A 43843-nucleotide genomic window follows, 5' to 3' on the forward strand; every position below is an offset into this window, starting at 1 on the left:
CCGCGGTGATCTGTTCACCGGCGGTCTGCAGAAGGCGTTCCACGACAAACTCGGCAAATGGATCGGCAACCTGAACGACCAGGGATTCGTCGGCGCCACGATACCCGGCGACACCTGGCCCCGGGATTTCGACAATGTCACCATCAACATCTGCCAATCCGGCGCGGATATCGTCCTGTACGCGGGCCGCGTCACGGACCTGTCCGCGCTGATCGACTCACTCGCCCACCGTGGTTGCCCACGACCGCTGCGCATCATCAGCGCCGCGGCGGCTTTCACCTCCGTCGACCGCACCGCGCGCGAGAAGCTGCAGAAGGCCGGATTGACTCTGACCTACGCCGGGGTCACCGACCCGCACACCTGGCCGGACGGCCGTGGTGATCCGCCTCCCGGCTACCTGACCTACGCCGAAGCGCTCGCGGGCCTTGGCGGTGACAGTCTCGACAGCGCCGATGCCTACACCTGCTTGGCGCACGACGCCGTGCTCACCGCGACCCAAGCCATCCGACTGGCGACCCGAAACCCTCGACTTCCCAAGCCGCCCGATGTTCTCACGCAGCTGCGCAACCTGAACACCGCCTACGCCATTCCCGGTTGCAGCGGCACCCTCTCCTACAACACCACAAGCAACGGCGCACCAATGGGCACGCCGATCCAAATCGTCACCATTCCTTGACGATCCGCCGAGCGATCACCCGGCCGCGTACCCACGGCGCGCTGTGGACAAGACGAGCCCAGTGGCTATCTACTCAAGGACCACGTACTCGACGCCGCCCAGTTCGACACCTACCTCGACCGGATACCACCGCAGTGAGCGCCAGAGCGCGGAAATGCCGGCTCGGGCCTCGAGGGTTTCCTTCCCCGATGCCGGAGATATCGGCGCCGACGGTCGAATCGGCGCCGGGGGTGTCGGTCGGTGTCAGAGTTCGCGGTCGAACCAGATCTGGTCCCGCAGTGGTATGCCGTCGATGAGGATCGGTTCGGGATATCCGGTGTCCGGCCCGAAAGCGTCTCGAACCACCCGGCTCACCCGAAAACCGCGGCGTTGATAGAAGCGGAGGTTGCCGATATCGGCGGTGGCGGTGGCCAATTCGATGCGGCGCGCACCGGCCTGCCGCGCTTCTCGGCAGACTCGCTCGAGCAGTCGTGTGCCGATGCCGGTTCCCTGCCGGTGCTCGGCGACGGCGGTGTTCAGGACTTCCCAGCTGGTCCCGTCGCGATCGGAGACGGCTTGGAGATGGCCGAGAACCTCGCCGTCGGTGCCGAGGGCGACCCACACACGCCCTTGATCGATGTACTCCCTCAGCTTCTCCTCGGAATCCTCGGCCAGCCGGAACGACCATGCGATGTCTCGACGATCCCCGGTGAACAGCTCGACGCGCACCGTTTCCTCGCTCACGTTTCCTCCCTTGCGTTGCCCGTCACGGTATCGACGGCGGTGGCTGCTCACCGAGCGTGTGCCGGGTCCGGTAACGGCCGGGTGAGTGCCCGTGGGCGCGGGTGAAGGCGCGGTTGAAGGCGTGTTCGCTGGTGTAGCCGACCGAGTGGGCGATGGGCGCGATCGGATCGGTGGTGGTTCGCAGTCGGTGGGCGGCGAGTTCCATGCGCCAGCGGGTGAGGTAGTTGTTCGGAGTGTCGCCGACCAGCGTGGTGAAGCGGCGGGCCAGGGTGGCGCGGGATACCGCGATGTGGGTGGCCAATTCCTCGACCGTCCACGCGTGGGCGGGGTCGGTGTGCAGTGCCGACAGCGCCGCGGCCATGGTGGGATCGCGCAGTGCGCTCAACCAGGACGGTGGTGTACGGGGGTCGGCGGTCGAGAGCCAGGTGCGCAGGATGTGGATGAGGATCAGGTCGAGCAGTCGGTTCAACGCGGTGCCCGCGGCGGGGCGGGGGTGCTGGATCTCGTGGCCGAGTAGCCGCACCAGATCGCCGAGTGCGTTCGTCGGGTCGGACTCGGGTTGGATCGACTCAGGAAGCAGCGTCAGCAGCGGCGTGGTGGTGGCCGGGTCGAGATGGTAAGAGGCGCAGAGTATCCGGGTTCGGCGCGGTGGTTCGCCCGCGGGCAGGACGCCGCCGTTGCTCAGTGCGGCGCGAGCGGCCGCGTGGTCGAAGGGGCGGCACGGGTGGTGCGGGTCGCTTGCCAGGCGGTGGCGGGTTCCGATCGGCAGGAGCACGACGTCACCGGGAACGAGTTGTCGTGGCGGTTGCCCTTCGAGCATCAGCCAGGCCGTTCCGCTGTTGACGGCATGGAACGCCGCTCCGGGCACATCATCGATGGCCAGTCCCCAGTGCGGGCCCGCGTGGACCGTGGCGGCGACGGTGCCCCGCGCGCCGCTCACCGCCAGCACATCCGTCAAGGGATCCATGAATTCCACTCTAGCCATTGAGAGCTTCGGTCAAAAAATTGAGCATTTCAGGCATCGTTCAGCGCAGTAGTGAGCGGATAGGTTTGTTTCGTTCTCAAGAACCCCACTCTCGAAGGAGCGATACGTGCGCATTTCAGGATCCACCGCCCTGGTTACCGGCGCGAACCGAGGCCTCGGCGCCCGGTTGGTCGCCGAACTATTGCGCCGCGATGCCTCGACCGTCTACGTCGCGGCCCGCGATCCGGAGTCCGTCGCCGAGGACGTCCGTCGCGATCCCCGCGTGCGGGTGCTGGCCCTCGACGTCACCGACCCCGACAGTGTCACCGCCGCCGCCCGGGCCTGCACCGGTGTCGACCTGCTGATCAACAACGCGGGCGTACTCGGCTTCGGCGATGTGCTCACCGGTGACCTCGCGGTGTTCGAACGCGACCTCGCCACCAACTACCTCGGCGCGTTGCGGGTCACCCGCGCCTGGTTGCCGTCGCTGCGCGCGGCGGGCCCCCGCGGCGCCGCGGTCGTCAATGTCCTCACCCTCATCGCGTTGGCGCCGGTCGCGCCCATGGCGGGTTACTGTGCGTCCAAAGCCGCCGCGCACTCGATGACCCAGGCCCTGCGCGCCGCGGTCCGCGGCGACGGCATCGAGGTGATCGGCGCCTACCCCGGTGGCATCGACACCGAGATGCTCGCGGGCGTCGACGCCGACAAAGCCGATCCCGCCGAGGTCGCCGCCCGCATCCTCACCGGCGTGGAAACCGGCCGGGAGATCATCTGGCCCGACGACGCCTCCGCAGGCGCGGGAGCGCTCTACCTGGGCGACCCCGTCCAGCTCGAAACCATGCTGGCAGCCTGAATCATGAACGCCGACAACGGTGACAGCCCGGCACCGGGTCCGCTCGTCGCCCGCCGGGTGCATCCCGCCGACCCGCTCCGGCTGCTGTCCGCTCCGGACGAGGCTGATCCGCCATCGGCCGACACATGGCGGGTGCTGATCGCGGCGGAAAATCAGTTGCCCGATCGCCGCCGATCGAATGTACTGCCCCGATGACGTCTTCGGCTACCACGGTGCGTGTCGCCACCGCGGTCGACTCGGCCGCCGTAACGGCCATGGCCGTCGAGTTCTACTCAGCGGAAGGTTTCGCCACCGACGCACGGGAATTGGGGAACAATCTCGTGACGTTGCTGGCATCGCCGGCGGCGCGGGTCGCGGTCGTGGATGGGGGAGCGGAGCTGCTCGGCTTCGCTGTCACCACCACCGGCTTCGGGCTGGAGAACGGCCCGATCGCCGTGCTCGACGATCTGTTCGTGGTGCCGAGCGCGCGGCGGCTCGGGCTGGGCGGCCTGCTCATCGAGGACTGCACCGCGTGGGCGCGTGAACGGGGATGCCCGTATCTCGAACTGGTCGTGGCACCCAACGGTCGCGACGTCGGGCATCTGTTCACCTACTACCGCGCCCGCGGTTTCCTCGACGAAGGCCGCCGTCTGCTCAGCAAACGGCTCTGACTCGACCGGAGCACATGCGGCGGAGGCGACCGGCGCTCTTCGATCGTCGGCTCGGCCGACGGGCTCAGTAGACATAACGACACCGCCCACCTCGAACCTCAACCGGCGGCCGCAACGGTTGGCCCAGCGGCATGGTAGGTGGCCGTATCGGTTGGGAAGTCGTCCGATACGAGTCCTGGCGTTCGCCGACGCGATCACGGACAGGTCGTGGCGTCATCCTCGGGCGGGTGCCCATGCAGGTCGCGGATGACGTATCGGCCTTTGTCGGTGGCCTTCGCCCGGTAGAGACTGCTGTCGGCCGCCTCGAGCACGGATTCGGCGTCGGCGATCGGTGCGAGGACCGCGCCGATGCTGGCGGAGATCCGCTGCTGTCGGGTGTCGAGATCGATCGGCGCGGTGATCTGCGACAACAATAGGTCGGCTATTTTGCGCACCAGGTCGAGATCGGCGGGCGGCGGGATCAGCGCGACGAATTCGTCACCGCCGATGCGCGCGATGAGGCAGTCGTGTTCCCGGGCGATATCGCGCAGTCGCGCGGCGATGGCGGTCAGGATCTTGTCGCCGACACCGTGCCCGAACCGGTCGTTGATCCGCTTGAAGTGATCGAGATCGGCGAAACACAGGCCGATACGGTCGTCGCCGTCGCCCGCGTCGCGGATCAGTCGCCCCATCCGCTCGAGCAGGTAGCGCCGATTGGGCAGTCCGGTCAGTGGATCGTGGCGCGCTTGATGACGCAGCTGCTCCTGGGTCCGGCGGCGGGCGGTGTCGTCGCTGCCGACCGCCAGGGTGTAGTCGGGGTACGGACCGCTGCCCTGCACGAAGGTGACCGTGAAGCTGACCCAGATGACCTCACCATCCGGACGCGTCAATTGGCGATCGATCAGCACGGTGCCCTCCTTCGCGGAGACCATTTCCTCGAACACCCGTGCACGGATCAGTTCGTGATCATCCGGAGGCGCGAATTGGTATACCGATGCTCCGCGCAGGTCATCGGCGGGAATACCCAGCATGTCGGCGAGATTCCGATTGACCTCCACGAGCCTGCCGTCGGTGTCCGCTATCGCGATGGCAAGCGGCGCGTTGTCGAACAGATGCCGGTACAGACCGTCCGCACCGCCCGATTCGGTCACCTCGGACGGTGGTTCGCCGCGGTCGTGCGCACCGCACAACCGGGCTTGGTGCCCCTGTGCCAGGGCGGCCAACAACACCGCGAGCCGCTCCTCCGCGTCTTCCCGGCTGTCGCGATCGACCAGACTCCGCAGGACCCGCGCGGACGACAACGGCACGGCCGGATCGGAGAGCCGCGCATCGACGAGCGCGGCGCCCACCCGCCAAGCCCGCGACGGGTCGCAACGCTCCGCACCCAACGCGGCGACGAGGTCATCGATGAACCTCAGCAGCAACCTTTGACCCAGCCGCGCCGAGAGCGGCGCCGCGTGCCCACTGGCGAGGGCTTGCCACCAACGCCGAGCCAGTTGCCTGCGCGCGATCTCGTCCACTACCGCCTTTCGGTGCCCGCCTGCTCGAGAAGACGCTCCAGGATCGAACCCGAATCGCGATCACGATCCCACGTCACAGTCACCGACAGCACGACTTCAACCACCGGCGTCAGAGTACTCGGCTCCACACGACACAAAGCTGGATTCACGCGCACCGCGCGAGGCCGACATCCCGCCGACCGACACACCACGCCGACGGGCCCGTCTCTCCTGTCGGACCGCGACGGGCCGATATCGCCGATATCGTCGACCGCGACCTGCCGGGATACCGAGGGAGCGCGGTATCGGTGTCAACGTCGCCGGTGTGACGGCGCATCCTGTGACCGATGGGTGCGGTCGTCGACGTCACCGGAACGTTGTGCGGGCGCGTGCGGCCTCGATGTGTAACGGTCCGGCGCCGGGCGAGATACTAGTTGCCGTAACGAGTTCCAAGCTCGTCGGGTGGTGATGGAGAGGAGTGACGATGGAACGCACGGGCATTTCGTCCGCCGTGGTCGACTCGGGTTCGATTCTGGGAGGTACGAATGCGTGAGACGCCGAAGATCGTGAGTCTGACGGCGGCCCTCGCCGCCCTCGCGATCCCCACCGCCGCACAGGCGGTCGCGGAGGCGCCCGTCTCGACGGGAACGGACGAATCTCGCGTCACGGCGGCACGGGAGGATGACCGGCCTGAGCCTCGGGTTGCCTTGCCGGACAACGTCGAGTTGATGAGCTTCACGACGCATCGCGCCGCCGACGGCCGATTGTTCGCGCGGCATGGTTCCCATTCGTCTCACTCATCCCATTCGTCTCATGCATCTCATGCGTCTTCCAGTCCGGGGTTCGGCGGACCGAATGTGCCGAAGCCGGGCTACATTCCACCGCCTGCCGTGACCCCACCGGCCCCTCCGCCGCCCGCAGCCGCTCCGCCTACCACCACCACCCCACCGACCAGCTCGCAGCCTGCTTCCGATCCGTTCTCTCTGGCGTGCACGCGGGCAAAGGAGGGCTTCGGCCTGAACGAGATCGCGCGCGAGCTGCAAGAGGTCTTCGGCCTCGCCGCGACCGAGGCCGAGGATCTTGCCCAGCGAGCATTGGACCTGTGTACGAAGGTCGACCCGACTGCCGTGCCCCCTCGGTGACCGAGCAGTGCAGTTGCCTTCGAACTATGTCAGATGCTCTCGGCGAGTGCGGGTTCCGCGTTCTGTGATGGGATCGAGTGATGTCAGGGTCTGATTCGGTGGTCGACTTCAGCAGGTCGGTGCAGTCGCTCGACGCGCTGCGGGAGGCCGCTTACCGTTTGATCGGGCAGGCGGCATGCCAGATCGACGAAGCGGACGGGCGATACGTCTGTCGGCTCTCACCAACGCAGTCACAGCTTCGGGGCGATGAGTTGCGCACTCATTTCCTGAATCTCGTGACGGACGAGAACCTGCGCGAGAAGGTCGGTCGCGAGACCGGCCGGTATCGCGATGTCATCGTCGCGTTGGCATTCGGATCGCTGGCCGAGGGGGAGTGATCGTTGGCCGGCTTCGCCTCAGCGGACTCGTTCCGTCCGGACACGTCCCGGCTGCGACTCCTGCCCATTCGGTTCGAACGGCTCGGTGCAGACCGCTTCCTCGTCGGCAACATGGTCGGCGACATGGCGGAAATGACGACAACCGAGCTGGAGCGGCTGTGCGCGCTCGATCTCACCCCTGGTGACGGGCTCTATGAGAGGGCTTTCGAGAAGCTCTTCGTCGCATCGGCCGATCAGCGCGCACCGCAGCAGCTTCTCGCCCTTCGCCTGCGTAGCCGCCTGAGCTTCCTGCGCGCCGCAACGCCATTGCACCTGTTCGTCGTCACGCTGCGATGCGAGCACTCCTGCCCGTACTGCCAGGTGTCGCGTCAGAGCAAGGACCGCGTCCGCTACGACATGGACAGCGCCACGGCGTCCAGAGCACTGGATATCGCTCTGTCCGCGCCCGCGCCGATGATCAAGATCGAGTTTCAAGGCGGCGAGCCGCTGCTGAACTTCGAGCTCATCCGGTGGATCGTCGTGACCGCGCAGGAGCGGGCGGTGCCCCTGGGCAAGCAGTTGCAATTCGTGATCACGACGAACCTGGCGCTCCTGGATGACGAAGTGCTCGAATTCTGCGCTGAGCACGATGTTCTGCTCAGTACGTCACTGGACGGGCCGCGCGATCTGCACAACAGGAATCGGCCACGTCGTGGCGGGAACAGCTACGAGCTCGCGGTGGCCGGAATCGGGCGCATTCGAGAGCGGCTCGGCCCGGACCGGGTAGGTGCGTTGATGACCACCACCGAAGCGAGTCTGGATCGTGTGGAGGAGATCGTCGATGAGTACCTCGCACAGGGTCTCGACGGCATCTTCCTGAGGCCGTTGTCTCCGTACGGTCATGCGATCAAGACCAAACAGTTCCACAAGTACGATGCCCGGGAATGGCTCGAATTCTGGAAGCGCGGTCTTCGCTACATCCTGGAGATCAACAAGTCCGGCCGCCGGTTTCCCGAGTTCTATTCGGCCTTCATCCTTCGCCGGATGCTGAGTGATGAGCCCATCGGGTATGTCGATCTGAGAAGTCCGGCGGGGATCGGTCTCGGTGCGCTGGTCTACAACTACGACGGCACCGTATTCGCCTCGGACGAGGCGCGGATGCTCGCCGAAATGGGGGACCGCAGCTTCGAACTCGGCAACGTACACGAGCATGGTTACCGAGATCTGGTGTTGTCCGACACGCTGGTGTCAGCGGTGGCGGATTCGCTGACCCAGACCGCTCCACAGTGCTCGGCCTGCGTATTCGAGCCCAACTGCGGCGCGGACCCGGTGTATCACCACGCGACGCAGGGGGACCTGCTCGGGATCAAACCGCTATCGGAGTTCTGCGAGCGACAGAAGGGCGTGATCACGCACTTGTTCGAACTGTTGGAACACTCACCCGAAGACGCCGCCGTTCTGCGGGAGTGGGCGTCGTGAAACCTCTTCTGCTCGTGGGACGATCACCGGCGGCGGACAACGTCGGACTCGGTGACGAGAACCGGATCGTGCGGCTGCGCCCCCCGAACAGTGCCCCGTCGGATGATCGCGATGCCGCGCTGATCGTCGACGATTGTGACTGGACGGCGGCGCAGGCGAACGGATTCCGGATCGCGGTCGGGCGCGACGCGTGCCCGGACGGTGCGTCGTCGAGCTACATCCGACTTCCGGCGGGGTTCGCCGAGGTCGGCGATGGCGATGTGATGAGCATCTACCCGCGGTCGGGTCGAGTGAGGCTGCTCTACCGACGGTCGTCGCGACACAACTTCTTCCTCGTCACCGAACGCTGCGACAACTATTGCCTGATGTGTTCGCAGCCGCCGAAGAAGGTCGATGACAGCCGGCTGATCGACGAGATCGCAGAGGCATTGCCGCTGCTCGACCCGGCGACTCCCGCACTGACATTCACCGGCGGGGAACCGCTCACCGAATGGCGCCGATTCATCGGGCTGCTGGAGCTGTCGCGGGATCTGCTCCCGGACACCGCGATCCACGTATTGACCAACGGGCGCGCCTTCTCCGTTCCCGAGGTCGCGCACGCCTGGGCCGAGATCGGGCATCCGCACCTCTCGGCAGGTATACCGATCTACGCGGCGGTGGATCACATTCACGACTACGTGGTTCAGGCCGCGGGCGCGTTCGACGAAACTGTTCTCGGCGTGCTCCGACTCAAGAACCTCGGACAACGGGTCGAGATTCGTATTGTCCTGCACGCCATCACCACACCGCGCCTCCGCGAGACCTGCTCGTGGATCGCGCGTAACCTTCCATTCGTCGATCACGTCGCTCTGATGGGCATGGAAAACACCGGCTTCGCGATCGCCAACGACGCCACACTGTGGATCGATCCCGTCGATTACCAAGAGCAGTTGAAGGCCGGTGTCGACGCCCTGTCCGTCGCCGGGGTGAACGTTTCGATCTACAACCTGCCCCTGTGTGTCCTCGATGCGGGCATCCGGCCGTTCGCGGTGCAGTCGATCTCGGATTGGAAGAACGCGTACGTCGCGGAGTGTGACGACTGCTCGGTGCGCCACGAATGTGCCGGCTTCTTCTCGACGGGGCGACCGAAGTTCAGTCGCGGGATAGCCGCTATCTAACCATTTTCTTTCACGAGGCGGGTGTGCCGGCATGAGGGGTTTCGGATTGGTGTTTCCGATCACCCGAGGTCGGTGTATCCGCGGGAGGACCGCCTGACCGAACCCCTGGACACGTGGCTGACCGGAGTCTTCCATACACCCGTCCGTCCTGAAGACGGTACGTCCAGCAGGCCGCAGAGGACCGACGTCGCCTTCGCCATACCTGAACTGCGGCAATGGCGGCCGGCGGTTGGCGTGCTCGCGATTGTGACCTGATTGGAACCGTGTGTGGTCTGCTGGATCCCCCTGCGTGAGCTACTCGCTTCTCGAGTAGTGGTGATCAGGAGGAGATCGTCTTGGCGAGTCCGTCGAGGATCATGTCCATTCCGCGTACGGCGTCGTCGTGGGCTCGGACCGAGTCGTCGGCGGTAGCGATGTACATCGCCGCTTCGTCGAGCGCGGCGAGCAGCACGTGTGCCAAGGCGTCGACCGGAGAGTCGGCCTCCAAGTCGCCTTCGGCGCGGGCTCGGGTGAGCAGTGCCCGCAGGACCGCGATCCCGTGACGGCTCTCGATCTCCCGCCAGCGTCGGAACCCGAGGACTGCCCGACCGTCGATCAGCAGTATTCGTTGGACGTCGGGGTTCATACAAGCTCGTAGGAATCCGTGCACTTCGGCCTGGATCAGGTCCAACGCTCTCGCGTCGGCGACTGTGAACTCGTCGACCGCGGCGTTGATCAGTTCCTGCTCGATCTCCAGAACGACTGCTTCGAACAAGGCTTTCTTGTCGGCGAAGTGGTGATAGAGGGCCCCTCGGGTGCCTACCCCCGCCTCGGTGACGATCTCGGTGGTGGCCGTGTCGTCGAATCCTTTCGTGACGAACAGCTTTCGGGCGGCGGTGAGCAGGGCTCTCCGTGTGGCCTCTGCCTGAGCCGCGCGACGTGCGGCGGTGGAGGAGGTGTCGGAAGGGGCGTTGTTCACGGTGAGCACTCTATTGCACTCGCGCAGCCGCCCAGATACAGTCGCATGTCACATGCAGCTGTATGTGAGGCTTCCCGGCTCTACCGCGAACCCCGAAGGGAATCGAGCGCCGTCGTGGGGCTTCCGGGCGCGGTCACGCGACAGGCATCGCTTCCACCGTCGGAGTGCTGCCCGCGTGGACGATGCGCTCGACGATGGTCGAGATCAAAGGGGATCGTTGTGAGATCGAGAGTCGCGGCCGCCGTTGTGGTGGTGCTGTCCTGGTGCGGTCTGTTCGGGCCGCCGTCGGCGGTCTCGGCCGCTCGCCCGCCCGCCGAGCGAGGCCAGGGCTGTGGTCCGCAGGAGCTCAGGACTCGGGGCTATTTCTCCAACCAGGGCGACGGGACGATCTCGGTTGTGGACTTGACCACCGATCGCGTCGTGGACACGATCGACGGATTCTCCCATCCCTGGAACGTCAACGTCACCGCTGACGGGTCGGCGCTGTATGTGGACGACGTTCCGGTATTCGATCCCGCTCACGCGAGCATCGCTGTGGTGGACGCGTGTTCGCACGCCGTGACGGCCCGGATACCCACGTCGGGGTTGGCCATCGGAGCCGCACCCGCACACGGGCGCGAGGTGTTCACCGCCGCCTACTTCCGGCGCGAGATCCTGGTGCTGGACACCGATCGCGACGAGGTGAGCCGGACCTTCCACACCACTTCGGTTCCCACCGGCGTCATCGGTGACGAGGACGGAAAGAGCCTGTGGATCACCGCGTTGCCGAATCTGGTCTACCGCGTCGACCGGGAGACCGGGGCGTCGACAGAGAGTAGCCCCCTCCACACCGACGGTCCTGCGCCGCAGCAGATGTCGCTGAGCCCCGACGGTGCCACCCTGGCAGTTGCCGACAGCACGGGAATCTCGCTCGTGGATACCGCCTCGCATATGGTGCGAACCAGGGTGGTGCTCCCGGGAGAGCTGAGTTCGCCCGCCTACGGCGGCATCAGCCAGGACGGAAAACACCTGTGGATGGCGTATTTCAGCGGACAGGTCGCCGTTGTCGACATCGCCGACGGGACGATCCTGCGCATCCATCAGACCGCCGGGTGGGGAATCGGGGTCACCTTCTCCCAGGACGGCAGCAAGGTCTACGTCCCGACTACTCCGCCGGGAACGGTAGTGGCGCCGTTGGGCCTCGGGTACGCGATTCCGGCGTTCCTGAAATCGTGGAAACCGGGCGGGATCGTTCGTGTCTACGACGCGAGGACCTTCGATGAGATCGCGACCATTCCCGCCGGAAACCTGCCGATGGCGGTCGCGATTCCCGGAGTGGCCAAGTGACCGCCCCGGGCTCGGAGCTGCGCCGCGAACGCCTGAACGATCTCACGCGCCGTGCTGTCCTGATCGGCGCGGCGCTCGGCATCGCGGGCGTCTCGTCCGGCGGGTTCGCGCATGCGCAATCGGCGCTCACCGATGCCCCGATCCGCGAGGTCCGTTGTCGCGCGGTCGTGATCGGTGCGGGCTTGGCGGGCGCTGTCACCGCATACCGGTTGGCCGAGGCCGGAGTGCGGACCCTGGTACTCGAACGCGGCAGGCGCTGGGACGTCGACCACGCAGGTGATACATTCGCCACCACTCGCACTCTCGATAAACGCGCCTTCTACTCGGCTGACCCGAATTCGAGTCTGTATCAGACGTTTCCGGGTGGTGATACCTTTCCGGGAATCGTCGAGATCCTGCCCGGTGACGGTTTGGCGGTGGTGTGCGGTGCGGGTGTGGGCGGGGGCACGCTGATCTACGCGGGTGCCACGATCCGGCCCGGCGAAGCGGTGTTCAGGCAGATGCTGCCCACGATCGACTGGGCCACGATGGACGGCGAATACTACCCACGCGCCGCGCGCCGACTACAGGCCACGCCGATACCCGACGATGTTCTGGCACACCCGAATTGGTCCGGCGCGCGGGAATTCATGAGAATCGCCGAAGCCGCCGGAATGACACCCGAGCGAGTCCTACAGACCGTCGACTGGGACATCGTACGGCAAGAACTCAGCGGGGAGCGGGTGCCCGCGCTGAGCGTCGGCGAGTACCTGCTGGGAGTCAACAGCGGAGCACGTAACTCCGTCGACAAGACCTATCTGGCGCAAGCCGAACGGACCGGCAACGTCGTCGTCGCCCCACTGCACCGGGTCCTGAGCATCGAAACCGACCCGGGCACCGGCCGATTCGGACTCGATGTGGAACGCGTCACCGACTCGGGCTCGCCTGTCGAGTACCTGCACGTCGTCGCCGACGCGGTGTTCTGCGCGGCAGGATCGGCCGGGACCTCCAAACTCCTCGTCGCCGCCCGCGAAACCGGCGCGCTGGCGAATCTCAACGACGAGGTCGGCCGGTACTGGGGCGGCAACGGCGACGAAGGCTGGGCGCAGCTCATGACCGTGAAGGCCACGGCGGGGACTCAGGGGGGCGGGATCAGTGTCGCGATCCGCGACGACGACAACCCGTCGGCTCCGGTCACACTCGAAAACACGGCACTGCCGCTACCTGCCGACCTCCATCTGCTGGGCATGCTCGGCATGAGCGTGTGCCCAGCCGTGGGCGAATTCCGCTACGACCCGTCCACCGGCCAGGTCACCCCGCACTGGCCACCCGACATCCAAGCAGCCGACCGGGCAGCCACACGCGACCTGATCCGAAGAATCGCCGCCGGATCCGACGCCGCCGGTGCGGAACTGGCCACCGCCATCGACCACGCGATCAGCTCGCTCGCCGATCGACCCGGCGTGCCCACCCAGGCCCGCGGACTCCTGCACCTACTGACCGGTGTCCCGACCGATTCGGTCAACGTCGGCCCCCTGGTTCCCTTCACCGGCCATCCCCTCGGCGGCGCCACCCTCGACACCGCCTGCGACAACCACGGGCGAGTCCACGGCCACCGAGGTCTCTACGTCACCGACGCGGCACTCATCCCCGGATCCACCGGTGCCTGCAACCCCAGCTGGACCATCGCCGCACTCGCCGAGCGATGCCTCGACACCATCATCGACCAAGACATTGACACCGTCTTCTGACAGCACGGTCGCATACCGGAGCTAACGCGCGTTCCTATTCGGCAGGACCTTGCTCACGCACGCCGCCGGATTGGTCGGTCTGAACGCAGGTTCGAACCAGGGGGAACGAGTCAGGCGTCGATCGTGTGCGGGCATGAGACGAGCCCGGACACCGGACGCGCGGGCCTGGTCACTCAACTCGCCACCACGACCATCCGAACCCCGCCGACCCGGCGCATCACCCGTGACGAGATCCGTCGACTGGTGGATGGTTTGGGCGGGCAACTGGCGATCCTGCGCGCCGCCGACCCCGGCGGCAAACTCGAGGTGCCCGGGAACTCGGCCTGAAACTGAATTACAACAACAAAACCAACAGGTCACGTGAGGTTCCCCCAAGGCCGGGTAGTTAGTGTTTTCGCTTGTCATGCAAGGGGTTCGGGTGACCAGGTGGTGGCGCTGTAGATGCCTGGTCCGAGTTTGTGGATGAGGCCGTCGGCGGCCCATCGGGTCAGTTGTCTGTACATGGTGTTGAGGGTGATGTCGCCGAAGTGTGCGGCGATGTCACGGGCTCGCCACAAGCGGGTGGGGTCGGTGGTGAGCAGGGTCAGGATGCGGTGGCGTCGGCGCTGGTCGGGAGCGGTGCGGCTGCCGTGGCGGGACGTGGTCGGGAGCGGGAGTTGTTCGGTGTCGGGCACGACGATGGCGAGGTCGAGATCAGTGACGGTACGACTGGTGTCGGGGCGTCCGTCGTCGAGGCGTTCGTGGTAACGCGACATCGGTGATTTGACCTTGCGGGTGCTGAGGCGTTGGCGGCGTGGTGGCAGCAGGTGTCCCAGGATCCGGGCACCGATCCGCCCGAGAAGGCCGCTTCCGGTGCCGGCGGGGACGACCCCGCCCGCCGTGAGGACCTGGTCACGGGCGGTGTGGAAGGCGATGGTGAAGCTGCATCGGTCCGGGTCGGTGCCCGGACGGGATTCGGCGGCGTCGACCATCACCGTGCGCAGTACCTGGTAGAGGCTCAGCAGTGCCCACATTTCCTGTTCGACACCGACCGGGTCTCCCGAGCGCAGGATTCGTCCGGCCATGATCGTGTGGCGCAGCGCGTAGTAGGCGGATTCGTGTTCGGACCGCTGGTGATAGAGACCCACCAGCGTCGCCGCCGGGTAGCGGCGGGCGTCGGTCAGGGTTGTCACCAGGCGGTAGTCGGCGGTGAACACGGTGCCGTCGATACAGGTCACGGTGATCCGGGCGTCGATGACACGTACCGGGATCCCGGCGATGACCGCCAGATACGAGCCGTCGCCCAGGCGGGTCAGGACCGGGATGCGCCGGTTGGCGCGCGAGCGACCCAACACTTCGGCGCCAGTCGCGCGGACCTCGACCAGGAAGTCGTTGCTGTCGAATCCCCTGTCCCACAACACCAGCATGTCCGGGCGCAATAGATGCAGAAGCTTGCGCGCGTAACCGGTCTCGCCCGGATCGGTGGGCCCGAACACCGCCCCGATCACCGCGCGGGTTCCGGTCTCCACCAGCGTCATCAATGCCGGCATCGGGTAGGGGTAATAGGCGGTGGCACGCAACCAGGACCGGTTGCGGGCGGTGGCGGGCACTTTCTGGGAGGTGCAGCCATCGAAGGACACCATCCGATACCTCCCGAACCGAACACCGGGAGTCGAGGGCTGCGCCAACGGCCCGGACAACACGTCGAACAACATCCGCATCGGCGCGACTCCCACCCGACGACGCAAGTCCCGCAATGCTTTCGCGGTCGGAGCGGACACGGGTATCCCGGTCAGCGAGGCCGTCAGTTTGTCCCAGACCGACCGATAACCCACCTCGGGAAACAAACACATCGCCAGCAGGAAATAGACCCCGACCCGAGACGGGAGATCACGCAACCGGCGCTGGGTCGACCGGGTCTCGGCGAGGACCGCGTCGACGAGTTCGAAGGGCACCACCGCGGTCAACTCGCCCAGATGACCGGGTGCGAACCGGCCCGCGGCCACGGTCACCGACCGGGTGATCGTCGCCAACACGGGAGACGGGGGAGAATGAAACGGCAACGGAGCTCCTCGGCGCAGGGGTGTCTTGGTCGACTACCTGAACCAACGAGCTCCGTTGCCCTATACCCGAAATCCTCAAACTGCTTGCGCCACCAGCGAAAACACTAACTACCCGGCCTTGGGGGAACCTCACAGCTGGCCCGGATCGAAGTTCGCCTGGAGGCCAGCTTGCTCAGCATCGAGGTCGCTGAGAACAACTTGCGCACCGCGCTCGACTACGCCAGCAACTGCCATGCGGGCTACCTGGAAGCGAGTCACCCCGTCCGTCGCCTGTTCAACCAAGCGTTTTTCGAGAAGGTCTACCTCGAACAGGACCATGTTCGGATCGAGCTGGCCGAACCGTTCAAGACTCTGCTGGGTGGTGAACTGATCGCCGCCAGCGTAAGCGATATCGAGAATGTTCGAGCAGATCAGGCCGACGGTACCGCCCCGGACGACCAGCGAGTGACTGCGGACGGCGTGGAGCTGATGGAGATCATCCGGAGGCGCCCAGATACCAACAAACCCACACCGGTGGATGCGGGTTTGAAAGGTAATAAGCTGGTGTCCGGAGGGGGACTTGAACCCCCACGCCCGATAAAGGGCACTAGCACCTCAAGCTAGCGCGTCTGCCATTCCGCCACCCGGACCGGTGTGCTCAGCAAGATTAACGGATATGCAGGCTGGGACCAAATCCCGGTACAAACGCCAGGTAAGAGGCGTTTCCGACCATGCAGGGCCAGTTCACCGTGAACCCGCCGTGCACGGTCGGAAAGCCGATCAAGGGGTGCCACGCCAGCACGGCATGCTCGGTGGCCGCACTGGCATCGATCAAAGCGCACACGATCGCATCGAGTCCCGTTTGCGGAAAGCCCTGGCATTGGTCTTGCAGCCGCAAGCGTCCACGGTTCGGCCTAGAGCGGGCCGCCGCGCCGCGGCTAGCAGGCGGCCCGGGGGCAGCGCCGGTCAGGTTGGCGCGGTGATTGCTCGCCAGGTCGGCGACTGTCGGATCGCAGATCTCCCGCACCGGCCACATGGTCGAGTAACGCTGCGGGGACGACCTCGCTCCCGCCGCGACCAAGCTCCCGAGCGCATGCATGGCGGATGCATCTCCGACCTGCAACCGGGGCACGTGATGGCGCGAAGAGATCGGGCTCATGCTTCCGCGGTATCGACTCCGCCATGGCCGCGCGGCGGCAAACGGAAGGTGCCCGGCCCCCTCGGATTCGCCACAGCGCGGCCCGCGCCACTGAATTGCACCGAGGCCCGTCCGGCGTACCCGAGAAGCTGTTCGCCCAGCACCCGCGCGACCAGTACGAGGACGCTATCCTCATCCTCGGGATCTCCTCGAGCTTCCACCTCGCGTTGAATGCGAACCGACAGAATATGATTCGGCCCGCCATCGTGTCGTTGCCCGGCTCGGCGACGGGGCCGGCGCGATCGGTTAACCCGCGATTGGCGCTCGACCGCGTTCTGTGTCTAAGATTTGAACTCGCCGGTGACACTGCGAAGTCCGTAGCGGCACAGAGGAACCCATCACCGGTCCGGGTGGCGGAATGGCAGACGCGCTAGCTTGAGGTGCTAGTGCCCTTTATCGGGCGTGGGGGTTCAAGTCCCCCTCCGGACACACACGTTAACCACCGGTCCCTGAACACTGACGGTAGCCCGTTTCTGTTCAGGGTTGTACCGGATTTCCAGCTGTAAAGCCTGGTACAGGGCCGTTTGGTCTGCCGGACTTCCCATCGACAGTACCTCACCGATGTCTCCCAGACCATCGACCATTCGTTCCAGTTCGTCGGCCTCAATGGGTTGGAGGTTCGGGATGGTATCAAGTTCTGCCTGCGCGACAGCTCGGTCCATGTGAGCGCTGTTGATAGCGTCGACCAGGGCGCCAGCATCGACACCAGCTTCTATGGCCGCTTGATGCCTGCGAAGCTTGGTTTCGGCATCGCTGAGCCGTTGCCTGGTGGCCTGACGCTGCTGTTCGTAGTCCACGACATCTTGGGCGTCGATCAACTGGGCGATGGTATCGGCGCGATGCTCATGATCGAACAGAGTGCCAATCCAGATGTTCAGCGGGCCGAGCAAGGCTGTCTGACGCAGGTTGACGGTAGTCGGGTGTGTCGCCAGCACCGGGCTATTGGGAACGAGACTGCGGATACGGCAGCGATAGTAGATATGGCCGCCCTTGGCGGTGGCCTCCATCTTCCGGCTGCACAGATCGCAGCGGATGCACCCCCGCAAGGGGTACCACCGGTTGCTCGATGTCGTCGTTCTGGTTCGTTCCAACCGGGCTTGTCCCTGGTTGCCTCCTGCCGCCTTGCGACGGCGCGTCAGGTACGCCTGCGTGAAGGTCTCGACTGACACGATTGCCGGATGTGCCGGTCGGCGGGAACGGACGATTCGATCCTGATTCGCTCGCTTGAACCGCACCACATGACCAGCGGCCACATCGTCGGGATCGAGCAGTTCTTCGTGCTTGCTCCATCTGCCGAATACGGCATAGCCGGTGTAGCGGGGGTTCTCCAGAATCGCCCGTACCGTCGATGCCTGCCAGCCATCACCGGAACGGTGAGAATTCTGGCCGGGATGATGCGCTGAGGGACAGGGGATGCCATCACGGTTCAACCCGGCGGCAATCGCTCGATCTCCTCGATCTTGCAGATACTCACGGAAGATCCGCCGTACGACTTCGGCCGCGGGTTCGTCAATCACGAGGATGCGAAGCCGCAAACCTGCTGCTGCCCGGCTGGGATTGGGATGGGGTGGTCCATCCACCGTGACGTACCCGTAGGGGGCTCTGCCGCCTTGGTGGCGGCCTTCGTTGAGTACCTGGGCATCCATGCCTGCCCGAGTCCGTTTCTGGACATGCTGACGCTCGGACTCGCTCATTCCGCCGAGCATGCTCATCAGCATGTTGTGCGAGGGGTTGAACGGATCGTAGCGGCCACCAAGTTCAGGCACCCAGATCTCGACACCGTAGTTCCTGAAAAGTGGTGCCACCAAACTAAATTGGTTACCAAACCAGCAGCGAGTGCCTTCACCCACCACAACTGCTGTCCAGCCACGTTTCGGGTTCTTCATGTCCGTCAGGAGCCGACCCGCCTCGGTGCGTCGATGCCAGGGAACCGAACGGGATTGTCCTACATCGAAGTACGACGTGACGATCGTGCCCGGCGTGAACTTCTCCCCATTGCCGTACTGCCAGGCATAAGACGTTTCCGGGTCTTGGTTGTCTTCTGTCGAACACCGGCCGTAGAAGGCGAAGGAGATGTCGCCGATCGTGTTCGAGTCTTCGACCGTGATACCGAGGAGCTGATCGAGGGTTGCCCACTCACTGATAGTGTCTGACATGAGCCTCTTTCCGGGGTTGATCTTCTGTTTTGGGAAGCGTGAAGAAGCATGTGCAGGAGGATGCGGGATGCTGCGGGATTGAGCACCGGCGGACTCGGAGGAACCATGACGGCTATTTCCGGGGTTTCAGGGTTCAATGGGAACCAGCCAGGGGGGTGGTTCGATGACTTTTGCGAGCAGTGGAGATGAGGAAATATTCCACTTGGGGACCGTCATTTCTCATTTAGAATTCCTGGCGGTCGAAGTGGCGATAGCGAGGCGATCGACAAATCGCCGTGGGCGCGGAGCGAGAGCATCGCGCAGCGAAATCCATTGCCACAGTGTCGCATTCGGAATGTCTAGTTGACCGTCTTTGACGGCAAACCTGACGGCTATTGAGCCGACAATATACGTTTTTGTGCGGGTGCGGAGTTGCAGCAGGGTGGGTGCAAGCAATGGATCGCGACAGAGAAAATTCACAACTATCTCTGTAGAATGCGATATAATAGGATTAGTAGAATTTTGAAAGGAGCGAAATGCCAGATTTCTCCGCATTTTGCAACTTTCATCATAATTAACAGATTGAACTGATGTAGCTTTCACATCGAAAATGTCCACTGACGGTGAAAGCTGACGGCTAATGCGACCGCCGCTCTCGTGCATTAGTAGACGCTCCGCTTGGCTGAGTCCTCGTTCTTGCACCGTAACGTCACCATGTTCGTACAATTCTTGAGTCGTACTGATTCGCGCATGCCCCATAATGGCTTGAATATCCCTGTCGGGCACGCCGAGGTTCTTGAGCAAGGTGGCAGCAGAATGCCGAAAGTCATGCACGCGAACACGTCGAAGTCCAGCGCGCCTGGCTAGTCTTTGAAATATGGTATCGGAGAAATAGTTCGGCCGAACGGGCCGCCCTTTCTTGGAGAGAAATACTAGGTCTAGGTCATCAACAGCTTCGATACCGAGTGTGTCCATGGTCGCCCGATAGCGAACAAGCGCCTCACGGACTGGTGGCAGCAAGGGAAGGTCACGCTTACTGTGCTTGGTTTTCAGAGGTCCAGTGACGAGTTTTCCCCGAACCGCCTGAAGCTGTTGCCGTAGGCGCAGCACGCCATGATCCCAATCGATATCCGACCAGCGAAGTCCTAGGACTTCACCGACACGGACGCCATATAGGGCCAGAATAAGAAATGCCGGATAGAGTCGCTCATCCTTGACGAACTCCAGGAAATGCCTCACTTCCTCGGCCGTCCACGGCCGAATCTTTTTGCGATTGGGAGCGCCAATCTTGACGAGTCTGGCCACATTACGGACTATCAGATCCTCACGCATGGCATTCGTCAGCGCTGACATGAGCACCGACTTGACCCGTACGGCAGTTGCGACCGTCATGCCGTTAGCGAGTTGATCTTCCATGATTCTTTGAAGGCCCATCACGCTAAGGCCAGTAAGTGACTGCGAGGCAAACAGCGGCTTGACATACAGTCGAATTGTTGTTTCATAGCCAACTAGCGTCGATTCTCTCAGGGTTTTCGGCGCAATCTCGACGATCCAATAGTCCAGATAAGGACCTACCCTCCACGATCTATCCGAAAGTGGACTACCCCGCTGCGCATCAGCCATCCTCACCGTCAGCTTCTCATTCGCCTCCTTTCTCGTCCTCCCATAAACTCGCAACCGACGGACCTTTCCGCTGACCGTTCCTAGATACGCCGCCCCCTCCCATCGCCCATCCTTCCGGCGGTATATCGTTCCTTCACCAATAGCGCGCCGACTCATAGCGCAGCTCCGGCTGCTGCCAGTTCCTGTATAAATTTGGCAACTTCAGTCGATGGCACAAACCGACGTCGACCAATCTTCACCGTGCCAATCTTTCGCTGATGAATCAGCTGGTACAGACTCCACTTGCTGATGCGTAGACGCTGGCAGGCTTCCGGTACTTCGAGCAGTTCGCTTGAAGCAGTGGACAAATGAACCGGACTGTCAGTCGTGGCCAGTTGGTCGATCAGCCAATCCCGTTCAACCTCATTACCATCCGCAATGCGCACAAGTACATCAGCAAGGGTGCGGAGCATCTGCCCTTGCCGCAATGCCCCACTCATTGCAATGTCTCCGTCAGAGGGAACCTGAAATAATAGGCTCCGAGGTAAAAATTAATACATAGACACATAGGTGGTTCCCTCCTTCCTTGTACTGCGATGCGAAGCGGCTGAGCGGGTTCAAGATGTGCGCCGAACAGGTCTTTTCTCTTCTGTCCGGATTTACCCAGATTTTACCGCTATAGCGTTGACCCATCAATATTGATGGGATTATTTAACAACGTTTTATCGCTGGCAACATCCATTTATCCCAAATAATTGCCATCACGCATATTCACTATTTTGTTTCACTATCTTCTTTTTGGGGATGGGATCGAAGTCCGACAGGTGGGTAGCGTCATGGTGGATTCCATGAAACTGGCCCAGCCTGTCGAATCTTCAGATATTCCATCCGGCGACTGAGCCGGTCAGCTTCATGACGTGCCCATCAAAGGGCATCGTCTACTGAAAACTGGTGCTCAGTCTTCCGACGGTGCGGCGCTCTTCCTGCTGCGTCGCGTGGACGACGGGGAGGCTTCCCCGCTGTCCTGGCTCGTCGCCCCGGTGGCAGATGCCCCCGAGGAACGACCACCACGCAGGCGCTCGATTGCTGCCCGTCTGACTGCTGCTTCGCGTTCGATCTCGGCAATTGCTTCATCTGCGCGATCCGCAAGATCAGTCTCAGTCCGGGCTCTCTCGATATGATCGAGAATTGCCTGGAGGTGTTCGTCGGCGAGAGTCTTGCCACGCAGTTGAGCGATCAGGCTCAGTTCAGCGTGGATCTCCGCGTCGACCTTGATCGCGATGGTCTTGCGGGTGGAGTCGTTGTCCGGCATGGACATAGCAGCTACCTCCTCGGTAGGGACGCGACTGGTGAGTGCTGGATGCAGGCTCACTGGTTCAGCCGCGGACTACCGACAAGGCCGACTCCTGAAGCGTCGCCGCCATGGCCCTGCCCGAACCGTCATCCGGCGCCCGATCATGCCGCTTCTCCTTGCCGGACCTGCCGATCCGATGGCACGGGATAGCCGGGAATGGTTATGTCTGAGTCGATTTCATTGCCCCACACGTCCCAGCCGGGTTGCCGCCTGCGGGCGAACAGTTCGAGATATGGTCCCTTGCTGACTCTTTCGATGATGGCGAACTGTTCTTCCGGCTTGTGACTGTGCTCTTGGACCGGCGCGATGAACCAGGTGGGTTGTGCCCGGAAGTTCACCGATGCCTTTCCTCGGGTGCCGAATAAGACATGTTCCGTCATATTGCGCAGGTAGCGGCCGAGTTGCAGACGTGGTTTCATCCAAGTGAGCGGTGATCGGTAGGTGAAACCCCATGCCTCCATGACCTCGAAGCCGTGCCGGAGCGTGGCATTGGTGACCCACAGCCAGAGATAGGCATCCTCTTCCGCCAAGTCCGCCACCGGCAGGGCCGTGATTTGTTCCACGGACATTAGGGGATAGTGCTGATCAGCCCCAATAGCCCCCCGCTGCAACACATCCCACGGCGGGTCCGCCAGGATGGTTCGGTAGCGTCGACCATCACTCATGCTGTCCCTCCGGTTTGGATGAGACGGATGAGTTGGTGCGGGGCGATGATGCGGAACAGTCGGCCGTCGAGCCGTTGATCGCGTTCGATGGCTTCGACGAGGGCAAGCCGTCGTTGTTCGGCTTTGGTCTCGGTGCGGGCCGTCAGACTCCAGATCACCAGAGGGAAGACACCCTCGGCCTGATCCTGTTCGGTGCCGCTCCGTCGGTAGTTCTCATACTCGCGTGACTTGCGCACCAGGGTCGGGATGGACTCGGTGCCCATGTCCTGCTCGAAGAACCAACTACTGATCAGGTCGCCGCCTATTTCCGCCGCCGTTTCCAGGTACATGTCCGGCCGCAGCGTCAGCAGGGCACCGCCGAGGCCGTGGTAGGTACGCCAGGCCACTGCCTCGATATCCGCCCGGATCAGTTCCAGTCGTCCCTGAAGCTGGGCGGTGAGGAGGGTGATGTGGGTTTCGGCGATGGCGAGGGTGTGGCTCAGGAAGGTGGTGCTCGGGGTGGTGTAGCGGCGTTTGGGTGGTTCGCCGTTTTCGATCTGGAGCAGTTTCGCGCCGATGAGATCGACGTAATGCACCAACCCACCCGATCCAGCGCGGAGTCCTCCGATACGGCGTTCCAGGGTGCCGAGTACGCGCCATCGTCGCAATCTGGCCAGTGTGCGCTGGGTGATGCGAAGTCCCGATCTCGGGCTGAGTTCGTGGAAGTGGAGCTGATGGATCATGCGGACAGTGAGGAAGCGATGTTCGGCTACTGAGCGGAGGATGGCGAAATCGCGCTCGCTCATCTCTTTACTGATCGTTGTCAGATCATGACGGATGCTGGCAGGCCGACGGGGACGCGAGGATGATGAAGCGAAATCCGCATCAGTCGTTGCGTGGGTGCGGCCGGATTGGCCATCCACCGGCGGTGATGCACTGGTGGAAGACAACGCGATACGTCGATCGAGATGATCATCGAAATGGCTGCGTCGCAGCAGTTCGCACAGATCGGTATCTCCCCCAGATAGAGCCTGGGCGGCGGGGCATCCCTCGTGAGGCACGGCAGGAAGGTCGGTCATGACCGCCTCCTTCGTTGATTCGTCCGATTCCCCGGTCCGTCACTTCCCAGACCATCGAGGAGTTGTGAAAATCCGGCTTCGATCTCTCGAACCGGTCGGCCGTAGCGTTCCCGACTGAGGCGACGAATCTTCGCAGGATCACTTGTCTTCGGTGGTGGAGCTTGTGTCACTCCCGACACCCACGGCTGCATGCTGTTGCTCCGAACCAGTCGGGCGTAGATGTGGTGCGCGGGCAAGGCGGTGAAATCCTCCGCCGTCAGGACGGATTGCCCGGTGGCCGCCGTCTTGGCATCGTCAGCGTTGAGAGCAAAGGTAACGCGATTCCTGGCGTTGTTTCGGAAGGCGTTGAGCATCGCGGCCGGAAGTTGCCTTTCGTACTGATGCGCCAGGTGGAATCCGGCACGCAGGCTCCTCGACAGCGCCAGAGCCTCGTCCAAATCCGTTGGCAGGTTGAGGAATTCCTGTACCTCATCGATGTAGACCATGACCGGAATCCGTAGTCCCTCGGGCAAGCTGACTCGTTCCAAGATGGCCTGCCACAGGTCATAGAGCACCACCGCTGCCAGGAGTCGGGATGCTTCCGGCCCGATAATTCCTTTCTGAAGCGGGACCAGCAGAATTTTCCGATCGTTCAGGACTTGCCGAACGTTGAAGCGGGGACGTTGCTGCGCCAGTACCGCCCGCAGGTGTCGATCCAGCAGGGGCCGGATCTTATTACTCAGTGGCGCAACCACATTGGCAGCAGCTTCAGGCGTCATGCCCTCGTACCACTGCCAGAACGGCCCACTGGTGAACGGATCGTCACGCACGGCCGCTTGCATCAACGGTCGACGGAACGCGGGATTAGTCAGAATGAGGGGCAGCATGATCAGGCTGGCATCTTCACGGTGCACCAAAGCCTTGAGGCAGTTTCGTAGAATGTCGCCACTCCGCGGGCCAAGCGATTCCCCGTAGAGCGAACGAAAGGTGCCGAACATGCTGTCGGCGATGACATCCGGCGATATGTTCTCGCGGCCACTTCCCGGTGACCTGTCCAAGGGGTTCAGGCCAACCGGTGCATCACTCAGCGGGTCGATGATCACCACATCGTCGCGGCGAGAAGCAGGAATCCGCTCCAACACGTCGTTGATGAGATCTTTCGGTTCGATGACCACGACCGGCCGGTTGGCCTCCAGGTCTTGGACAATGAGGTTCAGCAGCAGCGTGGATTTCCCTGTCCCGGTCGGTCCCACCAGCCAGGTATGGCGCAGGCTGTCAACCACGTTGTAGCCGACCGTTCCTGACGATCCCGGTGCATTGGCCAGGGCAATGATTCGTTCCCCGGACTGCACCGAGGGGGTTGGCCGTACCAAGCGAGGGTGCGAGGACGGGACGCCCGGCAAGGGGATATCGTCCTTGTCGCGAATCGGCCAGGCCACCAGCAGCGTTATTTCCGGAACGCTGAGACGCGAGGGCGGGGTGAACAGGGACCAGAATGACGTCCGAGGACTGTTGAGCCGTTCGGGCGCATCACTTTTCAGGCGCAGATGCACTCCCGCAGCATTGACCGTGCCCAGGGCGGAGGCCAGATTCAGTAGCAGAGATTTTCGTCGTCCCGCGGCCAGCGCTGACACCCCGATACGTACCGTGGCCGAGAAGGCGTGCTGTCCCATCTTCCGGCTGATGGCTTGGGTGGCGCCCGGCCGGTCGTCGGATTGCAGTCCGATGAGCGCTTTCGACAGCACACTCTGGTGGCTGTCGTGGCGCTCGGCAGGCGGAAGGGACGGCTGGTGGCCGTGCCCCAGGACGATCTGAATTACCAGTGTCTCGTTGTCGGTGGCAGCAGTCAGGGCCGAGAGGATCGAGCGTCCAGCCGTCAAGCGGTCGACGGCTTCCAGGGGCCAATCTGATGCCGACAGTCCCAACCGGCGGGAGGCCCCCACCGGTGGACGACTGTCCTCCGGGCTACCGGTCACCATGCTGCCCGGCACCAGTTGCTCGACGCTGCGGCGGATCGTTTCCGCGTAGCGCCGCTGCGTTCCGATGAGGTAGCGAATACCGTGGGAATCTGCCCGAGCTTCCAGAATGATTTTCGGGCGATGGTCCTGGGCGGCCCAGTGTCGGAGCAGGCCCAGAGCAGATGTTTCATCGAACGGACTGGGCCAGAACACCGACTGCCAGACCATTGCCGTCGGTGTCAACGGAAGAGGCAGTTGGTCAGTCGTCATCGGCCCGCTCCTGTTCGTCCGTGTACGGAGTGGTCGAGGTGTCGGGGGCCGTCTCGGGAGTGGTTGCGACTACATCGTTTTCGGCCAGTTCGGCCGTCTTCTCGGCGGCAGCTTCCGCCAAGGCCACGGCGATGGCGGCGCGCCCCAACTTGCGCAGATCCGGCGGTGTCCGCTTGACGCTGCGCACCGTGCTCCGAGGTTCCGGACGGTTCGGCCGATTCCGTCCCTTTTCCGCCCGCCGATAATTGAACTTGTTGTTTTTCGACATACTGCACCCCTTCTTCCCATTACCGTTACTGTTTTGCGAACATGACGAGCAACGGCGTAGATATGCGCCCACCCTGCCTGTCGCTGCCGCTTAATTCCACTATGTGGAAAAGTTATTAACGAACCGTTAAATGATCAAATTTTGCAACACCGAAGCGAACAATTCGTCTCGCGTGCTGATGAAACGAATTACCAGCGTTCGTGCAGTGTGCGGATTACAACAACCACCAACCAGATCAGAGCGGCGCTCCCGACGATGATGATCACCGGCCACATCACCGACTGCACCACTTGCACTGCGACGTACAGGGCAAACGCACCAGCCAGCACCTTCAGGCAGGCGCCGACGAACCGATCGACGTACCCCGGTTCTTCGTGGCCGCTCATGCCTGCCACCACTGAGTCCAGGCCACCAGCTCGCCGCTGATACTGGACAGAACATCCCACACGCGCGTAGCGCTCCGCGGTGCCATTTCTTCGTGGATCTCAACCATTGTCACGATCTCGCGCATCGTGGCCGTCAGTTTCGCTACCGTCGATTCGGCCAAATGGCGAGTGATCTCCGGGTTGTCTCCTTCGGGGATGTTGCCCTCGAATTCCCAGGGCAAAGGCTTTCCCTGAAAGTCACTGCTTGGGCCATCGTGCCTATGTCCCATGAATACCTCCTTGAGTAGATTGCTGAATATGCTGAGATGGCCCATAAATTCGCTCTGGTCAGACTGTTTTTGGGTAGGCGGGGCCACCTCAGCAATTCAGGGGATGAAGAGAAAGCGTTCGGTGGCGGCGGACTACGCCGCTACCGTCGAGATAGCCTGATCTGTCGAATCGGCTCTATCTGTCGTGGAAGATGCTGCGCCACCGCGGAGTTCGTCAGCACTGGTCAAGCAGGCCAGTGCCTGAAGCTGCGCCATCACCTTGTCAAGCGGCACCATGTCGATGTCGAGCCCAGGGGCGAACAATCCGAATGACGTGCTCTCTACCGGCAGGAATTCCACATTCCAGCTGACGCCCTGGTGCAGACTCCTGGCGATGGCGACGGCCTGATGGGCTCCGTCGATGGGCCGCGCCATCTTCGCCACCGTCAGGCCGTAGACCTTGCTGCCACGAACCACCAGCAGCGCCATACGGGCAACCAACTCGTCACGCCGCTGCTCCAAACGAAGTTCACGTCGCCGCACTGCACTCAGCTGGAACGTCAGCCGATCCACTTCCTCGGTCAACACCGATCCGTCGCGGTAGATGAGCGTGAAGACGATCAGATTGAGCAGCACCACGACGAGGCCGAAGAAGCAACCGAGCGTGATGGCCACCACCGGGCCGCTGTCGGCGGCCATCCCGTCACTGACGATACGAAGACCCATCAGCAGCCCAGCCCCAACCGCCACCACAGAAGACCCGATAAGCAAGATCTTCGGCAGCAGTCCGGCCTGACCTTTCGGCAGGGAGATATGCCCCTGTCGGTCCTTGTAGGCGCGGACATCACGGGCCACCACATGCAGGCCCGCCGCAATAGCAACCGTCCCGAGGAGCCCGAAGACGATGGCCGATGTCGCTGGGACGATCGACCCACCGGAAGAAATTTGATCCCAAGCGACGTTGAAGATGGTCCCGCTGAACAGGGTGAGAATGGGGAGGTCCAGCACCGTGATGAGCGGTACCAGCAGTTTCGCTGAGTTTGAGACTCGACGATGCTGGATACTGCCTTCATTCGTTTCACGCTCGATGCGCGATGACACCGAAGCGATGCGCACGTCGGCTTCCTCGGCCGTCAGCAGTTCCCCACGAACACCGGTCAGCGGCTCTCTGGGCAGTCTGCCGATGGCATCCCCAATAACCACCCCCTCTTGCCACAGTTCCCCCGCCTGATCGACCAACTTCCCAATGGTGGCGACACCACGATCACGAAACCGATGAGCAGCTGCGCGTCCGCCACTGACAACTTCAGCTTCGAGGTAGCTGTACCGATCTGCGGAACGACGAATCTTGATGCGGTACTTCTGCTCTCGGTAGAGGGCCAGTACCACCGCCAGCATGCTGCGGGGGATCGGGAAGCCGAACAGCCGGGATTTCCAGATGTCGATCCAGGGCAAGCGTGGAGGTGAATACGCTGCCGGTGCCGGTTTCACCACCTTGGCAGCAGAACGACGAACACGAACTTTCACGGAGCTGCATCCTTTCGTGAAACATATTGGAGTTCAACAGATTTGGTTGCTTCGAGTACCGAGAAGGACAGCCTCAGCGGATCAGGGAGATGTCCACCCGCCGATTCGCTACCGCGTTCTCCTCGATGAAGCGGCCACTGGCATCGAGATTCGGGATGACGGGTTCCCTCCCACCGCGGCCGACTACGGTGCCGAGCAGATTGGAGGGAAGCCCCAGCTCCACCAGCCGGGATGCCACTGCCTCAGCCCGACGGCCCGACAGATTGCTGTCGTCACGGCCATCCAGAGTCGTGGCGGCAATATGCCCCACCAGATCGACGCGCTGCACCTGGCAGACGTTCGCCGATTGCACCAAGGGCCGGAGTACCTCATCCGCCGAGGGCGCCAGTTCTGCACTGTTCGGCGAGAAGGGCAAGCTGCGCTCATCCAAACGGGCGAAACTGGTGCAGCCGCCAGCGTCGGTGATAGCCGCTGGAATGGGCACTACTGGAACCGGCAGGGTGCATCGGGGTGCTCCCGCGGCGGGATCACCATCCTGGACTACGCAGCTGGCAGCTCCGGCCCGCTGACAAATCTGCATCCAGGTGGTCTGTACCTTCTCGCGTAGTGCTGCCGGAAGACGAGGTTGCACGTTGCCGCCTGTTACCCCGAGGCCGACGAAGTGAACTTCGTGGCCACGAAGATCCAGAAGGCCCTGCTTCACCACCGACTCGGCGATGGCGGCAGGATCGAAGGACCACCCGAGGGCAGTGAAATCTACGGGAGCTTTGGTCGAGAGACCGCTACTCAGGACGTAGATACGGGCACCCGGATACTGACTGGCTCGGTCGAGCAGTGGGAGCACATCCAAACCCGGCCTTGATGCCTGAACCTTGGCGAGGTCGGATTCCAGGGCATCGAGGTTGTCCCGGATCTTGCGCTCCTTGGCGGCAGAGGCATGTTCGACGTCTCGGCCTCGGAGCGGTGTCAGATCCTTCTCGATAACTGCCCCATCGACGGAACTGATGATCCGCACCAGGGCGTTGCCGGGTTTCTTGCTCTCCGTAGCGAGCGTGAGGAGATGGGATTTGAGGGGTGCGGAGAGAGACGCCAGGGGTTCGGCGGAGGTGGAGGAGGTGACGAGGATTGTGGGTTGGGGGGTTTCGAGGGGGGTGGGGGTACAGGCGGAAATGGCCAGAAGGCCAAATATGGCCGTGATACACACAACTACTGTGGGACCTGCGCGCTTCCACCGTCGACGGGTAGCGGACAATGAGCAAATACCTTCCTGACTAATGAACGTGGATGTAGCGATCAGGACGGTGGTGTGGGCTGACATCCGCCAGCCCACACCGCCGCGTCAGTCGATCGTCACACCCCTTTCCGACGGGGAAATATCCGAGACCATCTCGGTCAGTTCCCCAATGTTTCGCGTCGCCATCTCGCGATGAGTTTCGGAATTCACTTCCTCTACCCGAGGCCGACGGTGCATGACCTTCACAAAGAACCCGACGTGTATGTCGGCCCTCGACTTGAAGGCCAAATACACCATGACCGGAATCAGCATGCCTGCGGTGATCGCCGGTTCCATTGTTTGTCTCCTCTATATCCCGAACCATGAATGCCCGAGGGCCGTGGAAACGGGAGCTGTTTGCGGGACGAAATCTGACAAGCACCACGATTACAACTCGTCGGGCGGACCGCAAATATTCATCGGGGTTGGCCGCCAATAGCCCCCAGTTCACCGCCAAAGTGGTCATTTGGCGGTGAACTGCGGCGGTAAACATGCAGGTCATGGCGGTAAACGAGTACATTGACTTGCAAGACGACTACCCCTGTGATAGAAGCGACCAAAGAAGATCGTTGCAATTGCTAAAGAAATATGCCATAATTAACTTCGTATGATAATGCGGGAAACCATTTTCCATCTGAGGTACCTATACCTCGATCTGAAATGGAGTCGCCTGAACGGCCTCCATCCGCATTTTCCAATGGCGATAGTTCGCCAGAAGGAATCATGGCGCTGGATGAAGTTATCTACAGGCGCTATTCCGCCTATTCTGATGCCGATCGTCCTGCCGCATTAACATCGCTCTATGGGGCGATTGGACACGGCAGAAGTCAGATGATCGCTGAAGATCCGTTCAAGGCCCGTCGACTACACCGCTTGATGGCGGCCAGTCCTGACGAAAGGGTCCAACGACAAGCCAATGCCTATTCGCTTGAACTACTACGCTATGACCAAACAAGTCCTGATTCACATCCATTTGCAACAATCTTAGATAACGTACTACCGCATCCTGAACCGGAGGGGGAGTACTGGGATAGGGTGAAGATTGGGTTTAATTTGGAGGGGTTAGGGGTTGAGGAGAGTGCTTTTTTGGGGGAGATTATTTATGAGCAGTTCTTTGATTTCGACGCACCCGAGGAGCAGAACTGGCTATTGCAGATATTCTCCGAACAGAGTGATGTTGACATCAACAAGCTGATCGTGAACAACATAGGCAAAGCGAGAGAGCTGCTTCATGGTATGGCAACGAGTGATATTATCGCTCGCAAACTGTTTGTGCCGTTTAAGCTAGAATCGCTATTGAGGCGCGAGCATGAGATAGAGGATTATGAGGCGGTCTCTGTCACTGCCAACCACATGATGGGCTTACATACGTTCATCCATACAAGACACTTTAGCGATTCGGAGGGGCCTCGCCACGCGATCTACAATGCAGTAGATGGCAATTACCTAAAATCTGACATCGAGCAACGCTTTAACCAACATCTGGAAGAGTTGGATTACTGATCAAAGAACTTGTCTAGCCCTCCTGACGGGCCGTAGTCGCGTACCATCTTCGGGTGGTACGCGATGCAGCATCTGAGGAAATTTTGAAGGCTCTGAATGATGAGCTTGTCAAGCTCTTTAAGAGCCGCGAGAAGGTTGAAAATGTACTGGCCAGTCGGTTTTTGAGCGATGTATCAACGATTTCCGGAGATGCCGCTTCCGCTATCAAAACTGACAAGTATAGACTGCGGATAATTACGGACATCGTTGTACTGTTAGAGCCGGTGGCGCTACATGAGAATTCTCTGGCGACAACCATGAAGGTTCTAAGCTATGCAATTCAGCTGCTGCCAGCTACAGCTCTCGGGCGGGCAACCAATGTCACTCACCGCCAGCTGGCGCAAGGTATTTATGTCGACTACCATCGACTCCTTCTGGACGAAACGGCAAGGCGCAAGCACACTCGAAAAGATTCGATTGCGTCCTTTGCGCTTTTTGCAGAATATGATGTTATTCAGCACAGTGAAAGCACGCGTAATAATTGGGCGAAAAACATGCGCGATAAACTTGCACATATCTTGTTCAACATCAGCCGCGACCCCCACCTTCAACTCGACTACTGGATCACAACATCCAGCGAAAATATCTTGGTCCTGACAGGTGACGAGCGCAAGGCTGACATTGGCAGGCAGGCGATCCAGAAAGTTGCGGGAGCCAGCCGCGCTGTCGTCCTCGACGGCACGTCCTCAGAGTCTTTACTCCGTTCTGTGCAAAGCCATCTTGATTCAGGCGATCAGCCTTCAGATCTGAAGAGTGCGCTTTCCGCGTTGGAGGAGCATTCCGGGCCTGACCTCTACCTGCTCATCGAGAATGCCACAAGCTGGGACGTTATAGAGGCACCGGTCTATCGAAGCCGTCGTTGCATCATTGTCGCAGAAACCGACTTTGTACCAGAACCGCATCAGGTGGTGGTTGTCGACGCTAAAGCTCCAGAGGTCCAAACGTTACCGCCCAAGGCTGTTCCTAAAGCAGCACTTGATATTGACGATGAACCGTCGACTGGTCAGCGGAGCACCATATCGAAGGTATTGGATGACGACACATCGAAGCCTCCTCGTAACCCTGAGTTCGATAGAATGACTGAAAATATTGCAAAAGCGATTCGTTCCGAACTGCATTCCGAGGCCATAAAGTGGAAAACTGAGTGGCCTGTCATGCCAGTCCGTTGGCATATCGCGGGTGATGATCTTATCGAGTACGCGGAACGAATCCCAATGGACCCTGACGACAAGACGGTTCAGAGTGGCGTGTTCACCGATATCTTGAGTTTATATTCCAAGATTGGTTCGCGGAGGCTCGTTATACTCGGTGAACCCGGCTCCGGCAAGACAACGATAGTCCGAGACTTCGCGTATACCATACTGGGAAAATACGAAGGCGATACTCCAGCGACTGATCCAGGCACCTTTGAGGGCCGCATACCCGTTATTTTCAATCTTTCATCCTGGGACTCAACTAATTCAAAAGTCCTACTTGATGACTGGATGGCAGATATCCTTGTTCGCGACCATCCAGGTCTCGATCCAAGTGAAGCTAAGGCACTTATCGTCGATCGGCGAGTGCTGCCGATCTTTGAGGGCTTGGATGAGGTGGATGAGCCTGGCGAAAAGGCCGACAACTCGATGCGTAAGCTAGATCTAAATCAAAAGGTTCGACGCATCGCTGCATTGACTCAATTGCATGGATTCGGCGGCCCGTTCATTCTCACGTGCCGCACCGTGGAATACCGGGAAACAGCACGAACAGCGCGAGTCCTGGAAAAAGGATTTGTCATCGAGCTTGAGCCACTGAGCGTGGAGGATATTGAAAGCTACCTTCCTCGCACCGCCAACTCTCCCGCCGCAGGCAGGCGGTGGCGTTCCGCCATACAATCGCTAAAAGACGATGCACAACCATCAGCGGCAACCCTACTGGCAGTTCTTGAAAATCCACTGATGGTCTACCTTGCCTCAAGGATATTTGCATCCGGAGAGGGCGAGGGAGATCCGGAAGCCTTTGTATCGATGGAATACGCGAAGGCCACTGACGTCGAGCGTCTGCTACTGGGAGGGTATCTAGATATAGCCTTCCCGCCCCCGTGGATACATCCAGGCTCTAACAGCATCAAGGCGTCAGACGGAAACAGTAAGCGGCGTATACCGCCATATTACCCGCGAGAGAAGGCATTAGTATGGCTTCATCATATCGCACATAATTTGGACGGCGGGGAGCTGAAATGGTGGTCGATAGCAAATAAGGTTCATAAGCCTATTACCGCTTTGGTATTCGCCATCTTTTCAGCCCTTGTTGGAACTGCGGCTGTTGCAGTAAGTCTGGACCACAAGTACCTCTTCCTCGGCCCGCTTGTAGGGGCGTTGATTGGATGCTTTTATGGTCTTGTCTCCGCAGGGCGTCCACCGGTGGGATGGAGCCTTTTCGCCCCAGGTAGTCTTCACAATTTTATAAGCGAAGCCTTGAAAGGGCCAGCTCATGGAATTACTGCCGCGCTTGTAGGCTATCCATTGGTCAGCTACGGCGGCTGGCTGTATCTTCCTATAGGCGGTCTTGCAGCGGGCCTTACGACGTATCCGCTTATCAAGTTGATGAAGCAAAAGCACATGAATGAGTGGTGGCCCGAAACGTTAATCGCATCGGGATCGGGGTTCTTCACTGGTGTGCTTATGGGGATTATCGCGTATCTGAGAGACGTTCCTATCGGTTCAATCTGGGCCTGGCTGGGTATCGCCACATTATACGGATTCTTCCTGACGCTGGCATTTGGGCCACGTGCGCATCTGCAAGCTGACACTGTCGCAACCCCCTCAAAAATGATATCCACGAGCCGCTCGCAGTCTCTTTACTACATGACAATGAATGGCCTCGCACACGCTAGCGTCTATTATTTTATGACCAATCTACTCACGAGTGTGGTATTCGGGATTGCGGTTGGACTGTATATATGCATTACGGATAGCGCATGGGGACGTTGGGTACTTATCACCCGTGGCGCGGTGCCGATAAGCGGGCGACTGCCGCAGAACCTGGTGGGCTTTCTTGAAGAAGCCCACCACCGAGGAGTGTTGCGTCAATCTGGTGCTGTCTATCTGTTCCGTCACAAGCAGCTGGAAAAGTATGTACTGGAGGATTTGGCTGGCTGAGTCTTCACACCCACGGTGGCCGTCGAATCGGCGTTGCCCGTGTAGGAGGCCGGATGTCCTGCACCCGCGGCAGGACATCCGTTTCAGCATCCCCGCTGTGCCAGTTGTCATCTCCGGTCGGTGCTGGCGGCGAGACCATCTGCATTGCCGCATCGCCACTCTCACCGCCGGGTTCCGACTGTCGGGGGGGCCCGGGCCCCCGGCCGGGGGCGGCGGCCCCCACAAAAACCACAAAAACACTCTCACCGCCGGGTTCCGACTGTCGGCTCCCGTCGTCACCGTGACGACGGGAGCCGACAGCTTCATCCCCTAAATCCCGAATGCCTCTCCACCGTGCACCAACTCGAAAGCCCAGCAGTGCCGTCAGAAGTGCCGATGCTGGCCACAGCATCCACACGAGCGAGGTTGTCACGTCAGTCGACCTCGGAAGTCAGCTCGGCTGCTTCCGGATGTCGGGGATCATTCACGACCTCTGTCCCGACTCCGGCATCGCCAGCCTCGGCGGGAACACCTCCGTCGCCTGTTCCGGCAGGCGGACTCGCCCTGCTCGCACATCTGCGACGATTTGGTTCAATCCCTCAATGCACCATGTCAGTTCGGCAGCGTCCCGTTCGCAGTGCTGAGGGTCATTCTGCCGCAACGCATATCGCACGTATCTCCACACCAGCCAGGCGACCCATTGGCCATACGATGAGGGAGCCGTGGGAGCGTCAGCCCTCACGGCAATTTCTTTCGTGTGTCCGCCTGCCTCCCTGTCGATGAACCAGATGAGCAGGTTCAACTGCTCATCGACCGAGGCGGCATCGTCACGGCCATGTTCATGGACATGACGCCATTCGCCGACCAATCCGTGTGCGCAGCGCATCAGCACCGTGGTCGGTGCTTCGACTCCCGCGCAGATCCGCAGGAACAGTCCCGCATCCGGCAGCGGCTGATCCGGCCTCGCCTCGACCGGTGGAACTGTGAAAGCGAACGGCTGGTTTGGCGTCAGGCCATAGACGCTGTAGGTGGGGCGATCGGATGACACAGTGAGGTGGTGTCCCTTCGGAATCTAGATGCAAAATAGTGAAATGGCGGCTTCGCGGCCGGATGTGGATCAGTCCCAGAGGCCAGCGCATGGGAGCGACGGCAGATCGTCGTGTAGCTCGTCATCAACGATCACGGAGAATTCAGGACATCCCCGTGCCAGCTCGTCGGCAACGTTTTGGGCCTGTTCGGCACTGGCCTGGAAGTCCAGCCGCAAGGGGCCGGATTCGATGCGCAGATGCCGAAGGCGGCGTGGTGGGCGTGGAGGCATCGTCGTCGCCTCAGCACGGTTTGTTCTCGGCAAGCACCATGCGCCCGGCATCGACCAAGACCAACTGAGCAGCCGCCTTCCGCGGGCAGCACTTGGCCCGACAGGCGACATGAAATCGCATGACGTCGTGAGCCTGTTCCACCGTGAATGGCTCTTGTGGTGCCTGATGTTGTTCCTGCTGATTGAGCCTGCTGAGGTGGTGGATGGCCAGCGAATGCATGGTGGATCTCTCCCGGTTGGGGTGAACTCGACCAACCTGGCCGAGACGGGGTGTACCCAGCACCGGGGGCGAAAGCCACCGTTTGCCCGCCATTCGGGTCAACCGGTGCGCCGCTGAGGGGTACGGCGTCACCCCGGTACCGGGTACCGGTTGACCGTAAGGCGGGTTTTTCTCCTCTGACCGGCCCAAATAGCTAAAGGTTCTCGGAAATAAGGGAATTCGTATAAGGTGCGTTCAGGGGCGAAAACCGTTGCCGGGCAATACTTCCGGCTGCCTCCTGATTTTGCATCTGTACGTTCACGAAGGGCGGGTATAGCGGGATGCACCTGACAACAGGCGAGGTCATCGCCCGTATCCGTAAATCTCTCGGCATGACACAGACCGAACTGGGAGCCATCCTCGGCTACACCCAACCCGCCATTTCCCAGCTCGAAAACGGTAGCGCGGCTGTGCATGATGTTCGTGTCCTGCGCCGTGTAGCCAAGGCGCTTCAGGTTCCGCTTGCCATACTGGTGGTGGAGTCAGACGAGGAGGCGGACGTGAATCGTCGCAATTTCCTACGAGCCAGTGCTTTCGGTACCGGAGCTGCCATTACGGTCGGCGCCGCGGGGCACGGCGCTGCCGCAGCATCTTCGACAGGGGTTCATGTCGGCACAGCCGATGTGGCTGCCATCGTCGAGAGCACGAACCAGATCCACGAACTCGACCTGCTCGTCGGGGGCGACCGGTTGTGTCAGGTTGCCGCCAATGAAGTGCGCTACGTTCAGCAGCTCCTCAACACCGCCAGCTATACCGAGACGGTGGGACGGTCTCTGACAACTGCCGCAGCCGAGATGATGACGGCAGCCGGGTGGGTCCATTTCGACGCTGGCCGTACAGACCAGGCACGGCGCTACTACGCAGATGCCGCCCAAACCGCCACCGCGGCCGACGACGGCATGGCGGCTGCCCATGCCCTACTCAACGCCAGCCTGCTGAGTTTCGGTGGCAGTTTCTCACCAACCAAACTGCCGAAGGATGCCCGTCCCCGCGAGGGCGTCAATCTGGCCGAGGCGGCGCAATCTGCCGCTCGTCGAGATGGTGGGCCGAAGCTTCGCGCCGTTGGGGCAATCTACGAGGCCGCAGCCCGGAGTGCCACGGCTGACGCCAGCGCGATGGAAAACGCCATCAGTCGGGCGCATCGTGCCTACGAGTCGAGTCGTGGCTACGATCCCGACTGGGTGTACATGCCGGAAGCGGCGCTGTCCGGCATGACCGGATGGGCCTACATGCAGCTTGGTGATCACCAGAAGGCGACACCCCATCTGCAAGCCGCCGTCGACGGCACGGTGGCGTGGCCTCGGGAGAATGCGGGCTGGCGCATCAAGATGGCGGAGAATTACATCCAGGGCGGTGACATCGCTGAAGGGTGCCAGCGCCTGACCGACCATTTCGAGCAGATCGGCAGCGTGACCTCATCACGGCTGCAATCCACCCTTGAGGTCATCGCCAAGGACGTTCGTCCTCATGTCAAGGTGCCGGAAGTGCGGGAACTGCTGGGAAGGATGGCGGCGGCTGGCTGAGCAACGTTCTTTCAATGCGCCGGTTCGGATGAACCCGCCGCTTTGCCGTGTCTGCCCATCGCTGCCCTGATCAGCTCGCGGGCACTGCTGCCGATGGCGGCCTGCTCGGACAGTGCCGTAAAGGCTTTCTCGTACAAGGCAACCTCACGCGGCTGAGTGATAGTCAGTTGGGCCGAGATCGTCTCGGCCTGGACCATCTTCCGATCGAAGATCGTGAAGTTCATCAGGGGTATGCGGTAGGCGGCATCGGCTGGGATCACCCCGAGCACAAGGCGTGGGAGCGTCATGGCCACCAACAGGCGATCCAACTGCTCAACCATGACCTCCGACCCGCCGACTACGGTACGGAGGGATTGTTCGCCGATCAGGAAGTGGAACCGGTGTCGTCCTCGGTAGAGGATCGTCTGACGTTCCAATCGGGCGGCAACCGCAGCCTCGATAACGTTGGGTCCGCCATACAGAGCCTCGACAGTTTCCAGCACGCCACGGATGTAGCGTGGTGTTTGCAGCAGGCCAGGCACAAGGCCGGGTTCGTAGAGGCGGACCAACTCGGCATTTGCTTCTACCTTAGAAACCACACGCTGCCACTGCGGGATACGCATCCGTCGCAGTTCGAGATAGGCCGTCTCCACATTGTGCAAGCTGGCAATGAGATCCGGTAACTGGTCGGTGGCACGGCAATGCAGACACCATGCCCGGAGATCCTTCTCCGATGGTGTCTGCCTGCCGTATTCGATTTTCGAGACCTTGGATTCGTGCCAGCCTTCGAGGTCCGCCAAGGCGCGGCCGGTCAGACCGGCGCTCTTGCGGATCTCACGCAGGCGCTGGCCCAGGGCCTCCTTGGCTTCGCGGAGATTGGTCACTGATGCAGTGTGTGCCCGTATTCGTCGTGCGGTACGGCGGCTTGCCACACCCGGTCACGCACCGTCCGAAAATGCTCGGCAATGACGGGATCGGTGGTGACGGCGAATCCGGTTCCTTCGCCACTGGGCGTGAAGACACTGAAGGCGGCCAGATGATCATCGAACAACCAATAGTCGTCACCCGTCAGATCGGACGGGGCAATCTGATGTCGCGGCAACCAACGGATGTCCTCACCCGCGGCGATGTTGCGCGGGGACACCGACAGCGCCCATCGGGTGTAGTCGGTGTGTGGTTCGGTGACAACCCGTACCCGTTGCACTTTCTTGCCGGTGTCGGTGATCTCGTGGATCAGGTCAAGCCAGCCCTGCTGCCATGTGGTGTCTTCAGGTTCCCCGGCCAAGAACTGTCGGAGCGGCTCGAATTCACTGGACACAGCGTAGGCATCTTGCAGTTCCAGGTGAAACGCCCGCTGCCACGAAGAGCGGAACAATTCGTCGAGCTGGTCACCCGCCAGTAGGTACATCACGTCGAACCTCCTTCCCGATCGGCACCTCGATGCTCGCCTCGTGCGATGGGATATCCATCTGTGCCAGCGCCTCGCTGTCGGTGACGGGATTGCCCGTCAGAGTGAAGGTACCGTGACCGGTGTCTTGAAGCGGTGTCCCCAAACAGGTTCCGCGCTCCAGGAAGCCGAGCAGCGGATGGGGTATTTCGATGAGTTCCGGCTGATCCGGTACCCGCCATCCCTGCACCACATAGGTGCCCCGATCGCTGGCGTACAGCGTCGGGGACTGGTGAGTGCCGGTGTTCTTGCCGAGGAAACGTAAGCGCATGGTGGAGCCCCTGCCAACGAATGTGCGCGAGCTTGCGTGTCGAGCAATCCCATCCTCACCGCGATATCTCCGGCCAGTCAACGATTTTCCATCATCGACGGAAGTTCACGCACACTCGTTGTCCTGTCCACAGCGGGCCTCCTACCGTTTCCGCCAGGCGCCCGCTACCGGCGATGTCCTCTCCTGGTAGCGCGTTGCCTCACCATCAGGCGGCGGCAGAGGGGTGGCAGGATGCGCGATGACGAGGCAAAAATACTGGCCGTTTTGACGACCCACGAGCACTGCTCCACTGCCGAACTGCGTGATGCCACCGGCCTCGATACTCGTCGTGTCCGACAGGCGGTGGTAGCGCTGACGTTCCGTAGTCTGCTGACGGCGGTACCTGATGGGCACTCCATCGCGTGGGGGCTGAGTCAACGCGGACGATCCTTCGCCGGATCAATCCGTGGCCGCGCCATCCTCGACGTGCCTTCGACACCACGACAGACGCCGTGATGCTGGACGGTGAACTGCTGGAACGGATCGCCTGCTACAACACCGGGTGGGCGTCATCCAGCGTCACCGCGGCGCATTCGGCCATGCAGGTGCACTTGGAGTGCTTGGTGGGTGAGTGTGCGGCCAAGACGGCGGCGTATCGGAGGTTGAGGGAGGCTGGGGTTTTGGTGCCGGATGCGGGGAGAAGAAGTTGACTGGCAGCGAAGCGGGTCGAAGCCCCGTATCCGCCTCTATCCGAGTTCCGAATATAAGACGATCGTAAGGTTTTATATCCGAGTCCCCTCCCAGCCTTGGTTGCGTTGATGGTGCCAAGTAGTTGCTGTGCTATAGTCACACGCTTGTAATTCGTGTGATCGACTAGCCCTGTTGGCGCATGGGCAAAGCTCAAGGGGATGGATGTGAGACTTTCGGAAGTTTCGCTAAGCAACTTTCGGAGCTGCCAGAAGGTTACTGCCTGCCTAGCAGAGGATCTGACGGTTATCGTCGGCGAAAATGCATCTGGGAAAAGTGCAATAATTGACGGAATTCGGTTTGCAACGATTCCCGCTATCGAGGGGAAAGGGATTCGGTTTTCTGCCGAGTTTGACGTCACGCGCGGAATAGGGGCCACAGAGGTATCGATATCGGCAGAGTATTGTGATCTGACGGACTCCGAGAAGGCCGTGTACCTCGCTGCGTTGATCGATCCCGATGACATGCTCCGATATAATGTCACTTTTTCTACAAGCCTAGATCTACCCTATTGGCGCGCGGCATATCATTCAATCGGCAAGCTGGTAGTCGATGATCCAGAGCCGATTAACCGCAAACGAATAGCGCATGTATATCTCCCGCCACTTCGCGATGCCGTACGAGAGCTGGACTCAGGCAACGGCGAGCGCTTGGCGGAGGTTTTAAAGGTCTTGACAGCCGGAGACAAGTCAAGGCGCGAGGGATTCGTCAATGATGCAAACAAGGTACTGGCTCAGGTGGCAGAACTTGATTTGCCAGAAGACGCACGCAAGGAAATATCTGGGCACCTTCACAAGATTACTCCGCCAAGTAGAACTCACAACGTGAGGCTTGTCGGAAAGGAACAAGAACTCAGAAGACTTGCTGCGCTGTTACGAATGCAGCTAGCGGATGATCACATCGATCCACTAAGGCTGGCGTCGTCCGGCCTCGGATACGCGAATCTGATGTATATCGCCACAGTTATTGTACAGTTAGTGAATGCCAAGGATTACGATCTAACGATACTTCTGGTCGAGGAACCGGAGGCACATCTTCATCCGCAGCTTCAAGCTGTACTTCTTCACTACCTGGAACAGCAGGCGGCCGAGTCACGCAAAAGGAAACCAATTGGGCTTGAGCCAGCAGGCAGAGTACAGGTGATTGTCTCAACCCATTCCCCTAACCTAGCCAGCAGCGTTGCCATCGAAAAAGTCCTCGTAGTCTCACGTGATCAGGATGCCGATGGCCGCTGGCGGACAAGCACAACCCCGCTCGGCGGCCTAAAGTTGACGAAACCGGAATTTCGCAAGCTAAACCGGTATCTTTCGGTAACACGTTCTGCACTTCTTTTTGCTCGTCATGTTGTACTAGTCGAAGGTATCGCCGAATCGCTAGTAATCCCTGAATTCGCCAGGAAACTGTACTCAGACGATCCAGATCTGCTTCGTCACCTGGCTGGCATATCCTTCGTGGCAATTGATGGCGTCGATTTTGAACCATATTTGAAACTCCTACTCTCCGGTTCGTCTAACCGTGTGGATAAAGTTATCGTAATTACGGATGGCGATCCAATTAAGAAGACCGGAGTTAGACAGGGCGATAGCCGCAGGGATCGCTATAGAGAACTATTTCAGGGGGATAGTCGCCTCGAAGTCTTTGTCGGCGGCACCACCTTTGAGGCCGAGTTATTCTCTCACGTCAAAAACTATGCGATTCTCCGTGAAGCTTTTGTGAGACTTCACGAGCGTTCGAGAGAAAAATGGGATAATCTGTTTGGAGAACTTGGATTGGACACCGAAGTTCGCGCTAACGCTTTTGCGGAAGCTCTGCGTGCGGACAAGGGTGGAATCGATATCGGTAAAGGAGACTTCGCCCATGTCATATGCGAGATGATTGCTGAACACTCCGGCAAGCTCGATGAGATTGTATCTCTGCCGACGTACATTGAGGGCGCCCTCAGCGCGCTACGAAAAGCCCTAAAGCCGCCTACTGAGAATTCATCTATTGTGGATGTGGCAAGTTGTCCATAGATAAGTTGAGTGACGCGCAACAGTCAATCCTCAATCCGGACATACGGTTGGTTGAAGCAGGGCCGGGCGCGGGCAAGACGCGCGCGATCGTTCGACGATTTATAGAAAGTTCAGAACGCAGTTGTCGAGGGGTTGCTTTCCTCTCATTCACCAATGCGGCAGTAAGCGAGGCAACTGCACGTTGCGCAGAAACGCCCGATGTCGTACGAGCCCCAAATTTCATTGGAACGTTCGACCGCTTTATTCATCGCTACCTAGTCACACCGGCTGTAATCCGAGAAACTGGTAAGCAACCGCGATATGTCGACAGTTGGAATGATATATCGGATAGCCGTGGAATGACACCGAAGATTCGACACAAAGATGTGAATGGAACCGGTCTTCTGCTTGCTAACTTTCGAATAGATGCGAACGGCGATGTTTCATATCCTGTAGATGCCCCGAGGGTGGATGAATCGTATGTCGCATCACTCAAGAAGGAAGCAATTTCTCCCAGAGATTTACTATGGAAGGCGAAGGGGCAAATATCCGGCCTTGTCAGAAGCGGGATATACGACTCTGATCAGTCTCGGTTGAAGGCATTGCAATTGCTGCACGATGGTCGCTCCGAGTGGCTTAGGCAACGCCTTGCGCATCGTTTTGAAGAAGTTATTATCGATGAGTTTCAAGATTGTTCGTCGCTGGATCACAGGCTTATAGCTGGATTGAAATCCATAGGAATTAGAATAATTGCAGTGGCTGACCCTGATCAAGCAATATACGAATTTCGTCACGCATCACCTGAAGCCTATGCTCTATATCGATCTCAGCTCACCGCGATGGAAGTTGTTCACTTGGTCGACAATTACAGGTCGTCGGCTGCAATTTGCATGCTGGTTTCCAGCCTCAGAACCATAGGTGATGGTCAAATCGTATCAAAGAGACCGATCGACGCGAAGGTCCGGTGTGCAGAACGCATCCATGTAGTGTCAGGCGACAGTCTTGATGCCCGTTTGAAATTCGACGAGCTATCGACCGATCTCGGCATCGCTCGCTCTGAGCGTATAGCTTTGTCTGCGACACGAAAGGGGGCAGCTATCCTTGCTGGCCGAGACACCATTGAGGCGGCTGGTAAACATTGCTCGTCTCAGATTCTGCAAGGTCTCGCAATCTTGAGTGAAAGTAGGGTTGCAGAGGTCAGGAAGGAGGCAATTTCTCAGATCGAAGATATTATCCTTTCTACTTTCAAATTCCCCGACGAGCCTGGTTGTAAAACCAAACAGGCACGACTGGAGATCGCAGGTCTCACGCCTGGCGATCTCCGAGGAATCGTAGGAGTACTTCTGTCGGAATCCCGTGGCTGGACGAGCCCTTCGGCAGCAATTGAATCTATTCGAGATGTTATTTCTACCGAGCTTGCGAGGGGTTGTATTGGGATAAAGCCCACGAAGGCGCGTTTTAAGGATATAGAAGGTGCTGCTTGGAATCGCTGGAAAAGATCTAGCGGCTCTGTATTCGACCTATCAGCCCTAGCTGCAGCTCATACCTACGCCGTAAAGGGAAAAGAGTACGATGCTGTACTGCTGGATATAGAGGAGTCGCCGAAAGGGGGCCGTCCGCATGTCTTAGATTTGTGGCGATCTGGAGAAACGCACGAGGCAGTGCGCGTTCTCTATGTGGGCGCGAGTAGGGCGCGACGACTTCTAGTGCTGGCTACCTCACCTCGACACTTCTCCACCCTGCGTAAAATTCTCGAAGATGCAAATATACCTACAGACTATGATGAAGCAGGAATGTTGGCTCTGTCTCTTTGATCTTAATCTGGAACTCTTTGGACAAAGATACAGAGATCCACGATGTGCGAGGACGCAGATATCGATGTCGCTATTTTCCCAATTCAAACACGGTGGTTAGCGCGCGTGTCCCCCTCCGGACACCAGATCATTGCCTTTCAAACCTGCGCCAACCGGCGCAGGTTTTGGCGTTTCTGGGCTCCTGCGGATGACTTCCAGCAGCCTGGTGCCCTCATCGGTGAGGCGTTTCGAGCGTCGACTCGGGCGCGATGGCGGGCGTCTGTGAGTCACCGCGGTGATCGGCTACCGCACTGGAACCTGACTTCGGACAGATGTTGATCTTGGGAGTGTTCGCGGCCGGGTGATCAGCGGGTTCGCTGTCGCCGGGGGCCTGAGTTTGCGCACTAACTCGATCTTCGTAGGGTGGGCCGGGTGGCCTACGTG

40 protein-coding genes and 2 tRNA genes (1 of these 42 cut by a window edge) are annotated in these 43843 nt (G+C 60.7%); 17 read left to right on the forward strand and 25 right to left on the reverse strand.

The features are described 5' to 3' along the window. Nucleotides 1-676, forward strand: partial view of an ABC transporter substrate-binding protein gene (locus IT779_RS24115; protein ID WP_196151672.1) — the final stretch only. Its footprint begins 1163 nt before the window's first position; only the last 676 of its 1839 coding nucleotides appear in the window; its start codon lies beyond the left edge, outside the window; its stop codon occupies nt 674-676. A gap of 243 nt (nt 677-919) precedes the next feature. Here the strand turns inward: IT779_RS24115 and IT779_RS24120 are convergent, their stop codons facing one another. Together IT779_RS24120 and IT779_RS24125 are read right to left on the reverse strand one after the other, a co-directional pair. Further along, a complete protein-coding gene (locus IT779_RS24120; protein ID WP_196151673.1) occupies nt 920-1399 on the reverse strand; it encodes a GNAT family N-acetyltransferase in 480 nt (159 codons plus the stop codon). Nucleotides 1400-1421: 22 nt separating this feature from the next. Then, nucleotides 1422-2366, reverse strand: coding sequence for an AraC family transcriptional regulator (locus tag IT779_RS24125; protein ID WP_196151674.1), 945 nt, complete (start codon nt 2364-2366; stop codon nt 1422-1424). Nucleotides 2367-2490: 124 nt separating this feature from the next. On the opposite strand from IT779_RS24125, the gene IT779_RS24130 reads away from it, so the two are divergent. Together IT779_RS24130 and IT779_RS24135 are read left to right on the forward strand one after the other, a co-directional pair. Beyond that, the gene (locus tag IT779_RS24130; RefSeq protein ID WP_196151675.1) at nt 2491-3216 is read left to right on the forward strand and encodes an SDR family NAD(P)-dependent oxidoreductase; all 726 of its coding nucleotides are present in this window, start codon (nt 2491-2493) and stop codon (nt 3214-3216) included. Between the two features lie 191 nt (nt 3217-3407). After that, nucleotides 3408-3866: a GNAT family N-acetyltransferase gene (locus IT779_RS24135; RefSeq protein ID WP_196151676.1), complete on the forward strand. Its 459-nt coding sequence runs from the start codon at nt 3408-3410 to the stop codon at nt 3864-3866. 194 nt (nt 3867-4060) lie between these two features. On the opposite strand, the gene IT779_RS24140 is transcribed toward IT779_RS24135, so the two are convergent. After that, complete coding sequence (locus tag IT779_RS24140; protein ID WP_196151677.1) at nt 4061-5365, reverse strand: diguanylate cyclase domain-containing protein; 1305 nt, start codon at nt 5363-5365, stop codon at nt 4061-4063. A gap of 524 nt (nt 5366-5889) precedes the next feature. Here IT779_RS24140 and hxsA2 point away from each other — a divergent pair. From hxsA2 to hxsC, 4 genes are all read left to right on the forward strand, one after another. Continuing rightward, a complete protein-coding gene (hxsA2, locus tag IT779_RS37240) occupies nt 5890-6486 on the forward strand; it encodes a His-Xaa-Ser repeat protein HxsA2 (RefSeq protein WP_198428867.1) in 597 nt (198 codons plus the stop codon). 98 nt (nt 6487-6584) lie between these two features. Beyond that, nucleotides 6585-6863, forward strand: coding sequence for a hypothetical protein (locus IT779_RS24150; protein ID WP_196151678.1), 279 nt, complete (start codon nt 6585-6587; stop codon nt 6861-6863). A 3-nt stretch (nt 6864-6866) separates the two neighbouring features. Beyond that, nucleotides 6867-8321, forward strand: coding sequence for a His-Xaa-Ser system radical SAM maturase HxsB (hxsB, locus tag IT779_RS24155; RefSeq protein ID WP_196151679.1), 1455 nt, complete (start codon nt 6867-6869; stop codon nt 8319-8321). Continuing rightward, complete coding sequence (hxsC, locus tag IT779_RS24160; RefSeq protein ID WP_332838945.1) at nt 8318-9478, forward strand: His-Xaa-Ser system radical SAM maturase HxsC; 1161 nt, start codon at nt 8318-8320, stop codon at nt 9476-9478. The genes hxsB and hxsC overlap by 4 nt, the downstream gene beginning before the upstream one ends. A gap of 319 nt (nt 9479-9797) precedes the next feature. Here the strand turns inward: hxsC and IT779_RS24165 are convergent, their stop codons facing one another. Further along, entirely contained in the window at nt 9798-10436 is a 639-nt protein-coding gene (locus tag IT779_RS24165; RefSeq protein WP_196151681.1) for a TetR/AcrR family transcriptional regulator, read from the reverse strand. Between the two features lie 219 nt (nt 10437-10655). Here IT779_RS24165 and IT779_RS24170 point away from each other — a divergent pair, with 219 nt between their 5' ends. From IT779_RS24170 to IT779_RS24180, 3 genes are all read left to right on the forward strand, one after another. Further along, nucleotides 10656-11762, forward strand: coding sequence for a YncE family protein (locus IT779_RS24170; protein ID WP_196151682.1), 1107 nt, complete (start codon nt 10656-10658; stop codon nt 11760-11762). After that, a complete protein-coding gene (locus IT779_RS24175; RefSeq protein ID WP_196151683.1) occupies nt 11759-13492 on the forward strand; it encodes a GMC oxidoreductase in 1734 nt (577 codons plus the stop codon). The genes IT779_RS24170 and IT779_RS24175 overlap by 4 nt, the downstream gene beginning before the upstream one ends. Nucleotides 13493-13615: 123 nt before the next feature. Beyond that, nucleotides 13616-13819, forward strand: a complete 204-nt coding sequence (locus IT779_RS24180) for a hypothetical protein (RefSeq protein ID WP_196151684.1) — start codon at nt 13616-13618, stop codon at nt 13817-13819. Between the two features lie 74 nt (nt 13820-13893). Here the strand turns inward: IT779_RS24180 and IT779_RS24185 are convergent, their stop codons facing one another. The 4 genes from IT779_RS24185 to IT779_RS24200 all read right to left on the reverse strand — a co-directional run bounded on the left by IT779_RS24185 (nt 13894) and on the right by IT779_RS24200 (nt 16540). After that, entirely contained in the window at nt 13894-15534 is a 1641-nt protein-coding gene (locus tag IT779_RS24185) for a transposase domain-containing protein (RefSeq protein WP_196151685.1), read from the reverse strand. Nucleotides 15535-15663: 129 nt separating this feature from the next. Further along, on the reverse strand, nt 15664-15852 hold the full coding sequence (locus tag IT779_RS24190; protein ID WP_196151686.1) for a hypothetical protein: 189 nt from the start codon (nt 15850-15852) through the stop codon (nt 15664-15666). A gap of 223 nt (nt 15853-16075) precedes the next feature. Further along, nucleotides 16076-16163 (reverse strand) — tRNA-Leu (locus tag IT779_RS24195). 17 nt (nt 16164-16180) lie between these two features. Further along, nucleotides 16181-16540: a hypothetical protein gene (locus IT779_RS24200; protein ID WP_196151687.1), complete on the reverse strand. Its 360-nt coding sequence runs from the start codon at nt 16538-16540 to the stop codon at nt 16181-16183. A gap of 515 nt (nt 16541-17055) precedes the next feature. On the opposite strand from IT779_RS24200, the gene IT779_RS24205 reads away from it, so the two are divergent. Next, nucleotides 17056-17140: transfer RNA gene (locus IT779_RS24205), tRNA-Leu, on the forward strand. Here IT779_RS24205 and IT779_RS24210 read toward each other — a convergent pair. From IT779_RS24210 to IT779_RS24270, 13 genes are all read right to left on the reverse strand, one after another. Then, the gene (locus IT779_RS24210; RefSeq protein WP_196151688.1) at nt 17122-18867 is read right to left on the reverse strand and encodes a recombinase family protein; all 1746 of its coding nucleotides are present in this window, start codon (nt 18865-18867) and stop codon (nt 17122-17124) included. The two genes, IT779_RS24205 and IT779_RS24210, sit on opposite strands and share 19 nt — an antisense overlap. A 219-nt stretch (nt 18868-19086) precedes the next feature. Next, the gene (locus IT779_RS24215; RefSeq protein WP_196151689.1) at nt 19087-20469 is read right to left on the reverse strand and encodes a tyrosine-type recombinase/integrase; all 1383 of its coding nucleotides are present in this window, start codon (nt 20467-20469) and stop codon (nt 19087-19089) included. A 152-nt stretch (nt 20470-20621) separates the two neighbouring features. Then, nucleotides 20622-20948, reverse strand: a complete 327-nt coding sequence (locus tag IT779_RS24220; RefSeq protein WP_198428868.1) for a helix-turn-helix domain-containing protein — start codon at nt 20946-20948, stop codon at nt 20622-20624. A 455-nt stretch (nt 20949-21403) separates the two neighbouring features. Then, nucleotides 21404-21766: a hypothetical protein gene (locus IT779_RS24225; protein ID WP_196151690.1), complete on the reverse strand. Its 363-nt coding sequence runs from the start codon at nt 21764-21766 to the stop codon at nt 21404-21406. A 137-nt stretch (nt 21767-21903) separates the two neighbouring features. Then, nucleotides 21904-22467, reverse strand: coding sequence for an MT-A70 family methyltransferase (locus IT779_RS24230; protein WP_196151691.1), 564 nt, complete (start codon nt 22465-22467; stop codon nt 21904-21906). After that, nucleotides 22464-23525: a replication-relaxation family protein gene (locus IT779_RS24235; RefSeq protein ID WP_196151692.1), complete on the reverse strand. Its 1062-nt coding sequence runs from the start codon at nt 23523-23525 to the stop codon at nt 22464-22466. Before IT779_RS24235 ends, IT779_RS24230 begins: the two co-directional genes overlap by 4 nt. Beyond that, complete coding sequence (locus IT779_RS24240; RefSeq protein WP_196151693.1) at nt 23522-25732, reverse strand: type IV secretory system conjugative DNA transfer family protein; 2211 nt, start codon at nt 25730-25732, stop codon at nt 23522-23524. Before IT779_RS24240 ends, IT779_RS24235 begins: the two co-directional genes overlap by 4 nt. Then, entirely contained in the window at nt 25722-25919 is a 198-nt protein-coding gene (locus tag IT779_RS24245) for a hypothetical protein (RefSeq protein ID WP_196151694.1), read from the reverse strand. Before IT779_RS24245 ends, IT779_RS24240 begins: the two co-directional genes overlap by 11 nt. Before the next feature lie 269 nt (nt 25920-26188). Further along, the gene (locus tag IT779_RS24250; protein ID WP_196151695.1) at nt 26189-26386 is read right to left on the reverse strand and encodes a hypothetical protein; all 198 of its coding nucleotides are present in this window, start codon (nt 26384-26386) and stop codon (nt 26189-26191) included. Then, nucleotides 26383-26655, reverse strand: coding sequence for a hypothetical protein (locus IT779_RS24255; RefSeq protein ID WP_196151696.1), 273 nt, complete (start codon nt 26653-26655; stop codon nt 26383-26385). Before IT779_RS24255 ends, IT779_RS24250 begins: the two co-directional genes overlap by 4 nt. Nucleotides 26656-26787: 132 nt before the next feature. Further along, entirely contained in the window at nt 26788-28161 is a 1374-nt protein-coding gene (locus IT779_RS24260) for a hypothetical protein (RefSeq protein WP_196151697.1), read from the reverse strand. Between the two features lie 73 nt (nt 28162-28234). Then, nucleotides 28235-29365 carry an OmpA family protein gene (locus IT779_RS38860; protein WP_196151698.1) on the reverse strand — a complete coding sequence of 377 codons (1131 nt, stop codon included), beginning with the start codon at nt 29363-29365 and terminating at the stop codon, nt 28235-28237. Between the two features lie 135 nt (nt 29366-29500). Further along, nucleotides 29501-29731 (reverse strand): hypothetical protein, encoded by a 231-nt coding sequence (locus tag IT779_RS24270; protein WP_196151699.1) that lies wholly within the window; start codon nt 29729-29731, stop codon nt 29501-29503. Nucleotides 29732-30157: 426 nt separating this feature from the next. Here IT779_RS24270 and IT779_RS24275 point away from each other — a divergent pair, with 426 nt between their 5' ends. Further along, nucleotides 30158-30937 carry a hypothetical protein gene (locus tag IT779_RS24275; RefSeq protein WP_196151700.1) on the forward strand — a complete coding sequence of 260 codons (780 nt, stop codon included), beginning with the start codon at nt 30158-30160 and terminating at the stop codon, nt 30935-30937. Nucleotides 30938-30990: 53 nt separating this feature from the next. Then, a complete protein-coding gene (locus IT779_RS38865; RefSeq protein WP_196151701.1) occupies nt 30991-34113 on the forward strand; it encodes an NACHT domain-containing protein in 3123 nt (1040 codons plus the stop codon). A gap of 463 nt (nt 34114-34576) precedes the next feature. Here IT779_RS38865 and IT779_RS24285 read toward each other — a convergent pair whose 3' ends face one another. Beyond that, the gene (locus tag IT779_RS24285; RefSeq protein ID WP_196151702.1) at nt 34577-35140 is read right to left on the reverse strand and encodes a hypothetical protein; all 564 of its coding nucleotides are present in this window, start codon (nt 35138-35140) and stop codon (nt 34577-34579) included. 810 nt (nt 35141-35950) lie between these two features. On the opposite strand from IT779_RS24285, the gene IT779_RS24290 reads away from it, so the two are divergent. Then, a complete protein-coding gene (locus IT779_RS24290; protein WP_269781627.1) occupies nt 35951-37192 on the forward strand; it encodes a helix-turn-helix domain-containing protein in 1242 nt (413 codons plus the stop codon). A gap of 11 nt (nt 37193-37203) precedes the next feature. Here the strand turns inward: IT779_RS24290 and IT779_RS24295 are convergent, their stop codons facing one another. The 3 genes from IT779_RS24295 to IT779_RS24305 are packed head-to-tail and all read right to left on the reverse strand — an operon-like array spanning nt 37204 to nt 38889. Continuing rightward, entirely contained in the window at nt 37204-38055 is an 852-nt protein-coding gene (locus IT779_RS24295) for a helix-turn-helix domain-containing protein (protein WP_196151704.1), read from the reverse strand. Then, nucleotides 38052-38579 (reverse strand): DUF6879 family protein, encoded by a 528-nt coding sequence (locus tag IT779_RS24300; RefSeq protein WP_196151705.1) that lies wholly within the window; start codon nt 38577-38579, stop codon nt 38052-38054. The genes IT779_RS24295 and IT779_RS24300 overlap by 4 nt, the downstream gene beginning before the upstream one ends. After that, complete coding sequence (locus tag IT779_RS24305; RefSeq protein WP_196151706.1) at nt 38560-38889, reverse strand: hypothetical protein; 330 nt, start codon at nt 38887-38889, stop codon at nt 38560-38562. The genes IT779_RS24300 and IT779_RS24305 overlap by 20 nt, the downstream gene beginning before the upstream one ends. A 231-nt stretch (nt 38890-39120) precedes the next feature. Between IT779_RS24305 and IT779_RS24310 the strand changes: the two genes are divergently transcribed. The 3 genes from IT779_RS24310 to IT779_RS24320 all read left to right on the forward strand — a co-directional run bounded on the left by IT779_RS24310 (nt 39121) and on the right by IT779_RS24320 (nt 43420). After that, nucleotides 39121-39384: a hypothetical protein gene (locus IT779_RS24310; protein WP_196151707.1), complete on the forward strand. Its 264-nt coding sequence runs from the start codon at nt 39121-39123 to the stop codon at nt 39382-39384. Nucleotides 39385-39782: 398 nt separating this feature from the next. Next, nucleotides 39783-41627, forward strand: a complete 1845-nt coding sequence (locus IT779_RS24315; protein WP_196151708.1) for an ATP-dependent nuclease — start codon at nt 39783-39785, stop codon at nt 41625-41627. 5 nt (nt 41628-41632) lie between these two features. Further along, entirely contained in the window at nt 41633-43420 is a 1788-nt protein-coding gene (locus IT779_RS24320) for a UvrD-helicase domain-containing protein (RefSeq protein ID WP_196151709.1), read from the forward strand. Nucleotides 43421-43843 lie beyond the last annotated feature (423 nt).

The sequence above is a fragment of the Nocardia bovistercoris genome (assembly GCF_015674855.1).
Lineage (GTDB): Bacteria > Actinomycetota > Actinomycetes > Mycobacteriales > Mycobacteriaceae > Nocardia > Nocardia bovistercoris.

Excerpts from the sequence above, each read along its gene's own strand:
- IT779_RS24210 (WP_196151688.1), bottom strand. The coding sequence starts at position 18,867 with ATGTCAGACACTATCAGTGAGTGGGCAACCCTCGATCAGCTCCTCGGT.
- IT779_RS24215 (WP_196151689.1), bottom strand. The coding sequence starts at position 20,469 with ATGGCTGATGCGCAGCGGGGTAGTCCACTTTCGGATAGATCGTGGAGG.
- IT779_RS24225 (WP_196151690.1), bottom strand. The coding sequence starts at position 21,766 with ATGTCCATGCCGGACAACGACTCCACCCGCAAGACCATCGCGATCAAG.
- IT779_RS24275 (WP_196151700.1), top strand. The coding sequence starts at position 30,158 with ATGGCGCTGGATGAAGTTATCTACAGGCGCTATTCCGCCTATTCTGAT.
- IT779_RS24270 (WP_196151699.1), bottom strand. The coding sequence starts at position 29,731 with ATGGAACCGGCGATCACCGCAGGCATGCTGATTCCGGTCATGGTGTAT.
- IT779_RS24235 (WP_196151692.1), bottom strand. The coding sequence starts at position 23,525 with ATGACCGACCTTCCTGCCGTGCCTCACGAGGGATGCCCCGCCGCCCAG.
- IT779_RS24310 (WP_196151707.1), top strand. The coding sequence starts at position 39,121 with ATGCGCGATGACGAGGCAAAAATACTGGCCGTTTTGACGACCCACGAG.
- hxsA2 (WP_198428867.1), top strand. The coding sequence starts at position 5,890 with ATGCGTGAGACGCCGAAGATCGTGAGTCTGACGGCGGCCCTCGCCGCC.
- IT779_RS24255 (WP_196151696.1), bottom strand. The coding sequence starts at position 26,655 with ATGGGACATAGGCACGATGGCCCAAGCAGTGACTTTCAGGGAAAGCCT.
- IT779_RS24290 (WP_269781627.1), top strand. The coding sequence starts at position 35,951 with ATGCACCTGACAACAGGCGAGGTCATCGCCCGTATCCGTAAATCTCTC.
- IT779_RS24305 (WP_196151706.1), bottom strand. The coding sequence starts at position 38,889 with ATGCGCTTACGTTTCCTCGGCAAGAACACCGGCACTCACCAGTCCCCG.
- IT779_RS24230 (WP_196151691.1), bottom strand. The coding sequence starts at position 22,467 with ATGAGTGATGGTCGACGCTACCGAACCATCCTGGCGGACCCGCCGTGG.
- IT779_RS24240 (WP_196151693.1), bottom strand. The coding sequence starts at position 25,732 with ATGACGACTGACCAACTGCCTCTTCCGTTGACACCGACGGCAATGGTC.
- IT779_RS24125 (WP_196151674.1), bottom strand. The coding sequence starts at position 2,366 with ATGGATCCCTTGACGGATGTGCTGGCGGTGAGCGGCGCGCGGGGCACC.
- IT779_RS24190 (WP_196151686.1), bottom strand. The coding sequence starts at position 15,852 with ATGGTCCTGTTCGAGGTAGACCTTCTCGAAAAACGCTTGGTTGAACAG.
- IT779_RS24135 (WP_196151676.1), top strand. The coding sequence starts at position 3,408 with ATGACGTCTTCGGCTACCACGGTGCGTGTCGCCACCGCGGTCGACTCG.
- IT779_RS24250 (WP_196151695.1), bottom strand. The coding sequence starts at position 26,386 with ATGAGCGGCCACGAAGAACCGGGGTACGTCGATCGGTTCGTCGGCGCC.
- IT779_RS24300 (WP_196151705.1), bottom strand. The coding sequence starts at position 38,579 with ATGTACCTACTGGCGGGTGACCAGCTCGACGAATTGTTCCGCTCTTCG.
- IT779_RS24220 (WP_198428868.1), bottom strand. The coding sequence starts at position 20,948 with ATGAGTGGGGCATTGCGGCAAGGGCAGATGCTCCGCACCCTTGCTGAT.